Source organism: Sphingobium sp. AP50 (assembly GCF_900109095.1).
In the GTDB taxonomy this organism is placed as follows: domain Bacteria; phylum Pseudomonadota; class Alphaproteobacteria; order Sphingomonadales; family Sphingomonadaceae; genus Sphingobium.
This window is the reverse complement of sequence record NZ_FNYZ01000011.1, coordinates 112,387-169,487: the sequence shown is the minus strand read 5'-3', so window position 1 is coordinate 169,487 and position 57,101 is coordinate 112,387. Positions and strand designations below refer to the sequence as shown.

Annotated in this window: 55 protein-coding genes, 3 tRNA genes and 2 pseudogenes (2 of these 60 only partly in view); 44 read left to right on the top strand and 16 right to left on the bottom strand. The window is 63.4% G+C overall.

Going from position 1 to position 57,101, the window contains the following annotated elements:
- From BMY84_RS17910 to BMY84_RS17860, 10 genes and pseudogenes are all read left to right on the top strand, one after another.
- Positions 1-1,233, top strand: the 3' portion of a protein-coding gene (locus tag BMY84_RS17910) for a TolC family protein (RefSeq protein WP_256215273.1). Its footprint begins 87 nt before the window's first position; 1,233 of the gene's 1,320 nt are visible here — the last part of the coding sequence; the start codon falls outside the window, past its left edge; it ends in the stop codon at positions 1,231-1,233.
- Positions 1,234-1,235: 2 nt separating this feature from the next.
- Positions 1,236-3,389: a type I secretion system permease/ATPase gene (locus BMY84_RS17905; RefSeq protein ID WP_256215284.1), complete on the top strand. Its 2,154-nt coding sequence runs from the start codon at positions 1,236-1,238 to the stop codon at positions 3,387-3,389.
- A complete protein-coding gene (locus BMY84_RS17900; protein ID WP_093085166.1) occupies positions 3,386-4,573 on the top strand; it encodes an HlyD family efflux transporter periplasmic adaptor subunit in 1,188 nt (395 codons plus the stop codon). Before BMY84_RS17905 ends, BMY84_RS17900 begins: the two co-directional genes overlap by 4 nt.
- Positions 4,570-7,653, top strand: coding sequence for a Mur ligase family protein (locus tag BMY84_RS17895; RefSeq protein WP_093085165.1), 3,084 nt, complete (start codon positions 4,570-4,572; stop codon positions 7,651-7,653). Before BMY84_RS17900 ends, BMY84_RS17895 begins: the two co-directional genes overlap by 4 nt.
- A gap of 89 nt (positions 7,654-7,742) precedes the next feature.
- A complete protein-coding gene (locus BMY84_RS17890) occupies positions 7,743-8,225 on the top strand; it encodes a MarR family transcriptional regulator (RefSeq protein ID WP_093085164.1) in 483 nt (160 codons plus the stop codon).
- A gap of 47 nt (positions 8,226-8,272) precedes the next feature.
- Positions 8,273-9,043 (top strand): annotated as a pseudogene (locus BMY84_RS17885) (cell wall hydrolase); the annotation flags it as partial.
- 584 nt (positions 9,044-9,627) lie between these two features.
- Positions 9,628-9,873 (top strand): annotated as a pseudogene (locus BMY84_RS17880) (thymidylate synthase); the annotation flags it as partial.
- Positions 9,874-9,990: 117 nt separating this feature from the next.
- Entirely contained in the window at positions 9,991-11,286 is a 1,296-nt protein-coding gene (locus tag BMY84_RS17875; RefSeq protein ID WP_093085161.1) for a 3-methyl-2-oxobutanoate dehydrogenase (2-methylpropanoyl-transferring) subunit alpha, read from the top strand.
- Positions 11,287-11,509: 223 nt separating this feature from the next.
- Positions 11,510-12,514 carry an alpha-ketoacid dehydrogenase subunit beta gene (locus BMY84_RS17865; RefSeq protein ID WP_093085227.1) on the top strand — a complete coding sequence of 335 codons (1,005 nt, stop codon included), beginning with the start codon at positions 11,510-11,512 and terminating at the stop codon, positions 12,512-12,514.
- A 94-nt stretch (positions 12,515-12,608) separates the two neighbouring features.
- Positions 12,609-13,907, top strand: coding sequence for a dihydrolipoamide acetyltransferase family protein (locus BMY84_RS17860; RefSeq protein ID WP_093085158.1), 1,299 nt, complete (start codon positions 12,609-12,611; stop codon positions 13,905-13,907).
- A 119-nt stretch (positions 13,908-14,026) separates the two neighbouring features.
- On the opposite strand, the gene BMY84_RS17855 is transcribed toward BMY84_RS17860, so the two are convergent.
- Entirely contained in the window at positions 14,027-14,770 is a 744-nt protein-coding gene (locus BMY84_RS17855; protein WP_093085156.1) for a class I SAM-dependent methyltransferase, read from the bottom strand.
- 38 nt (positions 14,771-14,808) lie between these two features.
- Positions 14,809-15,285 carry a hypothetical protein gene (locus BMY84_RS17850; RefSeq protein WP_177204040.1) on the bottom strand — a complete coding sequence of 159 codons (477 nt, stop codon included), beginning with the start codon at positions 15,283-15,285 and terminating at the stop codon, positions 14,809-14,811.
- A gap of 164 nt (positions 15,286-15,449) precedes the next feature.
- Here BMY84_RS17850 and BMY84_RS17845 point away from each other — a divergent pair, with 164 nt between their 5' ends.
- The 4 genes from BMY84_RS17845 (at position 15,450) to BMY84_RS17830 (ending at position 17,037) form a co-directional block, all read left to right on the top strand.
- Positions 15,450-16,604 carry an AI-2E family transporter gene (locus BMY84_RS17845; RefSeq protein ID WP_093012059.1) on the top strand — a complete coding sequence of 385 codons (1,155 nt, stop codon included), beginning with the start codon at positions 15,450-15,452 and terminating at the stop codon, positions 16,602-16,604.
- A 42-nt stretch (positions 16,605-16,646) separates the two neighbouring features.
- Positions 16,647-16,723, top strand: a tRNA-Asp gene (locus BMY84_RS17840).
- A gap of 79 nt (positions 16,724-16,802) precedes the next feature.
- Positions 16,803-16,879 (top strand) — tRNA-Asp (locus tag BMY84_RS17835).
- A gap of 81 nt (positions 16,880-16,960) precedes the next feature.
- Positions 16,961-17,037, top strand: a tRNA-Asp gene (locus BMY84_RS17830).
- Positions 17,038-17,100: 63 nt separating this feature from the next.
- On the opposite strand, the gene aqpZ is transcribed toward BMY84_RS17830, so the two are convergent.
- The 5 genes from aqpZ to BMY84_RS17805 form a co-directional block, all read right to left on the bottom strand.
- Entirely contained in the window at positions 17,101-17,832 is a 732-nt protein-coding gene (gene aqpZ / locus BMY84_RS17825; RefSeq protein ID WP_093085155.1) for an aquaporin Z, read from the bottom strand.
- A 241-nt stretch (positions 17,833-18,073) separates the two neighbouring features.
- Positions 18,074-18,316, bottom strand: a complete 243-nt coding sequence (locus BMY84_RS17820; protein ID WP_093085153.1) for a DUF2842 domain-containing protein — start codon at positions 18,314-18,316, stop codon at positions 18,074-18,076.
- Positions 18,313-18,906, bottom strand: a complete 594-nt coding sequence (locus BMY84_RS17815) for a 5-formyltetrahydrofolate cyclo-ligase (protein ID WP_093085152.1) — start codon at positions 18,904-18,906, stop codon at positions 18,313-18,315. The genes BMY84_RS17820 and BMY84_RS17815 overlap by 4 nt, the downstream gene beginning before the upstream one ends.
- A 301-nt stretch (positions 18,907-19,207) precedes the next feature.
- Positions 19,208-19,543, bottom strand: coding sequence for a cell division protein ZapA (locus tag BMY84_RS17810; protein ID WP_093085150.1), 336 nt, complete (start codon positions 19,541-19,543; stop codon positions 19,208-19,210).
- Positions 19,536-19,763, bottom strand: coding sequence for a hypothetical protein (locus tag BMY84_RS17805; RefSeq protein WP_256213258.1), 228 nt, complete (start codon positions 19,761-19,763; stop codon positions 19,536-19,538). The genes BMY84_RS17810 and BMY84_RS17805 overlap by 8 nt, the downstream gene beginning before the upstream one ends.
- Positions 19,764-19,932: 169 nt before the next feature.
- On the opposite strand from BMY84_RS17805, the gene tkt reads away from it, so the two are divergent.
- From tkt to pgk, 3 genes are all read left to right on the top strand, one after another.
- Positions 19,933-21,894, top strand: a complete 1,962-nt coding sequence (tkt, locus tag BMY84_RS17800; RefSeq protein WP_093085224.1) for a transketolase — start codon at positions 19,933-19,935, stop codon at positions 21,892-21,894.
- An 86-nt stretch (positions 21,895-21,980) separates the two neighbouring features.
- Positions 21,981-22,991 (top strand): type I glyceraldehyde-3-phosphate dehydrogenase, encoded by a 1,011-nt coding sequence (gap, locus tag BMY84_RS17795; protein WP_093085149.1) that lies wholly within the window; start codon positions 21,981-21,983, stop codon positions 22,989-22,991.
- A gap of 263 nt (positions 22,992-23,254) precedes the next feature.
- Positions 23,255-24,457: a phosphoglycerate kinase gene (gene pgk / locus BMY84_RS17790; protein WP_093085147.1), complete on the top strand. Its 1,203-nt coding sequence runs from the start codon at positions 23,255-23,257 to the stop codon at positions 24,455-24,457.
- Between the two features lie 84 nt (positions 24,458-24,541).
- Here the strand turns inward: pgk and BMY84_RS17785 are convergent, their stop codons facing one another.
- Genes BMY84_RS17785 through BMY84_RS17775 form a run of 3 tightly spaced genes read right to left on the bottom strand, consistent with a single transcriptional unit; the run spans position 24,542 to position 26,518 of the window.
- Positions 24,542-25,753, bottom strand: coding sequence for an MFS transporter (locus BMY84_RS17785; protein ID WP_093085146.1), 1,212 nt, complete (start codon positions 25,751-25,753; stop codon positions 24,542-24,544).
- 58 nt (positions 25,754-25,811) lie between these two features.
- Entirely contained in the window at positions 25,812-26,315 is a 504-nt protein-coding gene (locus BMY84_RS17780) for a TlpA family protein disulfide reductase (protein WP_093085144.1), read from the bottom strand.
- The gene (locus BMY84_RS17775; RefSeq protein WP_093085143.1) at positions 26,312-26,518 is read right to left on the bottom strand and encodes a hypothetical protein; all 207 of its coding nucleotides are present in this window, start codon (positions 26,516-26,518) and stop codon (positions 26,312-26,314) included. Before BMY84_RS17775 ends, BMY84_RS17780 begins: the two co-directional genes overlap by 4 nt.
- Before the next feature lie 66 nt (positions 26,519-26,584).
- On the opposite strand from BMY84_RS17775, the gene BMY84_RS17770 reads away from it, so the two are divergent.
- Both BMY84_RS17770 and BMY84_RS17765 read left to right on the top strand, forming a co-directional pair.
- The gene (locus BMY84_RS17770; RefSeq protein ID WP_093085222.1) at positions 26,585-27,490 is read left to right on the top strand and encodes a fructose bisphosphate aldolase; all 906 of its coding nucleotides are present in this window, start codon (positions 26,585-26,587) and stop codon (positions 27,488-27,490) included.
- A 1-nt stretch (position 27,491) separates the two neighbouring features.
- Positions 27,492-27,989, top strand: a complete 498-nt coding sequence (locus BMY84_RS17765; RefSeq protein ID WP_093085221.1) for a hypothetical protein — start codon at positions 27,492-27,494, stop codon at positions 27,987-27,989.
- 97 nt (positions 27,990-28,086) lie between these two features.
- Here the strand turns inward: BMY84_RS17765 and BMY84_RS17760 are convergent, their stop codons facing one another.
- Positions 28,087-29,214 carry a DmpA family aminopeptidase gene (locus BMY84_RS17760; RefSeq protein ID WP_093085141.1) on the bottom strand — a complete coding sequence of 376 codons (1,128 nt, stop codon included), beginning with the start codon at positions 29,212-29,214 and terminating at the stop codon, positions 28,087-28,089.
- Between the two features lie 97 nt (positions 29,215-29,311).
- Between BMY84_RS17760 and thiE the strand changes: the two genes are divergently transcribed.
- From thiE to aac(6'), 25 genes are all read left to right on the top strand, one after another.
- The gene (gene thiE / locus BMY84_RS17755) at positions 29,312-30,019 is read left to right on the top strand and encodes a thiamine phosphate synthase (RefSeq protein WP_093085140.1); all 708 of its coding nucleotides are present in this window, start codon (positions 29,312-29,314) and stop codon (positions 30,017-30,019) included.
- Positions 30,020-30,160: 141 nt separating this feature from the next.
- On the top strand, positions 30,161-31,273 hold the full coding sequence (locus BMY84_RS17750) for a L,D-transpeptidase family protein (protein ID WP_093085219.1): 1,113 nt from the start codon (positions 30,161-30,163) through the stop codon (positions 31,271-31,273).
- Complete coding sequence (locus tag BMY84_RS17745) at positions 31,270-31,851, top strand: M23 family metallopeptidase (protein ID WP_093085138.1); 582 nt, start codon at positions 31,270-31,272, stop codon at positions 31,849-31,851. The genes BMY84_RS17750 and BMY84_RS17745 overlap by 4 nt, the downstream gene beginning before the upstream one ends.
- 205 nt (positions 31,852-32,056) lie before the next feature.
- Positions 32,057-32,620 (top strand): elongation factor P, encoded by a 564-nt coding sequence (gene efp / locus BMY84_RS17740; protein WP_093085137.1) that lies wholly within the window; start codon positions 32,057-32,059, stop codon positions 32,618-32,620.
- Positions 32,620-33,006, top strand: coding sequence for a hypothetical protein (locus BMY84_RS17735; RefSeq protein WP_093085135.1), 387 nt, complete (start codon positions 32,620-32,622; stop codon positions 33,004-33,006). Before efp ends, BMY84_RS17735 begins: the two co-directional genes overlap by 1 nt.
- Positions 33,007-33,045: 39 nt before the next feature.
- Positions 33,046-33,861: an inositol monophosphatase family protein gene (locus tag BMY84_RS17730; RefSeq protein WP_093085134.1), complete on the top strand. Its 816-nt coding sequence runs from the start codon at positions 33,046-33,048 to the stop codon at positions 33,859-33,861.
- A 426-nt stretch (positions 33,862-34,287) separates the two neighbouring features.
- A complete protein-coding gene (locus BMY84_RS17725) occupies positions 34,288-34,662 on the top strand; it encodes an NADH-quinone oxidoreductase subunit A (RefSeq protein WP_093012011.1) in 375 nt (124 codons plus the stop codon).
- Entirely contained in the window at positions 34,653-35,207 is a 555-nt protein-coding gene (locus BMY84_RS17720) for a NuoB/complex I 20 kDa subunit family protein (RefSeq protein WP_093085133.1), read from the top strand. Before BMY84_RS17725 ends, BMY84_RS17720 begins: the two co-directional genes overlap by 10 nt.
- A 1-nt stretch (position 35,208) precedes the next feature.
- Positions 35,209-35,943, top strand: a complete 735-nt coding sequence (locus BMY84_RS17715; RefSeq protein WP_093085132.1) for an NADH-quinone oxidoreductase subunit C — start codon at positions 35,209-35,211, stop codon at positions 35,941-35,943.
- Positions 35,943-37,178 carry an NADH-quinone oxidoreductase subunit D gene (locus BMY84_RS17710; protein WP_093085131.1) on the top strand — a complete coding sequence of 412 codons (1,236 nt, stop codon included), beginning with the start codon at positions 35,943-35,945 and terminating at the stop codon, positions 37,176-37,178. Before BMY84_RS17715 ends, BMY84_RS17710 begins: the two co-directional genes overlap by 1 nt.
- On the top strand, positions 37,178-37,846 hold the full coding sequence (locus tag BMY84_RS17705; protein WP_093085129.1) for a complex I 24 kDa subunit family protein: 669 nt from the start codon (positions 37,178-37,180) through the stop codon (positions 37,844-37,846). The genes BMY84_RS17710 and BMY84_RS17705 overlap by 1 nt, the downstream gene beginning before the upstream one ends.
- Entirely contained in the window at positions 37,843-39,186 is a 1,344-nt protein-coding gene (nuoF, locus tag BMY84_RS17700; protein ID WP_093085128.1) for an NADH-quinone oxidoreductase subunit NuoF, read from the top strand. The genes BMY84_RS17705 and nuoF overlap by 4 nt, the downstream gene beginning before the upstream one ends.
- Before the next feature lie 2 nt (positions 39,187-39,188).
- Positions 39,189-41,195, top strand: a complete 2,007-nt coding sequence (gene nuoG / locus BMY84_RS17695; RefSeq protein ID WP_093085126.1) for an NADH-quinone oxidoreductase subunit NuoG — start codon at positions 39,189-39,191, stop codon at positions 41,193-41,195.
- Entirely contained in the window at positions 41,192-42,232 is a 1,041-nt protein-coding gene (gene nuoH / locus BMY84_RS17690) for an NADH-quinone oxidoreductase subunit NuoH (protein ID WP_093085125.1), read from the top strand. Before nuoG ends, nuoH begins: the two co-directional genes overlap by 4 nt.
- 1 nt (position 42,233) lies before the next feature.
- A complete protein-coding gene (gene nuoI, locus BMY84_RS17685) occupies positions 42,234-42,719 on the top strand; it encodes an NADH-quinone oxidoreductase subunit NuoI (RefSeq protein ID WP_056689625.1) in 486 nt (161 codons plus the stop codon).
- Positions 42,720-42,748: 29 nt separating this feature from the next.
- Positions 42,749-43,360 carry an NADH-quinone oxidoreductase subunit J gene (locus BMY84_RS17680; protein ID WP_093011992.1) on the top strand — a complete coding sequence of 204 codons (612 nt, stop codon included), beginning with the start codon at positions 42,749-42,751 and terminating at the stop codon, positions 43,358-43,360.
- Positions 43,357-43,662, top strand: coding sequence for an NADH-quinone oxidoreductase subunit NuoK (gene nuoK / locus BMY84_RS17675; protein ID WP_004211745.1), 306 nt, complete (start codon positions 43,357-43,359; stop codon positions 43,660-43,662). The genes BMY84_RS17680 and nuoK overlap by 4 nt, the downstream gene beginning before the upstream one ends.
- Before the next feature lie 10 nt (positions 43,663-43,672).
- Positions 43,673-45,748, top strand: a complete 2,076-nt coding sequence (gene nuoL / locus BMY84_RS17670; RefSeq protein ID WP_093085123.1) for an NADH-quinone oxidoreductase subunit L — start codon at positions 43,673-43,675, stop codon at positions 45,746-45,748.
- Positions 45,748-47,295, top strand: a complete 1,548-nt coding sequence (locus BMY84_RS17665; RefSeq protein WP_093085121.1) for an NADH-quinone oxidoreductase subunit M — start codon at positions 45,748-45,750, stop codon at positions 47,293-47,295. The genes nuoL and BMY84_RS17665 overlap by 1 nt, the downstream gene beginning before the upstream one ends.
- Positions 47,295-48,731, top strand: a complete 1,437-nt coding sequence (gene nuoN / locus BMY84_RS17660; protein ID WP_093085120.1) for an NADH-quinone oxidoreductase subunit NuoN — start codon at positions 47,295-47,297, stop codon at positions 48,729-48,731. Before BMY84_RS17665 ends, nuoN begins: the two co-directional genes overlap by 1 nt.
- Complete coding sequence (locus BMY84_RS17655) at positions 48,728-49,435, top strand: biotin--[acetyl-CoA-carboxylase] ligase (protein WP_256215282.1); 708 nt, start codon at positions 48,728-48,730, stop codon at positions 49,433-49,435. Before nuoN ends, BMY84_RS17655 begins: the two co-directional genes overlap by 4 nt.
- Before the next feature lie 10 nt (positions 49,436-49,445).
- Entirely contained in the window at positions 49,446-50,225 is a 780-nt protein-coding gene (locus BMY84_RS17650) for a type III pantothenate kinase (RefSeq protein ID WP_093085117.1), read from the top strand.
- The gene (locus BMY84_RS17645) at positions 50,225-51,862 is read left to right on the top strand and encodes a ribonuclease J (protein WP_093085115.1); all 1,638 of its coding nucleotides are present in this window, start codon (positions 50,225-50,227) and stop codon (positions 51,860-51,862) included. The genes BMY84_RS17650 and BMY84_RS17645 overlap by 1 nt, the downstream gene beginning before the upstream one ends.
- Before the next feature lie 10 nt (positions 51,863-51,872).
- On the top strand, positions 51,873-52,142 hold the full coding sequence (locus tag BMY84_RS17640) for a DUF1467 family protein (RefSeq protein WP_093085114.1): 270 nt from the start codon (positions 51,873-51,875) through the stop codon (positions 52,140-52,142).
- Positions 52,139-52,600: an aminoglycoside 6'-N-acetyltransferase gene (gene aac(6'), locus BMY84_RS17635; RefSeq protein ID WP_093085112.1), complete on the top strand. Its 462-nt coding sequence runs from the start codon at positions 52,139-52,141 to the stop codon at positions 52,598-52,600. The genes BMY84_RS17640 and aac(6') overlap by 4 nt, the downstream gene beginning before the upstream one ends.
- Position 52,601: 1 nt before the next feature.
- On the opposite strand, the gene glp is transcribed toward aac(6'), so the two are convergent.
- From glp to BMY84_RS17610, 5 genes are all read right to left on the bottom strand, one after another.
- Positions 52,602-53,780, bottom strand: coding sequence for a molybdopterin molybdotransferase MoeA (gene glp / locus BMY84_RS17630; protein ID WP_093085111.1), 1,179 nt, complete (start codon positions 53,778-53,780; stop codon positions 52,602-52,604).
- On the bottom strand, positions 53,777-54,247 hold the full coding sequence (gene moaC, locus BMY84_RS17625) for a cyclic pyranopterin monophosphate synthase MoaC (RefSeq protein ID WP_093085109.1): 471 nt from the start codon (positions 54,245-54,247) through the stop codon (positions 53,777-53,779). The genes glp and moaC overlap by 4 nt, the downstream gene beginning before the upstream one ends.
- Complete coding sequence (trpC, locus tag BMY84_RS17620) at positions 54,244-55,035, bottom strand: indole-3-glycerol phosphate synthase TrpC (RefSeq protein WP_093085108.1); 792 nt, start codon at positions 55,033-55,035, stop codon at positions 54,244-54,246. Before trpC ends, moaC begins: the two co-directional genes overlap by 4 nt.
- The gene (trpD, locus tag BMY84_RS17615) at positions 55,032-56,024 is read right to left on the bottom strand and encodes an anthranilate phosphoribosyltransferase (RefSeq protein WP_093085107.1); all 993 of its coding nucleotides are present in this window, start codon (positions 56,022-56,024) and stop codon (positions 55,032-55,034) included. The genes trpC and trpD overlap by 4 nt, the downstream gene beginning before the upstream one ends.
- A 157-nt stretch (positions 56,025-56,181) precedes the next feature.
- Positions 56,182-57,101 carry the 3' portion of a hypothetical protein gene (locus tag BMY84_RS17610; protein ID WP_143075061.1) on the bottom strand. It continues 58 nt past the right edge of the window, so 920 of the gene's 978 nt are visible here — the last part of the coding sequence; its start codon lies beyond the right edge, outside the window; the stop codon is at positions 56,182-56,184.

The following is a 57,101-nucleotide window of genomic DNA, read 5'->3' as shown; positions in this document are numbered from 1 at the left end:
GCGAATCCCGCAGATCGGGTGACTCTGGAAGAGGCCGCCCGAGAGGCTGTCGCCTGGCACCCTGTGCTGAGCGAGGTGGCCGGCGAACTCAACGCGCGCGGGACCGAGGTTGATGTGGCACGCGCGGGCTATTCGCCCCAGATCAGCGCGGGCGTCGCCACTGGCTATGACAGTCGCCTGACCAGTTCCTGGCGTCCGCGGCCGCAGATCAGCGCATCCCAGATGATCTATGATTTCGGGAAGGTGTCCAGCGCCGTCGAGTCCGCCTGGGCGGGCGTACGGATCGGGCAGGCGCAACTTTTGAGCGCGGTCGATGATCTGGTTCGCGACACCGGCTATGCGATGATCGAGGTGCAACGGGGCGAGGCGTTGCACCAGATCGCAATCGAGCAACTGGACCGCGTCCGCGCCATCAGCGATCTGGTCGACAACCGCGTGACCAAGGGCGCTGCGACCCAGTCCGACGGATTACAGGCGCTTGCCCGTGTCGAGGCAGTGATGGCCACCCTGTCGCAGATCGAGGCCGTTCGCCGTCGCTGGTCCAGCAATCTGGCCTTTCTGCTCGGCCGCCCGGCGCCCGCCGGGACCGTGGACAAGGATGTGCCGGGGTGGCTGATGGCCGCCTGCCGCCAGCCAACGGTCGACTGGAATGATGTCCCGGCAGTTATGGCTGCTGAAGCGCGCAAGGATCAGGCCAGGGCCGATCTGCGCCGCAGCAAGGCAGAGCAGTTGCCGACTATCTCGATCGGCGGGACAGGGACGATCGACGTATCCGATCCCCTGTCGGACCGGCGCAGTGCCTATACGATCGGCCTGAACGTCACCAACAATGTCTTCGGCGGCGGAATCACCAAGGCGCGGGTGCGAGGCGCCCAATATGCGCTGGATGCGGCGGAGGCAGCGACGGACCGAGTCCGCAACGAGACGGCCCAGCGCCTGTCGGAGTCGCAGCAGCAGATTGAGAGCCTCAACGCGCTGCTCAAGACCCTGTCTTCGCGGGAGGGCAATATGAGCGAAACCGGCAAGCTCTATCGCATGCAATATCTGGAAATGGGCACCCGCACGCTGGTCGACCTGCTCAACGCCGAACAGGAATATCAGCAGGTGCGGATGGAGGCGGCCAATACGGTCCATGACCTGCGCCGGCTGGAACTCGACTGTCTTTACAGTTCGGGGCGAGTGCGTTCGGCCTTTCACCTGACCGGCATGGTGGTGCGCGGGGTGACGCTGTGACCATGATGCCGCCCATCCAGCCTACCGCCAATGCGGTCCCGGTCGATGCCTGGCTGGACCTGCTGCAACAGGTGGCGCGCCATTACGGCCTGCCCAACAGTGAGCAGGGCGCCAGGCTGGCCGGGCTATGGGCCGGGGCAGGGGGCGAGCATGCCAAGGTGCGGGACATGGCCCGCGCGCTGGGCCTTTCCGTTCGCTTCCGGGTGCCGGCCGCTGGTGAAAATCTCCTGTCCGGCTGGCGCCTGCCGATCATCGTGCGGATGGAGGATGGCGGCATGGCGCTGCTGACCGCCATTTCCGACGAGGGCGTGGCGACGCTGTCGCTTGCCGGGGATGGCGGCCTGCATATCCATCTGCCTGTCGCCGATATCGCGCAGGGGCTGGCCCTGCTGGTCATTGCCCGCCCCAGACGATCGGCGCCTGACGCTCGGGTCGATCCTTATATCCACCAGCATGACGAGAATTGGCTGCGGGCGATCCTGCATCAGGATAGCCGATCCTATGTGCCGGTCATGGTGGCGTCCTGCATCGCCAACATGCTGGGCCTGTCCGGCGTCATCTTTTCGATGCAGGTCTATGACCGGGTCGTCCCGGCGGAATCCTTTCCGACCCTCTATATTCTGGCATTCGGCGTGGCGATGGCGATCGCTTTCGACTTCATGCTGCGCCGGTTGCGGATGAACATCGTCGATGTGCTGGGCAAGCGCGCGGATTTGCGCATGTCGGACAAGGTGTTCAGCCATGCGCTGCGGGTGCGCAATCGTGCCCGACCGGCTTCCACCGGCACCTTCATCGCGCAATTGCGTGATCTGGATCAGGTGCGCGAATTGCTGACATCGACCACGATCGCGGCGATTGCGGACCTGCCCTTCTTCCTCATCTTCCTGGCCATCCTCTGGTCCATCGGCGGGCCGCTGGTGCTGGTGCCGCTGGCCGCGCTGCTGTTGCTGATCCTGCCCGGATTGCTCGTCCAACGGCGGCTGCGGGCTTATGCCTCCGCTTCGATGCGGGAAGCCTCGCTGCGCAATGCCATGCTGGTCGAAGCGGTGCAGGGCATGGAGGATATCAAGGCATTGCAGGCCGAGGAGCGGTTCCGCCAGCATTGGAACCGCTATAATGCCGAAGCGGGTGAGGCCCAGCTCAAGCTGCGCGGCCTGACCAACAGCCTGACGGTCTGGACGCAAAATGTGCAGACGGGCGTCTATGCCGGCATCATCTGCGCCGGGGCGCCGATGGTGATGGCCGGGGATATCACCACGGGCGCGCTGGTCGCCTCCTCGATCCTGGGATCGCGGATGATGGCGCCGATGTCGCAGGTGACGTCGCTGCTCAGCCGGTTCCAGCAATCGCGCGTCGCGATCGGCAGCCTCAACCAGATCATGAACCTGCCCGTCGACCGACCGGATTCGGAACATCGGATTTCGGTCAATGCCATTGCCGGGACGATGACGATCCGCGAAGGGGTCTTCAGCTATGGCGACCCGAACAGCCCGCCGGCCCTGACGATCGTCGATCTGGAGATCGCCGCCGGGGAGAAGGTTGCGCTGCTCGGCCGCAATGGCGCGGGCAAGTCGACCCTGTTGCAGGCCTTTTCAGGCATGTTGCCGCCGATATCCGGCGAGGTGCTGGTCGATCATCTGGCGCTGCATCATGTCGATCCCGAAGATTTGCGCCGCGATGTCGGTTTCCTGTCGCAAAATAGCCGACTGTTCCACGGGACCATCCGCGAAAACCTGACCCTTGGCGCGCCGGACGTGTCCAATGAGGAAATCGTCGCCATGCTGGCGATGACCGGCGCGGCCGAATTTGTACGGCGGCTGCGCAGAGGGCTGGAGCATGTCATCCTGGAAGGGGGACGGGGCCTGTCGGGCGGCCAGATCCAGACGCTGTTGCTGGCGCGGCTGTTGTTGCGGCATCCGACCGTCGCCTTGCTGGACGAGCCGACCGCGTCGATGGACGAGGTATCGGAACGGCATTTCATCACCGGCCTCAAGACATGGGCGCTCGGGCGGACGCTGATCGTGGCGACCCACAGGATGCGGGTGCTGGAACTGGTCGACCGGGTAATCGTGATCGACAATGGCAAGATATTGCTCGACCAGCCAAGGGATGCCGCGCTGCGGACGATGCAGAATAATCGGGTGAGGGCGGCATGAGCATTGCCCTGACCGATAATGAGTGGCGGTTCGATGATGAAGGGCGCAGCCGTCTCATCGGTGCCAAGCGTCTGCTCTGGCTGGTCGCCTTTCTGTTCGTGGCCGGCTTCGCCTGGGCCTGGTTCGCCAAGCTGGATGAAGTCGCCAGCGGCAGCGGCCGTGTCGTGCCGACCAGCCGGGAGCAGGTCATACAGTCGCTGGAGGGCGGGATATTGGCCAAATTGATGGTCAAGCAGGACGACATCGTCCGGCCGGGGCAGATATTGGCGCAGCTTGATCCGACGCAGGCCGGATCGACGGTGGACGAAAGCGCCGCCAAATATCGCGCGGCACTGGCGAGCGCGGCGCGGCTGCGGGCGGAAGTCGGGGGCACGGCGATCGTCTTCCCGCGTGAGCTTGATCCCTATCCCGAGCTGAAGGCCGCCGAAACACGCCTTTATCAGGACCGTCGCCAGAGTCTGGCGAGCGCCGACCAGTTGATCGACGAATCGCTGGCACTGATCGGCAAGGAGGTGGGGATCGGCGAATCCCTGATTGCCGTCGGCGCGGCCAGCAATGTCGAGGTGCTGCGGCTGAAGCGGCAGCGCGCCGAACTGGCGCTCAAGAAATCCGATCTGCGGTCGCAATATCTGGTGGAGGCGCAGCAGGATCTGGCCAAGGTCAGCGAGGAAGTGGAGGCGCTGGCGCCGGTGGTGCGGGGCCGGTCGGACACGCTCAACCGCCTGACCCTGCGGTCGCCGGTGCGCGGCGTGGTGAAGAGCATCGAAGTCTCCACGATTGGCGGTGTGGTGTCGCCCAATGGGGAGATCATGCAGATCGTTCCGCTGGACGACCAGTTGCTGATCGAAGCGCGGATATCGCCGCGCGACATCGCCTTCATTCATCCCAACCAGCGGGCGACGGTGAAGATCACCGCCTATGACTATGCCATTTATGGCGGGCTGGAAGGGCAGGTATCGAGCATCTCACCCGACACCATCAAGGATGAGGTGAACCCCGACATCTATTATTATCGCGTGTTCGTGCGGACCAAATCCGTCTCGCTGGTCAACAAGGCAGGCAAGCATTTCCCAATCGTGCCGGGCATGATCGCCACGGTCGATATCCACACCGGCAGCAAGACGGTGATGCAATATCTGCTCAAGCCGCTGAACCGCGCACGGGAAGGGTTACGCGAAAGATGACGCCGGCACTGGAAGAAAGGCTGGCCGTGATCGGCGAGCAGATAGGCAAGCTTCCCACCGTCCTGATCGACGGTAGTCCTGCTGTGGTTCTGTTCCTGTCCTTCACCGACGGTACGGCGCGGGCGCAGACGCTGACGATCTCCGGGTCTGATGGCGCATCCTGCTGGCAATCCGCGCTGCCGCATCTGATGCAGGCATCCGACCGGCTGGACTGGCTGCGTATCGACTGGGTCAGGGCGGTGGAACGGACCGATTGGGATGGCTTGCGCCAGCGACTGGCGGCGACCAAGCGCAATTACTTCCGGTTGGGCATCGCGCTGGACGCGAAGCTGGAACGGGCCTTTCTGGAAACAGAAATCAACGCCAATGCCATGCTCTATGGCGGCAAGGGCTATCCGACGGCGACTGTCAATGAAGCTAATTTCCGGCGCTATGCCCGGCTGCGCCATGGGATCAGGGCGATCGATTTCAGCGATGATCGGCCGATCTGGCTATTCTCCACGGCGGGCCTGTTCATGGACGGCGACGGCGTGGTCCATGCGATCCGTCAGCAGGGGCGCAATGCCGGCCGCCGGACCATCGACCGGCTCGATCCCGACCTTTTGCAGACCCTGATCGATGATGGCAGCCGCTATCTGGCGTCACAGGTACAGGCGGACGGACGCTTCCATTATGGCTGGCATCCCTGTTTCGACCGGCCGATCAGTGCCTATAACAGCCTGCGCCATGCCAGTAGCTGTTATGCCATGCTGGAAAGCTGGGAAGTCACGCGCGATCCCGGCGTGTTGGCGGCGATCGAGCGGGCGCTGGCCTATCTGGAGCAGGAACTGATCCGCCCGGCGCTCTTGCCGGACGGGACGCAGGCGGCCTTCCTGATCGATCCGGGCAATGAGATAAAGCTGGGCGGCAATGCCGTCTGCCTGCTGGCGCTGGTCAAATATAGCGAATTGCTGGCGACCGATCGCTATCGTGATCTTCTGGAGCGACTGGCGGTCGGCATCCTGCATATGCAGGACGCGGCGAGCGGCGGCTTCGTCCATGTGCTGGATTATCCGTCGCTGGCGGTAAAGCAGGCTTTCCGCATCATCTATTATGATGGCGAAGCCGCCTTCGGCCTGATGCGTCTCTATGGCCTGACCGGTGATCCGCGCTGGATCGATGCCGTGGCCCGCGCCTTCGATCATTTCATCGCGGCGGGGCATGCATCGGCCCATGATCACTGGCTGGGCTATTGCGCGAACGAACTGACCCGTCATCGCCCGGCCGAGGACTGGTTCCGCTTCGGGCTGGACAATGTCCGCGACTATCTTGACTTCGTGGAACATCGCATCACCACTTTCCCGACCTTGCTGGAACTGATGATGGCGGCGCAGCAGATGATCGCCCGCCTCGCGACCGATCCCGATCATCGTCCTCTGCTCGACAGTATCGATCTCGCCCGGTTCGATCGCGCCTTGCATGCGCGCGCCCATTATCTGCTCAACGGTCATTTCTGGCCGGAACTGGCGATGTTCTTCGCCAATCCGGCGCGGATCGTCGGCAGCTTCTTCATCCGGCATCATGCCTTCCGGGTCCGCATCGACGATGTCGAACATTATCTGTCTGGCCTGATCGCCTATCGTCGTCATCTGATCGAACAGCAGGCAGAAGCGGAGGCGTTGCCCGATGAACAGGGATGGACGCCGCGCAGCGTGATGCAGGCAACCGGTGGCCGCTGGGTCATCCCCCCGTCGGCCGACTGGCGGGCGCAGGGACTGTGCATTCATCCGCCCAGCCAGCAACCGGGCGACATGGTGGTGATGCGCGGCCGGGAAGGGGAGCGCGGGATCGCACCGCCGCTATTCCCGCGACTGAAGCCGATGGCCGCCGCTGTCATCACCAGCGCGCCGGATCGCTACATCGATAGCGGCCTGCCGGTGCTGGCGGTGCCGGACTGTGATGCGGCGATGCTGGCGCTTGGCCGCCATGCGCGGGAGAGGAGCGCGGGCAAGCTGATCGGCGTCACCGGCAGTGCGGGCAAGACGACCATGGTTGCCATGCTGGCGCGGGCGCTGCGCCCCTGGGGCCGGGTTGGCGAGACGCGGATGAACGCGAACCTGCCCCATGGCATTGCCTGGAATCTTGCATCGATCCCGTGGGATACGCCGCATGTCGTGATGGAAATGGCGATCGGGCGCATGAAGCAGAATGCCCAACTGACCCGGCCGGATATCGCGGTCTTCACCAATATCGCGGCCGCGCATCTGGAATTCCATCGCGACCTCGCCACCGTCGCGCGGCGCAAGAGCGCCATTTTCGAAGGGATGACGCCCGGCGGCACCGCCATCCTCAATGCTGACATGGCGGAACTGCCGCTGGTGCGCGCGCTGGCGCAGGCGCATGACCTGCATGTCGTCACCTATGGCGAGGGAGCGGATGCCGACTTCCGCCTGCTCGACCGGCAGGATGTCCAGTTGACGGTGCAGACGCCCGCCGGACGGATCGATTATCCGTTGCAGGCCCCCGGCCGGCACATGGCGCTCAACAGTGTCGCCGTGCTGGCCACCCTTTCCACCCTGTCGCTGGACGCCGGGCGTGGCGTCGCCGCGCTTGCGGATTTCCGTCCGCTGGCGGGGCGCGGGGAGGAATTGCGGCTGACGATCGGCGGACGGCATATCAGGCTGATCGACGAAGCCTATAATGCCAACCCCGCCTCCATGGGGGCGGCGCTGGAGTTGCTGGGAACGCAGATCGGCGGACGGCGGATCGCGCTGTTGGGCGAAATGCTGGAACTGGGGCCTGACGCGGCCGACTATCATGGCGCGCTGGCGCCGCTGATCGCGGATCAGGGGATCGACCGGGTGCATGTAATGGGCGGCTTTTACACCGCTTTCTGGGCCACACTGCCGATGGCCTGTCGTGGCCTTTACGCCGATCATGTGGATCAGCTTTTCGATCATGTCATGGCCGGCGTGCAGGATGGCGACATCCTCCTGATTAAGGGATCGCATGGCAGCGGCCTTCATGCCCTGGTTGCTCGGCTGAAGGCCCAGGCACGGTTGGAAGAACAGCTCGGACGGGAGGTGATTGCGGCCGCATAACCGCAGGAAATTGCCTTTTTTGAGACTTTGTTAACTTGGCAGGCCCAGCATGGGCCTGCTCCACGAGAACGCAATGCAAGGAAGAATGCATGGGCTCGCGCGAACGCCATATGGAGGGATCATCGGGCCGGGATATGCCCCGCGCGTCGCTGCTCGCCCTCGCTCGCCAGACGCAGCAGGCGCGGATCAACTGCTCCGCCCATTTCCCCAAACATGTGTTCCGCGACTCCGCCTGGGACATCATGCTGGAACTGTTCATCACGGCAGAGGAGGGGCGCACGCTCTGCGTCAAGGATATCATGGCGATTTCGGGGGAAAGCGCCACGGGCACCGTTCGTCGGATCGAAGGCTTGGAGGCGGCGCAACTGGTCGTCAGGCATTATGACCCGCGCGATCACCGCCGCATGCTGGTGGCATTGAGCAAGAAGGGGCGGGAGGCGATGATCTCCTTCCTCCAGCATCTGTTCGAGGCAGGCGAGGCGGCGTCCCATGGCGATGCGCCACTCAAGCCGATTTCCTTCGTCCCCATTGCCCCCCGGAGACCGCAGCGGGGGCTGGGCGACTCCAGTTGAGCAGCGTCAACAGGTCGCGCGGCTGGCGACGGGTGAACCGCCGCCTGATGGCTGGCGTGCCCATATTGGTGCTGGCGACCGCGCCGACCGGCCCGATGCGGTTGCCCATGCCGCTATCTGATCTTCCGGCGCACACGTCATCCGCCCATATCGGGCCATCGATCAGCCCGCCCGATGTGGAACCAGCGGTCAATTACGCTCTGCCGACCGACAAGGCCCGCGCGCTGAATGCCGCCATCCCTTTTTCGGCGCGGGCCAATCCGGCGGCCAGCCCGTTCCATTTCGTCGGCGATGCGGACAATCTGTCGCGCGCGGTCGACTGTCTGGCCGCAGCACAAATCTATGAGGCGGGAGACGATGCCGTGGGGGAGCAGGCGGTGGCACAGGTGGTGCTCAACCGGGCGCGTCACCCCGCTTTCCCCAAGAGCATATGCGGGGTCGTCTTTCAGGGGCAGGAACGTGCGACCGGATGCCAGTTCACCTTCACCTGCGACGGCGCGCTGGCGCGGACGCCTCCTCCTGCGGCATGGGACCGCGCCCGCATAATCGCGCGAGCGGCGCTGGCCGGAGCGGTGTTCAAACCGGTGGGTCTGGCCACCCATTATCATACCGACTGGGTCGTCCCCTATTGGAGCGCCAGTCTGGACAAGACCGCAAGGGTGGGCACCCACCTGTTCTTCAGATGGGCCGGGAAATGGGGCACGGCTGCGGTTTTTCAGGATGCAACCGGTACCTCGGAGCCGGTAATCGGCCGTATCGCGCGCTTGTCGCTCGCGCACCGGACTGCGGATGCTTCGTCACTGCTGCCTGCTGCACTGCATGCCGGGCAAGAAGCCGGCGTCGCCGGACTTGCAAAAGGGCAGGTCATGCCGCCTGCCAACAAGAACTGGACGCCTTCGCCGGAAACGCGGCTAACTTTTGATACGACCTATGATCCAGTGCGTGCCGCAATAGGTTCGGACAGAAATGAGGCAGATAGGCGAGGAGAGGAGAAAACAGTGATTGCACTGCGGGAACGCGGGCATTCGCGTCAGCCCTGATTCCATCCAACTCTGCCAGCCCCGCCTTCACCAGCATAGATTCTCCGACGGCAATTGTGGTGGAGGGGCCAATGCCAGCGATCAGAACGGCCGAAAACTGCATCAAAGCATTTGCCGCTCTGTCCAGGAGCGGGCCATGATGGCGCCCGCGTGGGATGAAGGATATTGGATATCGATCGTAGCGTGTGGCGACGCGAAGTTGGCGCCTGCGGCGGCCGATCGCGGTTACGGGGTTTGCATCGGCGCTCGTCGTATCGTGTCAAAAATAATAATCTTCCGATAATAGGATATCGGCTCAACGCCTCTCAATAGCGATTGGCACCTGTCTGAAACTTCATTGGCTGCCCTCTAGAGGAAGGTTTCTAACTCGCCGCCATGCTATAGAATGCGATCTGGAGCCGGGCGAGATGGTCTGGCGTGGCGGGGATGTTCATCTTTACCGTAACCACGCTGCGCTGGTGGAAGAGCAGATGTCGAGAAATCCGTCGGGCGCGCCGAAATTGCGGATCAATCGGTGGCCCTTATCCATTTTTGACTATCGGATAGAGGATTTCGACGTGTTCGATTATGCGCCGCAAGCCCATATTTCCGCGCCCGTTGCCGTCTGATCGGACAGCGACAGGGACAATAGAAGGAAATTTGGGACAGCAAGGCTTGCCTTGTGGGGCGTTGAAATATAATATCTGCGTTAAGCAATATTATTGCAATGCACCATAGGAGGCAGGATGAGCGATCCCGATGGAATCGCGGGCTTGGAAGGACAGGCGGGGCGCAATCTGCCCCCGCTGAAGCTGCACGTGCCAGAGCCGCCGGCGCGGCCGGGCGAAGCGGCCGATTTCACCCATTTCGATATTCCCGCCGCCGGTGCGCAGCCCCGTCCGGATGAAGCGGCGCAGCCCGCCGACATGCGCGACATGGCCTATGGGCTGGTACGGGTGCTGGATGAGGATGGCCAGGCGGTCGGTCCGTGGAACCCTCGGCTGTCGGCCGAAACGCTGCTGAAGATGCTGCGATACATGGCGCTGACCCGTGCGTTCGACGGGCGGATGTTCCGGGCGCAGCGGCAGGGCAAGACCAGCTTCTACATGAAGTCGACCGGCGAGGAGGCGGTGTCGATCGGTGCGGCGCTGGCGCTGTCCCGCGATGACATGTGCTTCCCCAGCTATCGCCAGCAGGGCATATTGATCGCCCGCGACTGGCCGATCATCGACATGATGAACCAGATTTATTCCAACAAGGGCGACCGGCTGAAGGGCCGCCAGTTGCCGATCATGTATTCGGCGCGGGAGGCGGGCTTCTTCTCCATTTCCGGCAACCTCACCACCCAATATCCCCAGGCCGTGGGATGGGCGATGGCGAGCGCGGCCAAGGGCGATACGCGGATCGCCGCGACCTGGTGCGGCGAGGGATCGACGGCGGAGGGCGATTTCCATTCGGCCTGCACCTTCGCCAGCGTCTATCGCGCGCCCGTCATCATGAATGTGGTGAATAACCAATGGGCTATCAGCAGCTTTTCAGGTTTTGCGGGAGCTGAATCGACGACCTTCGCGGCGCGGGCGATCGGCTATGGCATTGCCGGTCTGCGGGTGGACGGCAATGATGTGCTCGCTGTTTACGCCGCGACCCGCTGGGCTGCCGACCGGGCGCGCGCCAATGCCGGGCCGACGCTGATCGAGCATTTCACCTATCGGGTCGAGGGGCACAGCACGTCGGACGATCCGACCGCCTATCGCTCGGCCGAGGAGAGCAGCCTCTGGCCGCTGGGCGACCCGATCGCGCGGCTGAAGGCGCATTGCATCGCGCTGGGCATCTGGGACGAGGAACGTCACGCCGCAATGGACAAGGAACTGGCCGAACTGGTCCGCGACGCTGCGCGTGAGGCGGAGAAGAACGGCATTCTTGGCCATGGCCTGCATCATCCGATGGAAAGCATGTTCGAGGATGTGTTCGAGGAAATGCCCCGGCATCTGAAGGAACAGCAACAACAGATGCTGGACGAATGGAAGGCGGCGGGACTGTGAGGGCGGTGTTTTCTATCCTCTCCCTACAGGGGAGAGGATATCGCAGCTTGGCGGCGTGCCGCCTAGCGAAGGTTGGAGAGGGGGCGTCCCGGACGCAGCCTCTCGCCATTCCCCCTCTCCAACTTCGCCTAGCCAGCAAGCTGGCAAGGCTCCGTATCCTCGCCCCTGAAAGGGGCGAGGAAAGGATGGTGCCATGACTGAGACAATGACCGAAACCACCCAGATGAACATGATCCAGGCGATCAACAGCGCCATGGACGTGATGATGGCGCGCGATCCCGATGTGGTCGTGATGGGGGAGGATGTCGGCTTTTTTGGCGGCGTGTTCCGCGCCACGGCCGGCCTTCAGCAGAAATATGGCAAGAACCGCGTGTTCGACACGCCGATCACCGAATGCGGGATCATCGGCGTGGCGGTGGGCATGGGGGCCTATGGCTTGCGGCCGGTGCCGGAAATCCAGTTTGCCGACTATATCTATCCCGCGCTCGACCAGTTGGTGAGCGAGGCGGCGCGGCTGCGCTATCGTTCCGCGGGCGAGTTCATCGCGCCGATGACGGTCCGATCGCCCTTTGGCGGTGGCATTTTCGGTGGGCAGACGCACAGCCAGTCGCCCGAAGGCATCTTCACCCATTGTTCGGGGATCAAGACGGTGATCCCGTCCACCCCCTATGACGCCAAGGGCCTGCTGATCGCCGCGATCGAGGATAATGATCCCACGCTCTTCTTCGAACCCAAGCGCATCTATAACGGCCCGTTCGACGGCCATTATGATACGCCCGCGACCAGTTGGGCCGGGCATGCGGACGCGCAGGTGCCGACAGGCTATTATCGCATCCCGCTGGGCACCGCGCGGATCGCGCGGGCGGGAGAGACGCTGACCATCCTCTGCTATGGCACGATGGTGCATGTGGTTGAAAATACCGTTGCCGCCATGGGCATCGATGCGGAGATTGTCGACCTGCGCAGCCTGGTGCCGCTCGACATCGATACGATCGAAGCGTCGGTGAAGAAGACCGGCCGCTGCCTGATCGTGCATGAGGCGACCCGAACGTCCGGCTTCGGCGCGGAACTGCTCGCCCAGGTGCAGGAGCGCTGCTTCTATCATCTCGAAGCGCCGATCGAGCGCGTCACCGGCTTCGACACGCCATATCCGCACAGTCTGGAATGGGCCTATTTCCCCGGCCCCGTGCGCATCCGCGAAGCCATCACCAAGATTATGAAGGATTGAGGGCTATGGTTGTTACACCTCCCTGCTCCGTTCGTGCCACGCACGACGTTTACGAAATCATTCTTACGCCCATGCACGAACGGGGGAGGATGTAATGGCGCTGTTCACATTCAAGCTGCCGGACATCGGCGAAGGCATTGCGCAGGCGGAGATCGTCGGCTGGCACGTCAAGGTCGGCGACCGGGTCGAGGAAGATCAGCCGATCGCCGACATGATGACCGACAAGGCGACAGTCGAGATGGAAAGCCCGGTGTCGGGGACCGTGGTGCGCCTCGCCGGAGAGCCGGGCGATCAGGTGCCGATCGGGTCGATGCTGGTGGAGATCGAGACGGAAGGCGCGGGGGCGATTGCGGTTGCGTCGGGTGAGGATGCGGTAGAAGCTGACATAGCCATCGAAGCAACCGAAACTCCCCTCCCTGTAAGGGAGGGGCCGGGAGTGGGTGCCGCCGAAGGCGGCTCCTCGGATGCAGCGGAAAAAAGCTCGCTGCGCTCACCACCCAGCTCCAACCCCTCCCTTGTAGGGAAGGGAGAAGAAGTGGTGCTCGCTTCCCCTGCCGTCCGCGCGAGGGCGAAGGATCTCGGCATCGACCTGGCGCAGGTGAAGCCCGCCGGCGAACATATCCGCCATTCTGACCTCGACGCCTACCTCCTCTACGGGCAGGGGCAGGGCTACACCCCCGCCGGGCGCAGCGCCCGACGCGCCGACGAGCCGATCAAGGTCATCGGCATGCGCCGCCGCATCGCCGAGAATATGGCCGCGTCGAAACGGCATATCCCCCACTTCACCTATGTCGAGGAAATCGACGTCACCGCGCTGGAGGAACTGCGCGAGCAGCTTAACGCGGGGCGCGGCGATCGGCCGAAGCTCACCATGCTGCCGCTGCTGATCGTGGCGATCTGCAGGAGCCTGCCCGATTTTCCGATGCTCAACGCCCGTTATGATGATGAAGCGGGCGTGGTCACGCGCCATGGTTCGGTGCATCTGGGGCTCGCGACGCAGACCGATGCCGGGCTGATGGTGCCGGTGATCCGCGACGCGCAGGACCGCAATGTCTGGCAACTGGCGAGCGAGATCCGTCGCCTCGCCGACGCCGCCCGCACCGGCAAGGCGAAGTCGGAGGAACTGTCCGGTTCCACCCTGACGCTGACGTCGCTGGGGCCGTTGGGCGGTGTCGCCACCACGCCGGTCATCAACCGGCCCGAAGTGGCGATCATCGGGCCAAACCGGGTGATCGAGCGCCCGGTCTTTCGCGGCAAGGAGATTGTCGCCGCCAAGCTGATGAACCTGTCGATCAGTTGCGACCATCGTGTGGTCGATGGCTGGGATGCGGCCAGCTTCGTTCAGGCAGTGCGCAAGCGGCTGGAGGCGCCGGCCTTCCTGTTCGTGGATTAGAGCATCGCGCGGAAAAATGGGCACCGGTTTTCCGCATAAAGCGATGCGAAAACAAAAAACTAGAGCGCGCGACCTGCGTCAGATTTAACGCAGCGCGCTCTAAGAAGAGAGCAGGGCGCCTATTTCGTCATCACGACGACGGCGCCCTCCTTCAGGTCCGGATTGAACAGCATGCGCATCGCGCGCTGCATCATCTTCCAGCGCCGCTTGCTCAGCCAGCGGCCCGAATAGTCCCGCTCCTGATAGAAGGTGCTGTAGAGCAAAGCGGGCATGGGCAGCACGCGAAAGCGGGTGAAGCCCGCCTCCTTGCCGCGCGCGATGATCAGGTGCGGGGGCATGTCGCGTTCGTTGACGCCGAATTTCGCCATCGCCTCGATCGATTCGGCCGACTGGCTATGGCCTTCGCCCGGTTCATGGGTGATCAGAATGCCGCCGGGCTTCAGCGCCCGCCAGGCCGACCGGATCGCCGCACCCTCATCCTCCGCATGATGCAGCGCGTCGTAGAAGATCGCCGCGTCATAATGGCCCTCCTGCTCCAGCCCTTCGAAATCGCTGCACAGGAAATGGGTGCGATCGGCCAGACCGTTCAGCGTCGCATTTTCGCGTGCCAGGTCGATCATGTCGGGCGCGATATCCTGCCCCGTCACCTCATGACCATGGCGTGCATAGAACAGGCTGGTCCAGCCCCCCCCGCAGCCAAGGTCCAATATGCGGGCCGGTGCTGGCGGCAGCAGCGACATGATGAAGCCGATCGAGGCGAGCTGAATGCCGCACTGGGGATCGGAAAAGGGTTTGTTGAGCGAATGTTCGCGGCCGCCCTCACCCATATTGGCGAGATAGGCGCGCTCTGCGTCTTTAGGCATGGCCCGGTCTTAGGGGCAGTCGGCCCCTTGCTCAAGCCTTACTGAATGGTGGCGCGATAGCTCAGCCGCCCGCTCTGGCCGGGAAAGGCGCTGTCGGGCAATTGCCAGCGAATATGGGTGACATCCTCCGCCACGGCCCGGCGCACGCCGCCCAAAGGGGTCGGTAGCCATAGCTGGTCGAACCGTGCCCAATGCTGGCCGCCGTCGATCGACACCTGCACGGCCGGATCGCGCAGGTCCGGGGTCGTGCCGCGCAGCACGGATCGGGTGGCGGTGAAATCGCGAATCGGGGCCGCGCCCTGATTGCGCCAGTTCAGGATCACGATCACCCGGTCGCCGGGCGCGATGCGATCGGCGCTCTCCAGCGTGCGGCGCAGGCGACCGTTGAGGTCGGTGGCGACCTTTTCCACGAACATCTGCGTGTCTAGGCGCACCATTGCCTGCGCGCCAGCCACTTGAGCATCTGCTACTTGCGCCGCCATCAGGCCGGCCAGCGCGAAAAGCAGCCCTTTCATGCCATTCCCCGTTCTTGCGTCCCCGCGACCGTTCTAGCCGCTGAGCGGAAATATTTGGTTAAGCCCCTGTTTCCTGTGTCGCTGGCGCAGTTAACGGCTTTGTAAATTGACGGCTTTGTCTGTCCGTCGCACATCAGGGTGAACGAACGGGGAATCAGCCAAGCGTGATCAATAATGACCAGCAGGAGATCAACCGGCGGCGTGACCGGTTGCTGGCGTCGCTCGCGCTGACATCGGGGATAGGCCTGCTGCTGGCCTTGCCTTTCGCACTGCGGGCGGGGGCGGAGTTTTTCCTGCCGCTGACCGCCGCGCTGGTGATCGCGATCGCGCTGGTTCCGCTGCTCGAATGGATGGAACGGCGCGGCATTCCGTCCGGCCTGTCGGCACTGATCGCAGTGGTCGGCTTCCTGCTGGTGGCGAACACGGCGCTGGTGCTGATCGTGGTGCCGGCGACCGACTGGTTCCGCATCCTGCCCCAGCGCCTGCCGCAAATTCAGGCGAACCTGGCGCCGCTGATCGATTTCTACGCCAGTCTCCAGCGCTTCGTGGATGAAACCGTGCAGATGCTGGCGACCGGGCCTGTGGCGGCGGCGCAGACGGCGGCGGTCGATGCGCCCCGGTCGCTGTTGCAATTTGCCGCGACCTCCGCCCCGTCGGCGATCATCCAGATGGTGTTCGCGCTGCTCATCATCTATTTCTTTCTCGCCGGCTGGACCAAGTTGCGCCGCCGCACGATCAACAGTCGGGGCAGCTTCGACGGCGCCATGGCTGTCGCACGGGTGATCCAGAATGTGGTCGATGCGACATCGGCCTATGTCATCACCATTGCGACCATCAATATCTGTCTGGGGCTGGCGGTGGCTCTTGCCCTGTGGCTGATCGGCATGCCGTCTCCGCTGATGTGGGGCGGTATCGTCGCCTTGCTCAACTTCGTGCCCTATTTTGGGCCGATGCTGGCGGCGGTGCTGCTGGGGCTGGGCGGCCTGATGGTGTTCGACGATGTCTATGTCGCCTTGCTGCCCGCCGGCTTGCAGGTCGGCTTCCATCTGGTGGAGGCCAATGTCGTCACGCCGCTGTTGTTGGGGCGGCGGCTGACGATGAACCCGCTGCTGATTCTCGTGTCGCTGACTTTCTGGGGATGGGTGTGGGGCACGCCGGGCGCGCTGCTGGCGGTGCCGCTGCTGATCATCATCCAGACCGTGGTGTCGGCCGCCGGAACCCCGGATATCGCCGGTTTCCTGTTTGAACAGGGCACGTTGACGGTCGCGCCGCGCAAAGAAAATGCGGAGAAAGATGAAACCGATGTTGCAGACGGTTGACAGCATCGCAGGACGCTCATAGACGGCGGCTCCACACCAAACGCGGGTGTAGCTCAGTTGGTTAGAGTGCCGGCCTGTCACGCCGGAGGTCGCGGGTTCGAGCCCCGTCACTCGCGCCACTTTCCTTGCAGGAAGGTGGATATGGTGTAGAAGATTTGCATCGTCTGGCGGCCTTGGCTGCGAAAGATGCCACCCTGCGCGGGTGTAGCTCAGTTGGTTAGAGTGCCGGCCTGTCACGCCGGAGGTCGCGGGTTCGAGCCCCGTCACTCGCGCCACTTTCCTTGACCGGAAAGTGAATTTTCCCAGATCGTGCATCGTCTGGCGACCGTCATGGTCGGATAAGATGCAGCACCTACGCGGGTGTAGCTCAGTTGGTTAGAGTGCCGGCCTGTCACGCCGGAGGTCGCGGGTTCGAGCCCCGTCACTCGCGCCATCACCCTGATTGTCCGGGTGATGGAGTCGGCGCATGGAAGCGCCGACATCCCTTTCTTTCAAATCAGATTTCGCCGCCGGTCACAGGCGGAGGCAGCGGCTCGGTCGCCAGCCAGCGATAGACGCCGCCTGCCGCCAGTGCGCCGACGATGGGCGCAATCCAGAAGAGCCATAATTGTTGCAGGGCGAGGCCGCCGACCAGCAGCGCCGGCCCGGTGCTGCGTGCCGGATTCACCGACGTGTTGGTGACCGGAATGCTGATCAGATGGATCAGCGTCAGCGCAAGGCCGATGGCGATCGGGGCGAATCCGCTCGGCGCCCGACTGTCCGTCGCACCCAGAATGACCGACAGAAAGCCGAAGGTCAGCACCAGTTCGATCGCCAGCCCCGATGCCAGCGAATAGCCGCCGGGCGACAGGGCGTCATAGCCGTTAATCGCCAGCCCATTGGCAGCAAGTACGAATCCCGGCTGGCCGCTGGCGATGAAGAGCAGCAAAGCCGCCGCCAGCACGGCGCCGACCAGTTGCGCGACGATATAGGGCGCGATGTCCCGCACCGGGAAGCGGCCGCCGGCCCATAGGCCGATCGTGACCGCCGGATTGAGGTGGCAGCCGGAAATATGGCCGATCGAATAGGCCATGGTCAGCACCGTCAATCCAAAGGCCAGGCTGACGCCCAGCAGGCCGATGCCCACGTTCGGAAAGGCGGCGGCCAGAACGGCGCTGCCGCAGCCGCCGAACACCAGCCAGAATGTGCCCAATGTTTCGGCGAATAGTCTCTTTTCCAACCCAACCATCACTGTCTCCTGTCCCAGTGGAGCCGTGCCACCAGAGATGGGATGTGTCGGTGCGGGGTGGCGCCGCCCGATAGGAAATATGGAGAAGGAATGCGCCGCCGATGGCGCGTGCGGGACAGCAATGTTGCGATCGGCATGGCGTCGCACTCCGTCCGTCAGCGAGCCGACCCGAGGAAATACGGGCAGGCCATTACACTAAGTCAACGAATGAATAGTCATTCGTTGCGGAGTTGTCACGATATTATCCGCGCCGCCAGCGCCCGGTTTCCATCCAGGCCAGCAGGCGCCGGAGTGGCAATATCCAGATCCACACGATGCCCAGCACCACATAGACCGGCACCTGCGCCCATACCGGCAGCAGGCCGATCAGGCCGGACAGGCTGCCCACCAGTACGGCCCATGCGACAATCAGGCCGACGATTGTCAGCATGCCCACTGGCTTGCGCCAGCTTGGCTGATGATAATGGCGCGGATCGATGCTCATACCGTCCCGTCCTCGCCTTCACCCTCGATCAGTTCGACCTCGGTCATGATGATGTCCAGCGGCAGATCCCACGGATCAGCGGGCAGGGCGTCGATTTCCTGCGCTGACCAGGCGAGGCCGACGCGCAGCGCATCGGGGAAACGGGCGAAGGCGCGGTCATAATAGCCGCCGCCCTGGCCCAGCCGGTTCATCGCCCGGTCGAAACCGACCAGAGGCGCGATGATGACGTCGGGCGTCACCGGGCCACCGCTCGGTTCGGGATGGCTGGTGCCGAACAGGCCGGGGAAGAGTTGATCCTCGGGCTGCCATGCGAGGAAATCCATGCTGCCCAGCCGATCGAGCACGCGCGGCAATGCCACGATCTTGCCCATGGTCTGGAGTTGGGCCGCCATGCGCTGGGCCGGGGCCTCATCGTCCATGCCCATATAGAGCGCCACGATGTTCGCATCAGCGATCCGGCGGGCCAGAGGAGAAGGCACGGCTTTGAACGCCAGTCGATGGGCAAGCGGATCGAGCGAGGCGACAAAATTGCGCCGCCTCTGTCGGGCGATCGCGCGCAGGCTGGTCTTGTCGGGCTGATCGTCGTTCATGGCTTGTCCGCTGGGTCTGAAAATAGAGTGCTCCTGCGAAAGCAGGAGCCCAGGATGCAGGGCCGTCCGTTCGACACTAGGCTCCTGCTTTCGCAGGAGCACGATCGGGGAGGTGTAAGAGAAAAAGCGGGTGACGGGACCGCCTCGGTCGTTTGCTGGAATATCCTCTGACGCCTCAACGTCAGGTGGGGACCATGTAGAACGGGCCTGAACCCGCCCAGGGACAGCCCCCTTGGATTTTGATTATCGCCTCAGGGATGTTCGCTAAAGCTCGTGTCGCGCAGTGCCCGTCATCGCCAATCTAGGCGTCCGAGGCGCTTACGGCAAGTCGCTCGCGCAGCTTTTCTATCCGGGCGGCCAGCGCCTCGATGGCGCGGGCGCTCGGCTCGTCGTCGGCCTCCAGCGCCAGTTGCGTCTGTCGCCCGGCCGCTTCCCGCCGCAGATCGTTGAGTTCGTCGGCCAGAAACAGCGCCGCGAACAACAGGGTGCGCACTTCCGTCATGCCGGGCGTGGACTGCTGCGCCTGACGCGCCTTCTGCTCGATCATGGTCGCCAGATGGGTGATATGCGCTTCCTCCCCGTCGCGACAGCGTATGGGATAGGGGCGTCCGGCGATCTGTAGCATTATTTCAGCCATGGGTCCGTCCGTTCAGCGAATCGATCAGTTCATCGAGAGATCGGAGTGCGGCACGTGCTGCCGTAGCGTCAAGGGCGGGGGAGGGGGAAGTCGCGGGCGTCTCCAGGAGACGGGCGACATCCTGCTCAAGCCGGGTCACTGCACGCTCCAGCGTGCCGATCGCCTGCATCATGCGGTCGCTTGCCATCGGCCAGTCATAGCGGAAGTCGGGGCCTTGCAAAAGCGGTCTTTAGGGCAGTGTACCGCTTCGATGCTGGTCCCGGCGGTGCGTCGCTGCGGCGACATGCGGTTGACGCATGGGGCTTGACGCGACAAAGGGAGCGCGATGTCGAATCGACCGCGCGCGCGGTCTTCCCGCTATGCCCGATCAGGAAAGATTCCCGCCCAAGATGACCGTTTCGGAAAAGTCGCTCGCCAACGCCATTCGGGCGCTCTCCATGGACGCCGTGCAGGCCGCCAATAGCGGCCATCCGGGCATGCCGATGGGCATGGCGGACGTAGCGACCGTTCTGTTCGGCGATTATCTGAAATTCGATCCGACTGATCCCAAATGGGCCGACCGCGACCGCTTTGTCCTGTCGGCCGGCCATGGGTCGATGCTGATCTATTCGCTGCTGCACCTGACCGGCTATGCCAAGCCGACGATCGAGGACATTGCGAATTTCCGCCAGTTGCACAGCCCCTGCGCCGGCCACCCGGAGAATTTCGAACTGGCAGGCGTCGAAGCGACCACCGGTCCGCTCGGTTCGGGCCTTGCCACCGCCGTCGGCATGGCGATCGCCGAGCGTCATCTGAATGCGCAGTTCGGCGACGATCTGGTCGATCACAAGACCTGGGTCATCGCTGGCGACGGCTGCCTGATGGAAGGCATCAACCATGAAGCCATCGGTCTGGCCGGTCATCTGGGCCTTGGCCGCCTGAACGTGCTTTGGGACGATAACAAGATCACCATTGACGGTGCCGTCGACCTGTCGAGCAGCGAAGATGTGCTGGCCCGCTATGCCGCCACCGGCTGGCATGTCGTGTCGTGCGACGGCCATGACGTCGCCGACGTGCGCCGCGCGCTGGCCGAAGCCGTTGCCGATCCGCGCCCCTCGATCGTCGCCTGCGCCACCAAGATCGGCTATGGCGCGCCGAACAAGGCCGGCACATCGGGCGTTCACGGCTCGGCGCTCGGCACCGACGAAGTTGCCGCCGCCCGCGAGTTTCTCGGCTGGACCGCCGAACCCTTCGTCATCCCGGCCGACATTGCCGATGCCTGGAAGGCGATTGGCGCCAAGGGCCGAGATGTTCGCGCTGCTTGGGAAGGTCGCCTTGCAAGCAACGAGAAGGCTGCGGAATTCACCCGCCGCATGGCTGGCGACCTGCCCGCCGACTTCTCGCTCGACGCCTATATCGACAGCCTGATCGCCAACCCGCAAAAGGTCGCGACCCGCAAGGCGAGCGAACTGGCGCTGGGCGCGATCAACGACCTGTTGCCCGAAACGCTGGGCGGTTCGGCCGACCTTACCGGCTCCAACAATACCAAGACCAAGTCGACCGGTCCGCTGACCAAGGACGATTATTCGGGGCGCTACGTCTATTACGGTATCCGCGAATTCGGCATGGCCTGCGCGATGAACGGCATGGCGCTGCATGGCGGCGTGATCCCCTATGGCGGCACCTTCCTGGTCTTTTCCGACTATATGCGCGCCGGCATCCGCCTGGCTGCGCTGCAGGAACAGCGGGTCATCCACGTCCTCACCCATGACTCGATCGGTCTGGGCGAAGACGGCCCGACCCACCAGCCGATCGAGCATGTCATGTCGATGCGCATGATCCCGAACCTCGACGTCTATCGCCCGGCCGACATCGTCGAGACGGCGGAGTGCTGGGAACTGGCACTGAAGGATGCGACCGGCCCGTCGGTGCTGGCGCTGACCCGCCAGAACCTGCCACAGCTACGCCTGGAAAAGAGTGAAAATCTGTCGGCCAAGGGCGCCTACCGCCTGGTTGCCGCGACCGCCGATCGCAAGGTTGTGCTGCTCGCCACCGGTTCGGAAGTCGAGATCGCCGTCGCCACCGCCAAGGCGCTGGAAGAACAGGGCATCGGCGCCGACGTCGTCTCGATGCCCAGCTGGGCGCATTTCGACGCGCAGGACGCCGCCTACAAGGCCGACATCCTGCCCGCCGGTGTGCTGCGCGCCTCGATCGAGGCCGGCACCACCTTCGGCTGGGAACGCTATACCGGCCTCGACGGCCTGCGCTTCGGCATCGACAGCTTCGGCGCGTCGGCCCCCGCCGAAGTCCTCTACGACCATTTCGGCCTGACCGCCGCCAAGATCGCGCCGCAAATCGCGGCCGCTCTCTAAAATCCTTTGCATGTCACCGCCCACCATGGTCGGTGACATGCAGACCCTATCTATAACCGAACATCACACCCCAGGAGGCTAGTGCAGTGGCAACGAAGGTAGCAATTAACGGTTTTGGACGTATCGGCCGCCTGGTGGCGCGCGCAATCCTGTCGCGCACCGACCATGACCTGGAACTGGTCAGCATCAACGATCTGGGCGCCGTCAAGTCCAACGCCCTGCTGTTCAAGCGCGACTCCGTGCATGGTAACTGGGCCGGCGATGTCAGCGTCGATGGCGATTTCCTCGTCGTTGATGGCAAGAAGATCAAGGTGACGGCGGAGCGCGACCCCGCCAACCTGCCGCACGCAGAGTTGGGCGTGGAAATCGCGCTGGAATGCACCGGCATCTTCACCACCAAGGACAAGGCCAGCGCTCATCTGACCGCTGGCGCCAAGCGCGTGATCATCTCTGCGCCGGGCACCAATGTCGATCGTACCGTCGTGTTCGGCGTCAACCATGACGCGCTGACCGCCGATGACATCGTCATTTCGAACGCCAGCTGCACCACCAACTGTTTGGCCCCGCTCGCCAAGGTGCTGAACGATGCGATCGGCATCGAAAGCGGCTTCATGACGACGATCCACAGCTACACCAACGACCAGAACACGCTGGATCAGCTGCACAGCGACATGCGCCGCGCTCGCGCCGCTGCCCTGTCGCAGATCCCGACCTCCACCGGCGCCGCCCGCGCGGTGGGTGAGGTTCTGCCCGAATTGAAGGGCAAGCTGGACGGGTCTTCGATCCGCGTGCCGACCCCGAACGTTTCGGTCGTGGACCTGAAGTTCATTCCCAAGCGCCCGACTAGCAAGGACGAGGTCAACAGCCTGCTGAAGGCCGCGTCGGAAGCCGGCCCGCTCAAGGGCGTGCTGGGCTATTCGGACGAACCTTTGGTGTCGATCGACTATAATGGCGATCCGCGCAGCTCGACCGTCGATAGCCTGGAAACCGCCGTGGTCGACGGCAAGCTGGTCCGCGTGCTGAGCTGGTACGACAATGAATGGGGCTTCTCGAACCGCATGATCGACACCACCGGCGTCGTCGCGAAGTTCCTGTAAGACAAAGGTTGAAGGGCAGGCGAAAGTCTGCCCTTTTTCGTCATCCCAGCGAAAGCTGGGATCTCGCTTTCTTCCTCTATGCGGGAAAGGGAGAGAGATCCCAGCTTTCGCTGGGATGACGTCTGTTAGGCCGGTTTGCATCGCCCGTCATTGCGAGCGTAGCGAAGCAATCCATCGACGCACCATGGATTGCTTCGCTACGCTCGCAATGACGAAGTCTATGTGTCAGGCAGCTTTCAAATATTAGGATCAGGGGAAAAGACATGACCAAGCCCTTCAAGACGCTCGACGATATGGGTGACATCACCGGCAAGATCGTGCTGGTGCGCGAAGACCTGAACGTCCCCATGCAGGATGGTTCGGTCAGCGACGATACCCGCCTGCGCGCGGCGATGCCGACCGTGCTGGAACTGGCCGATCGCGGCGCCAAGGTGCTGATCCTCGCCCATTTTGGCCGCCCCAAGGGGCAGAAGAACCCGGAATATTCGCTGTCGAAGATCACGCGTCCGCTGACGCAGGTGCTTGGCCGCGAAGTGCAGTTCATCCCCGACTGTCAGGGCGAAGCAGCCGTAGACGGCATCGCGGTCATGCGCCCGGGCGACATCGCGATTCTGGAAAATACCCGCTTCCATCCCGGCGAGGAAACGAACGACCCGGCGCTGGTAGAAGCCATGGCCGCCATCGGCGACCTGTACGTCAACGACGCCTTTTCCGCAGCCCATCGCGCCCATGCTTCGACCGAAGGTCTGGCGCACAAGCTGCCGGCCTTTGCCGGTCGCTCGATGGAAAAGGAACTGGACGCGCTTCAGGCTGCACTTGGCGAACCGGTAAAGCCGGTCGCGGCTGTCGTGGGCGGCGCAAAGGTGTCGACCAAGCTCGACGTTCTCAACAATCTCGTCGCCAAGGTCGATCATCTGATCATCGGCGGCGGCATGGCCAACACCTTCCTCTATGCCCGTGGCGTCGATGTCGGCAAATCGCTGTGCGAAAAGGATCTGAGCGACACGGCCGAAGCGATCTTCGACAAGGCGGAAGCGGCTGGTTGCATCATCCATCTGCCCTATGACGTCGTCGTGGCGAAGGAATTTGCGGCGAACCCGCCGTCGGTTCGCACCTGCAATGTGCATGAAGTTGCCGAAGACGAAATGATTCTGGATGTCGGCCCCGCTGCGGTCGAGGCACTGGGCGATGCGCTGAAGAACTGCCGCACTTTGGTCTGGAATGGCCCGCTCGGCGCCTTTGAGATCGCGCCGTTCGACACCGCGACGGTGGCGCTGGCCAAGACGGCGGCGGCGCTGACCAAGGAAGGCCAGTTGACGTCGGTCGCTGGTGGTGGCGACACCGTTGCCGCGCTCAACCATGCGGGCGTTGGCAGCGATTTCAGCTTCATCTCTACTGCTGGCGGCGCCTTCCTCGAATGGATGGAAGGCAAGGAGTTGCCGGGCGTTAAGGCGTTGACGATCTGAACGTGAAATAATCCGTTCGCTTCGAGCGAAGTCGTGAAGCGTGTCTCGACTTCGCTCGACACGAACGGAGGTTATTTCAATATCTTACCGGGCAATGCTGGCACTCCGGTCGAACAACAGAAAGCCCAGCGTAGCAATGCCGCCGATCGCCGCGCCGGCCATGGCGCTGGCCGACCAGCCGCCCGCTTCGAACGTGGCGGACCCGATCACCGATCCCAGCGCACCGATCACGAACATCACCGTCACATAAGCGGCATTGATCCGTCCGCGCGCATGGGGATCGAGCGAGAAGATCAGCTTCTGCCCGGTGATCTGGCTCATCTGCACGGCCGCGTCGATCAGTACCGCCATGATGGTGAAGCCGATCAGGCTGCCCGCCGCCACGGTCCAGTCCGCCAGCAGGAAGCCGACCGTCAAGCCCGCAAGACCAATCAGCGAAGCTGGCCGCGTCAGCTTGCGGTCCGCCATCCAGCCCGCGACCGGCGCGATCAGCGCGCCGCCAGCCCCCGCCAGCGCGAAGGCGCCGATACCGGTGTGGCTCAGATGAAAATCGTGGATCAGCGCCAGCGGCGCGGCGGTCCAGAACAGGTTGAAGGCGGCGAACATCATCGCCTGATAGAAAGCACGCATCCGCACCACCCGGTGCTGCACCAGTTGCGCGAAGGTCGATGCCAGCACCTCGCCATAATGCATCCCGCCCTTGGGCGTGCGCCGTGGGCAGGCGGCCAGCAGCGCGATGGCGACGATCCCCATGGCTACGGCCGACAGGATGAAGGTCGCGCGCCAGCCGACCGATCCCGCCAGAAAACTGGCGATCGGCCGCGCGAGCATGATGCCGAACAACAGGCCGCTCATCACCGTGCCGACGACGCGACCCTGCTTTTCGGGCGTGGCGAGGTGGGAGGCGAGGGGGACGATCACCTGCGCACCGATCGCGCCGATGCCGGTGACGATCGATGCGATCAGGAAGCTGGTCGGCCCGCTGGACAAGGCGATGCCGATGCAGCCCGCGATGGTGAGGATGATCGACCCCAGAATGATCCGGCGATTTTCGAACAGGTCGGCGATCGGCACGATCAGGAACAGGCCCAATCCATAGCCCAGTTGCGTCAGGGTGGTGATCAGCCCCGCCACGCTGGCCGACATGCCGATTTCCGGGCCGATCACGTCGATCAGCGTCTGCGCATAATAGAGATTGGCGACGATCACGCCGCACGCCACCGCCATCAGCAGGATTTTGGCGGCGGACAGGTCTACGCCGGGGGCGGGCGCGGGGGAGGCAATGCTACTGGACATGGCACGCCTAATGGGTCTTGAAGCGCAACCTTTCAACCCTAACCCTTGGTTTGGTCGGCTATGAAGGGGCCTTTTCCTTGAGCAGCGGCACCAGCAGACTATTGAGCGCATCCAGATCGAACGCGCCCGACTGGGCGTATCGCAGCACCCCGGCGCGATCGATGACGAAATTGGTCGGCACGCCGGTCAGCGGACCATAAGGCCCCTTGATCCGCCGGGCCGACGGCATCTTCATGGCGGCGAACAGCTTCTTCAACTGGGGGATCGGCACCGATCCCTCGGTGGTGATGGCAAAGACCTTCAGCCCATATTTTTGCTGTGCATCATAATAGGCGTCCAGCGTCGGCAATTCCTTGCGGCAGGGGACGCACCATGTCGCCCAGAAATTGAGCACTACCACCTGGCCTTTCAGGTCCGCCAGCGCGACCTTGCTCCCGTCGATCAGCGTGAGTTCGAAGGCGGGCGCCACGGTACCCACAACGGGCTTTTCTGCCGCCTGTACCGGCGAAATGCTGGTCAGCGACAGCGCCGCCGCTATGGCCAGAAACCGTCCGATCTTCATGCTGTCATCATCCCCCGTATAAACCCCACGCTTTGGATAGCATCACCGATCGGACATGCCAGCGATAACAGGCTGTTCCCGCCCAAAATCGCGCCCCCAAATTGCGCCGATGTTTCTTGCGGTGCGGCATGGGACTGGCTAACAGCCGGAAGACCGGCGATCATAAACAGGATGTCGCTCCCGGCCGGCAGATGATGGAGCATCTGTCGAAACTCCCATTTTTTCGCGCGCCGGTGCAAGGGCGCGCGCACAAGAGAAGGTATGTGCAGATGCTGGATCAGGACATGAAGCAGAAGATCGCGGACGGTAACGGCTTCATCGCCGCGCTCGACCAGAGCGGTGGCTCGACGCCCAAGGCGCTCAAGGGCTATGGCATCGAAGAAGGCGCCTGGGGCAGCGAAGAGGAAATGTTCGGCCTGATCCACGCGATGCGCAGCCGCGTCATCACCGCGCCGCCCTTCACCGGTGACAAGGTGCTGGGCGCGATCCTGTTCGAGCGCACCATGGACGGCACGGTCGACGGCAAGCCGACCCCGGCCGCACTGATCGAACGTGGCGTCGTGCCCTTCATCAAGATCGACAAGGGTCTGGAAGACGAAGCCAATGGCGTCCAGCTGATGAAGCCCAATCCGGGCCTCGACGCGCTGCTCGCCCGCGCCAAGGGGCTGGGCGTGTTCGGCACCAAGGAGCGTTCGGTGGTGAACCTCGCCAACGCCGAAGGCATCGCCGCCGTCGTCGCGCAGCAGTTCGAAGTCGGCCGCCAAGTGCTGGCCGGCGGCCTGATGCCGATCATCGAGCCGGAAGTGAACATCAAGTCGCCTGAGCGCGCCGAAGCGGACGAAATCCTGCTGGCAGAAATCCTGAAGAATCTGGATGCCCTGCCCGAAGGCGAGCAGGTGATGCTCAAGCTGTCGCTGCCCGCCAAGCCCGGCCTGTTCGACCCGCTGGTCGATCATCCCAAGGTGCTGCGCGTCGTCGCGCTGTCGGGTGGGTTCAGCCGCACGGAAGCCTGCGCCGAACTGGCCAAGAATCGCGGCATCATCGCCAGCTTCAGCCGCGCGCTGCTGAACGATCTGCGCCACCAGATGACCGAGGACGAATTCAACGCATCGCTGGGTGAAGCGATCGATGAAATCCATGGCGCATCGGTCGCCAAACAGCCGGTCGCGGCCTGATATGACCGGCGGCGCCGGACCGGCTGAGGCTGGTTCCGGCGCCGCCTTTTCCTATCATCGGGCGGTTGCCCCGATGCTCTGGGTGTTGGTCGGCCTGATGATCATAGAGATCGGGGTCGTCCATCTGCTGCTGGCGCTCTGGAGCCGCCGCGCAGCGCTGATCCTGTCGCTGGTCAGCCTCGCCACCCTTGTCTGGTTCCTGCGCTTCATCCGCTCCTTCAAACGCTGCCCGATATGGATCGGTCCCACCGAACTGATCTGGCGCATCGGCCATCTGCGCAGCCTCACCGTGCCCCTTTCGCAGGTGGCGGGTCTGCGCAGCGACTGGACGCTGGCCGATCTGGAGGCGGCGGGGGTCTTCAACGGCGCGCTGATCGCCCATCCCAACATCGTCGTCGCGCTGGACCCGCCGGTCAGCATGGGCCGCCGCACGATCCATTATCTGGCCCACCGGCTGGATGACCCGGCGGGTTTCACGCGGATGATTGAAAACCTTTGATTTAATTCGTCATTGCGAGCGCAGCGAAGCAATCCACTGACACCCACATGGATTGCTTCGCTGCGCTCGCAATGATGATTGACGTCCAGACGTCAATCTAACGTCCAGCCTTCAGCATCGGCAACACCTTGTCCAGTGGCAGCGCCTGCGCCGTGCCGCGATTGCCTTCTACCGTCTGCGCCTTGAACAGGGCGTTGAGGACGGCTTCCTCGGTCGCCTCGATGGTCGCCTGAAACAGCGGTGACATGCGGTCATTGGGCAGATCGTCGACCGGCGCCACGCTGTCCCGCTTCGCCGCCGTGCGCCGCACCGCCGGGCTGGTGGAAAAGGCGATGGCATAGTCGCCCGATCCGTTGGAGAAGCTGGAGCCGGTCCGCGCGATCCCGCCAAAGGCGCGCTCGGCCACGCGGCGCAGATTGCGGTCGGACAGCGGCGCATCGGTGGCGATCACGATCACGACCGATCCGTCAGCCTTCTTTTCTTCCACCTGTTTGCGATAATCATATTGGCCGAGCTTCACGCCGACCGGTACGCCCCCAATGGTGAGTACGCCGCCATAATTGGCCTGCACCAGCACGCCCACGGTCCAGCCGCCCAACGACACCGGCAGCTTGCGCGACGAAGTGCCGATCCCGGCCTTGAACCCAAAGGCAACGGTGCCCGTGCCCGCGCCGACCACGCCTTCCTCGACCGGGCCAGCCTTCGCGCTTTCGATCGCGCGGCGGGCGTCGGCGATGGTGACATGGCGCCCGCGAATATCGTTCAGCATCCCGTCATTGGTTTCGCCCACCACCGCATTGACCGATCGCACCTCCTCATTGCCCGGCTGCGCCAGCGTCCATTCGACCGAGGCGGCACCGGCCTCCGCGACATTGAGCGTATTGGTCAGCAGGATCGGCGTCTCGATCTCACCCAGTTCGGCCACCTGGGTCGATCCCATGAACTTGCCAAAGGCATTATAGGCGACGAAGCCGGCGGGCACCTTGTCCTGAAACAGGTTGCCGCCATGGGGCAGGATGGCTGTGACGCCGGTATTGACGTCATGGCTGCGCGGCAGCGTCACCTGACCCACCTTCACCCCGTCGACATCGGTGATGGCGTTGAGCGGGCCGGGGGACAGGATGCCCACGCTGACGCCGGCTTCCCGCGCGCGGGGGCGGGCGGCCTCCTTCGCCAGCACGGGCGCGCCGGACAGCAGCAACAGGATGGCGATGGCGTGGCGCATGATGCTTTCCCCAATTTTATGAACGGCTTCCCCTATCAGGGGCGCAGGCCTGCCGCCATGCTCTTGGCGCGCGCGCCCGAATGGCTATAAGGCGCGCATGACCGACTTTACCGATGAAGAGCTGGCGCTCGATCCGCATTTTGCCGACCAGTTCGAACAGGGCTTTCGCCCGGCCTGCCAGCTATATCTGATCTCCCCGCCGACGATCGACGAGACGTTCGTCGAGCAACTCGCCGCGGCGTTCGACGGCGGCAAGGTTGCGGCCTTCCAGTTGCGGTTGAAGGGGCTGGACGAGGAGGCTATCGCGCAGGCCGCCGAACCGCTGCAAAAACTCTGCGCCGAACGGGAGGTCGCCTTCATCATCAACGATAGCGCCGCTCTGGCGCACCGTCTGGGTGCCGATGGCGTGCATCTGGGGCAGGGCGATGGCGACCCGAAGGCTGCGCGCAAATTGTTGGGACCAAAGGTGCAGATCGGCATCACCTGCCATGACAGCCGCCATATGGCGATGGAAGCGGGCGAGGCCGGGGCCGATTATGTCGCGTTCGGCGCCTTCTACCCCACCACCACCAAGGAAGTGAGCCATCTGGCCGAACCGTCGATTCTGGGCTGGTGGACCACCTTGTTTGAATTGCCCTGCGTCGCGATCGGCGGCATCACGCAGGACAATGCCGGCCCGCTGGTGGCGGCAGGCGCGGATTTCCTGGCGGTCAGCGGCGCGGTATGGAACCACCCCGAAGGCCCGAAGGCCGGCGTTGCGGCCTTTGAAGCGGTACTCGCCAGCAAGGCGCCGCCTCCGCGCTAGGCGCTACATGTTCCCCCTACCGCTTGCGGGAGGGGGCTAGGGGGTGGGTATCCTGGTGCCAGCCCACCCCGCTGCTCCTCTCGTAAACGGGAGGGGCATAGTCTCTTCGCACCCTTCGGCTTGCTTGTGCGTTATCTCTTCATGAGAATGGAGAGTAGCGCCTTGAAAAATCATCTGTTGCTTGCCGCCCTGCTGTGCAGTGCCTGCAATGTCAGCGTGACGAATGCCAATGACAGCCAGCAGGCGCCCGATACCACGCCGCCTGTCGACAATGTAGCTGCGCAGGCGGCTGCGAAAAATGCAGCTTATGATTTCGCGATCGTGCCGGAGCAGAATGCCAAGCAGCCCAACCGCATCCTGATGGCGCAGGTGGCGCTGGATCGCGCCGGCTTTTCCCCCGGCGTGCTCGATGGGAAGGATGGCATGAGCTACAAGGCCGCCCTGCGCGGCTTTCAGGAAGCGCGCAACCTGCCGGTGACGGGGGAGTTCGACCAGAAGACCACCGCCGCCCTGCTGGAGGGGGAAGCGCGGCCCACCACCTGGCTGGTGAAAATTCCCGCCGATTTCGCTCGCGGTCCCTTCTTCACCATTCCCAGGGGGCTGAATGAGCAGTCGAGCCTGCCCGCGCTCACCTATCGCAACCTGCTGGAAAAGCTGGCCGAACGTTTCCACACCACGCCCGAAGCGCTGATCGCCCTTAATCCGCCGAATACCAAGGTCGGCGCCGGCGCGACGATCCGCGTGCCCGCCATCGACAGTCAACCCATCGCAAAAATCGAAGGCGACCAGCGCGGTTGGGGCGAAACGCTCGCCAGCCTTGGCGTGGCCAAGGATCAGCCCCAGGCCGATCATCTGGTGGTCGACAAGTCGGACGGGCTGCTCCGGGTCTATGACGGGCAAAGCCGCCTTGTCGCGCAATTCCCCGTCACCACCGGGTCGCAGCATGATCCGTTGCCGCTGGGCGAATGGACGATCAAGGGCGTCAGTCGCAATCCCGAATTTCACTATAATCCCAACCTCTTCTGGGACGCTGCTGCCAAGGATCAGAAGGCGGTGCTGAAGCCCGGACCCAATGGCCCGGTCGGCGTGGTGTGGATCGACCTGTCGAAGGATCATTATGGCATTCATGGCACGCCCGAACCGCAACTGATCGGCCGCGCCGAAAGCCATGGCTGCATTCGCCTGACCAACTGGGATGCCGCCCGGCTCGCGCAGATGGTGAAGAGCGGGGTGAAGGCGAAGTTTCAGGCATGACCGCGCGGCGGCGGAGCGCCTTATGGGGCGGCGGCGTTACGGCGCTGCTGTTCTGTGTCGCCTTTGCCCATTATTGCGTGCGCATCGTCCCGGCGGACGAAGCCTTGCCTGTTCCCGCGCCCGAAATGTCCCGACCGGTCGATCAGGGACTATTGCTCATCCCGGTCGAGGGCGTTCCCGCTTCCGCCCTGACAGATACTTTCTCGCAGGCGCGGGCAGGCGGTGCGCGACCGCATGATGCGATCGACATCATGGCGGCGCGGGGCAGGGTGGTACTGGCCGCCGCCGACGGCCGCATCGAAAAGCTCTTCTGGAGCGAGGCGGGCGGCCGCACCCTCTATGAACGATCGGCGGATGGCCGCCTGATCTATTATTATGCCCATCTGGACGGTTATGCGCCGGGCCTGCGCGAAGGGCAGGGCGTCAGGCGCGGCCAGCGCATCGCGACGGTCGGCAGCACCGGCAATGCCGATCCCGCCGCGCCGCACCTTCACTTCGCTGTGAACGTCATGCAACCGGGCGAGTCATGGCATGGCGGGCGACCAGTCAATCCCTATCCGCTGCTGGTCCGGCGCTGACCTGTCCTATGGCGGCGACTACGGGCTATACTTCCGGCAGGACGGTGGAAAATTTCCAACATAGGAAATTTGCTTTCAAGACTTGCGGGAAAAGTGCGAAGTTAAGCTGCCCCTTGCTCTCAGCCCCGTCCGGCTGTAAAGGCGCGCCCAGCCTCAAGAGAGGCCGGCTCTTTTCCACATTCAGACATATAGGCAGGCTCTTCCCATGAAGATCAGCGGCGTGGACATTCGTCCCGGCAACAATATCGAATATGAGGGCGGCCTGTGGCGCGCTGTCAAGATTCAGCATACGCAGCCCGGCAAGGGTGGCGCCTATATGCAGGTGGAACTCAAGAACCTGATCGATGGCCGCAAGAATAACGTCCGTTTCCGCTCCGCCGAAAGCGTCGAGCGTATCCGCCTCGACACCAAGGACTTCCAGTATCTTTATGCCGAAGGCGACATGCTTGTCTTCATGGATCAGGAAACCTACGAACAGATCAACCTGCCGACCGAACTGCTCGGTGATGCGGCCGCCTTCCTTCAGGACGGCATGATGGTCGTTCTGGAAATGTATGAAGAGCGCCCGATTTCGGTCCAGTTGCCCGAAACCATCGAAGCGACGGTCGTGGAGGCCGACGCCGTGGTGAAGGGCCAGACCGCTTCGGCCAGCTACAAGCCGGCGATCCTCGACAATGGCGTGCGCGTCATGGTGCCGCCGCACATCGTCAGCGGTACGCGCATCGTCGTCGATGTCTATGCCCGCGAATATGTGAAGCGGGCCGACTGATGCGGTTCGGGCGCAGCACGGCACTGGCCGCCATCTTCACGATCGGCGCCCTGCCGGTTGCGCTCCCTGCACCGGCATGGGCGCAGGCGCCATCGCGCGCCACGCCCACCAAGGCGCAACTCGACAGCGCAGCCTACACGCTGCGCATCGTGATGACGGCGCTCCAGTCGAATGAGGTTGAACAGCCGGTCAAGAACGCGCTGTTCGATTGCCTCTATTCCAATTCGATTGGGCAGATCAGTGCGGAGGCGGACAAGGTGATCGCCGCCAACGCTGGCAAGGTCGATCGCAAGGATGCGTCGCAGATGCTGGCAGTGGTCGCGGGAACCTGCGGCTATCGCCCGCCTGTGGCCAAGCCTGCCGCCAAGCCCGCCCCCAAGAGATAATCAACAGGCCGCCCCTGTCCGGGCGGCGGAGACAAGACCATGGTATCGCATTCCGGCCTCCTCACCGTCATGGAACGCGCCGCGCGCAAGGCCGGCTCCAAGCTGCGCCGCGACTTCGGCGAAGTCGAACATCTTCAGGTCAGCCGCAAGGGGCCGGCCGACTTCGTGTCGAAGGCCGATCAGCAGGCTGAAAAGACCCTGGTGGAAGAGCTTCAGAAGGCACGTCCCGACTGGGGCTTCCTGCTGGAAGAGGGCGGCGTGATCGAAGGTGATCCCACCAAGCCGCGTTGGATCATCGATCCGCTCGATGGCACCACCAACTTCCTTCACGGCATCCCGCACTTCGCCATCTCGATCGCGGTCGAGGAGCCTCTCTTCGGCGGTAACAAGCGCGAAGTGACCACCGGCCTCATCTATCAGCCGGTCACCGACGAAAGCTACTGGGCGGAAAAGAGCCGGGGCGCCTGGCGGCATGACCAGCGCCTGCGCGTGTCGGCCCGTCGCGATCTGGCCGATTGCGTCATCGCCACCGGCATCCCGTTCATGGGCCATGGCAATATGGCGGAATGGACCCGCATCTTTGGCGCGGTGGCCCCATCGGTCGCGGGCATCCGTCGCTTCGGCGCGGCCTCGCTCGACCTCGCCCATGTCGCCTCCGGCCGCTATGACGGCTATTGGGAAAGCGGGCTTCAGCCCTGGGACGTCGCCGCCGGCCTGCTGCTGGTGCGTGAGGCGGGCGGCTTTGCCAGCGACTTCCGCGGCGGCGACCAGCCCATCGAGCGCAAGGAAGTGATTGCCGGCAACGACGCGATCCACAGCAAGCTGCACAAGCTGGTGGCCGGCGCGCTGCGCTGATCCCAATATCTGGCGAGTCGTTTCAAAGGGTCGCTGCCGGGGCTGTCGCAGGACGTCACCCTGGCAGCGGCCCTTTTTCGTGTCCGGCGATGATGAAGAGTTTCTGCGGCGTTGCATCGCCGCAAAGTGTGCATCTGTTGTGCGTCGGGCGTGCCACCGGTGGATCGAAAGCGCGCAGTCGAGAACGGCTTTTTTCCAGGATGTGCAGAAGCATTTGATAGCGGTCAAATGCCGGTTTTCAGGCGCTTTCCATCCCAAGTGGCGGCGTGTTGAGAAGGCTGATCGCGCGGCGCGCGCGGCCATCCTCAAAGCTCCGCTAAGTGGCGGATTTCTTGCGAATCATTCTCACGCCCCTGGCCCCTTGCTTCGCATGTGCAGCGGGCCTAAAGCGCCCCCAACAATGACAATTTGTCCCAGGGGATAACATTGGTCGATCTCGCCCAATATCTGCCGATCCTGATTTTTCTCGGGATTGCCTTGCTGCTCTCCACGGCATTCGTGTTTCTGCCGATGCTGGTTGGCCGCCTTACCGGCGCGCACAAGCCCGACCCTGCCAAGCTCTCTGAATATGAATGCGGCTTCCCCGCATTTGAAGAGCCGCGTAGCCAGTTCGATGTGCGCTTTTATCTGGTCGCCATTCTCTTCATCATCTTCGATCTTGAAGCGGCGTTCCTGTTCCCCTGGGCTGTAAGCCTCGACCAGATCGGCTGGGCCGGCTGGGCGACGATGATGATCTTCATAGCGGAGCTGGTGCTCGGCCTCGTCTATGCGTGGAAGAAGGGAGCACTCGATTGGGAGTAGAACTCTATAATCCGGCGCCCGGCACCTTGCCGCCCGTTGGAACCCAGCCCGACCAGGCCTTTTTTGACTCGCTGAACAGCGAAGTGAATGACAAGGGCTTCCTGATCACCTCGACCGAGGAGCTGTTCCAGTGGGCCCGTACCGGCTCGCTGTGGTGGATGACCTTCGGCCTGGCCTGCTGCGCTGTGGAGATGATCCACGTCAACATGCCGCGCTATGACATGGAGCGTTTCGGTGCCGCACCGCGCGCTTCCCCGCGCCAGTCGGACGTGATGATCGTCGCGGGCACGCTCTGCAACAAGATGGCCCCTGCGCTGCGCAAGGTCTACGACCAGATGTCCAACCCGAAATATGTGATTTCGATGGGCAGCTGCGCCAATGGTGGTGGTTACTACCATTATAGCTATTCGGTCGTTCGTGGCTGTGACCGCATCGTGCCGGTCGACATCTATGTGCCGGGTTGCCCGCCGACCGCCGAAGCCTTGCTCTACGGCATCATGCAGTTGCAGCGGAAGATCCGCCGGATCGGGACGATTGAGCGTTAATATGGGCCATTCTGCACCCAAGATCGTGAACCCTGAGGGCATTGCCGAGGAAATCGGCGCGCTGCTGGGTTCGATGCTGATCGAAACCATCGATCATGCTGATGAGCTGACCTTCATTGTTGCACGCGATGATCTGGCCAATGCCATGATCGCGCTGCGCGACATGGCGCATTATCAGCAGCTGATGGAAGTGGCCGGCATCGACTATCCGGAGCGTCCGGAACGGTTCGAAGTCGCCTACCATCTGCTCAGCGTCACGCGGAACCATCGTATCCGCGTGAAGGTATCGACCGATGAGGATACGCCGGTTCCTACCGTGACGCACCTCTGGCCGGTCGCCGGCTGGCTGGAGCGCGAAGTGTTCGACATGTATGGCGTCGTGTTCGACGGCAATACCGACCTGCGTCGCATCCTGACGGACTATGGTTTCAAAGGGCATCCGCAGCGTAAGGACTTCCCGCTGACCGGCTATGTCGAGCTGCGCTATTCCGAAGAGGATAAGCGGGTCGTCTATGAGCCGGTGAAGCTGGCGCAGGACTTCCGCAGCTTCGACTTCATGTCGCCGTGGGAAGGGGCGCAATATGTGCTTCCGGGCGATGAAAAGGCTGCCGCGTCTGCCGCCCCCGCTGCACCTGCCGCCGCTCCCACCCCCAAGGTGACGGAGAAGAAGGGCGTGAGCGGGGCAGGGGAGCCAACCGACAGCGCGGCGAACAAAAAGTCTGAGGACAAGGCCTGATGTCCGACTATCTCGAAAAGATGGATCATGTCACCGACGCCGCTGACCCGGCCTATGGCGACACGGAAATCCAGAATTACACGATCAACTTCGGTCCGCAGCATCCCGCGGCCCACGGCGTGCTGCGTCTGGTCATGGAACTGGACGGCGAAATCGTCGAGCGCTGCGATCCGCATGTTGGCCTGCTGCATCGCGGCACCGAAAAGCTGATCGAGTACAAGACCTATATGCAGGCGCTGCCCTATTTCGATCGGCTGGACTATTGTTCGCCGCTCGGCATGGAGCATAGCTATGTTCTGGCGGTCGAAAAGCTGCTGAACCTGGAAGTGCCGCTGCGCGCGCAATATCTGCGCGTGTTCTTCGCGGAACTGACCCGCATCTGCAATCACATGCTCAATCTCGGCTCGCACGTCATGGACGTCGGCGCGATGACGCCGAACCTGTGGCTGTTCGAAATCCGTGAGGATTGCCTCAACTTCTTCGAACGCGCGTCCGGCGCCCGCATGCATTCGGCCTATTTCCGGCCCGGCGGCGTGCATCAGGACGTGCCGCTCAAGCTGCTGACGGACATTGCCGAATGGCTCGACACCCGTTTGCCGCGCCTGTTCGAAGACGCGATGAGCCTGGTAGTCGACAACCGCATCTTCAAGCAGCGTAACGTCGACATCGCCATCGTCAGCAAGGAAGACGCGCTGAAATGGGGCTTCTCCGGCCCTATGCTGCGCGGCTCGGGTATCGCCTGGGACGTGCGCAAAGCGCAACCTTACGACGTTTATGACCGCATGGACTTCGATATTCCGGTCGGCACCGCCTATGACTGCTATGACCGTTTCATGGTCCGCGTCGAGGAAGTGCGCCAGTCCGCGCGCATCATGAAGCAGTGCCTGAACGAAATGCCCGAAGGGCCGATCGCCAGCTTCGACCGCAAGGTTTCGCCGCCCAAGCGTGGTGAAATGAAGCGTTCGATGGAAGCGCTGATCCACCATTTCAAGCTCTACACCGAGGGCTTCCACGTCCCCGCAGGCGAAGTCTATGTGGCGACCGAAAGCCCCAAGGGCGAATTCGGTGTCTATCTGGTCAGCGACGGCAGCAACAAGCCCTATCGCTGCAAGGTCCGCCCGACCGCCTTCAGCCATCTGCAGGCGATGGACTTCCTGATGAAGGGCCACATGCTGGCCGATACAACCGCTGTCCTGGGCGCCATGGACATCGTGTTTGGAGAATGTGACCGCTAATGGCTGACGCAGTTCATATCCCGGACGAGGCTGAAACCCGTGCGCGCTGGGGCGCGTTCGAGTGGACCGCCGAAAATGCCGAACAGGCCAAGAAGGTCATCGCGCGCTATCCCGCCGGTCGCCAGCAGTCGGCGGTGATGCCGCTGCTCGATCTGGCCCAGCGTCAGGTCGGTGCGGAAACGCAGACCAACGGTTGGCTGCCCGTGCCGGTGATGGAATATATCGGGCGTCAGCTCGATATGCCGTACATGCGCGTCTACGAAGTCGCGACCTTCTACACCATGTATAACCTTGCGCCGGTCGGCCGTTATCATGTGCAGGTGTGCGGCACGACGCCGTGCATGCTCCGCGGTTCGGACGATGTCTTTTCGGCATGCAAGAACAAGGGGCTGGTCAAGGGCGGTACGACCCCCGACGGCCTGTTCACCCTGACCGAAGTCGAATGCCTTGGCGCCTGCGCCAATGCGCCGATGGTCCAGATCAACGACGATAATTTCGAAGATCTGACCTATGACAGCATGAGCGCGATCCTGGAAACGCTGGCTGCTGGCGGTCAGCCCAAGATCGGCCCGCAGATCGATCGTCAGACCAGCGCGCCGGAAGGTGGCCCGACCACTCTCAAGGCAATGGTCACCGAAAATCACGACTATCGGGGGGATTGGGCATGACCGACGCACCCGCACCGGCGGCACCGCCGCCCTTCGTTGGTCCGCTGACCGACAAGGACCGCATCTTCACCAACATCCACGGCTTCCAGGATTGGGGCGTCGACGCGGCCATGAAGCGCGGCGATTGGGATAATACCAAGAAGCTGATGGAAATCGGCCAGGATGGTATCATCGACATCATGAAGGCGTCGAACCTGCGCGGCCGTGGCGGCGCTGGCTTCCCGACTGGCCTGAAATGGTCCTTCATGCCCAAGGAAAGCAAGGACGGTCGTCCCAGCTTCCTGGTCATCAACGCCGACGAATCCGAACCGGGTTCGTGTAAGGACCGCGAAATCATCCGCCACGATCCGCATAAGCTGATCGAAGGCGCGCTGATCGCCGGTTTCGCGATGCGGGCGCGTGCCGCCTACATCTATATCCGCGGTGAGTTCATCTATGAGGCGAAGGTGCTCTTCGCCGCCGTCGAGCAGGCCTATGAAAAGGGCTTTATCGGCAAGAATGCCTGCGGATCGGGCTATGATTTCGACGTGTTCGTCCATCGCGGCGCGGGCGCGTACATCTGCGGCGAGGAAACCGCGCAGATCGAAAGCATTGAGGGCAAGAAGGGCCAGCCTCGTCTGAAGCCGCCTTTCCCGGCAGGTGCGGGTCTTTATGGTTGCCCGACCACCGTGAACAACGTCGAGAGCATCGCGGTCAGCCCGACGATCCTGCGGCGCGGTGCGGCCTGGTTCAACGGCTTTGGTCGTGAGAACAACCGCGGCACCAAGCTGTTCCAGATCAGCGGCCATGTGAACAAGCCCTGCGTCGTCGAGGAATCGATGTCGATCCCGTTCCGTGAACTGATCGACCGCCATTGCGGCGGCATCCGTGGCGGCTGGGACAATCTGCTCGCGGTCATTCCGGGCGGGTCGTCGGTGCCGCTGGTTCCTGCGAAGGAAATCATGGACGCGCCGATGGACTTTGACGGCCTGCGTGCGCTCGGCTCCGGCCTCGGCACTGCCGCCGTCATCGTCATGGACAAGTCGACCGACATCGTCCGCGCCATTTCGCGTCTCTCCTACTTCTACAAGCATGAGAGCTGCGGCCAGTGCACGCCGTGCCGCGAAGGCACCGGCTGGATGTGGCGGGTGATGGAGCGTCTGCGCACCGGCGACGCCGACCAGAGCGAAATCGACATGCTGTTCCAGGTGACCAAGCAGGTCGAAGGCCACACCATCTGCGCGCTTGGCGACGCGGCGGCATGGCCGATCCAGGGGCTGATCCGGCATTTCCGTCCGGAAATCGAGCGCCGGATCAACGAGAACAAGGGTAGTGCCCCCGTCATGGAGGCAGCGGAGTAACCATGCCGAAGGTCAAAGTAGACGGCGTAGAACTCGAAGTCCCGGCGGGCGCCACAGTCCTCCAGGCTTGCGAGCAGGCGGGGAAGGAAATCCCCCGTTTCTGCTATCATGAGCGCCTTTCCATCGCGGGCAATTGCCGCATGTGCCTGGTCGAGGTGAAGCCTGGGCCGCCCAAGCCGCAGGCGTCGTGCGCGCTTCCGGCCACCGAAGGCCAGGAAATCCGCACCGACAGCGAAATGGTCAAGAAGGCCCGCGAAGGGGTGATGGAGTTTCTGCTCATCAACCACCCGCTGGATTGCCCGATCTGCGACCAGGGCGGCGAGTGCGACCTGCAGGACCAGTCGGTCGCCTATGGCCGTGGTTCGTCGCGCTATGACGAAAACAAGCGCGCCGTCACCGAGAAGAATATGGGTCCGATCGTCAAGACGGTCATGACCCGCTGCATCCAGTGCACCCGTTGCGTGCGCTTTGCAGAGGAAGTCGCGGGCGTGCCGGAAATCGGCGCGATCTATCGCGGCGAGAATATGCAGATCACCACCTATCTCGAACATGCCGCCAAGAGCGAGTTGTCGGGCAATGTGGTCGATCTCTGCCCGGTCGGCGCGCTGACCGCCAAGCCCTATGCTTTCGAAGCGCGTCCGTGGGAACTCAAGAAGACCCATGCGATCGACGTGATGGACGCGCTCGGCACCAACATCCGTCTCGACAGCCGTGGTCGTCAGGTGCTGCGCGCCGTGCCGCGCATCAATGATGACGTGAACGAGGAATGGGCATCGGACAAGACCCGTCACAATGTCGACGGTCTGGTCCGCAAGCGTCTCGACAAGCCGTTCGTCCGCAAGGATGGCAAGCTGGTTCCGGCGACCTGGGCGGAAGCCTTTGCCGCTGTCGCCGCCGTCCAGCATGGCGGCAGCGTCGCGGCGATCGCCGGCGACCTGCTCGACTGCGAAACCATGTTCGCGGGCAAGGCGCTGGTCGAAAAGCTCGGCGGTTCGCTGCTGGAAGGCCGTCAGACCGGCCTGTCCTATGATGTGTCGAGCCTGTCGTCGGTGGTGTTCAACACGCCGCTCGCCGATCTTGAAACCGCGGACGTCATCCTGCTGGTCGGCACCAACCTGCGCTGGGAAGCGCCGCTGGTGAATACCCGCATCCGCAAGGCGATCAAGAAGGGCGCGAAGGTCTTCGCCGTCGGTCCCGAATTCGACCTGACCTACAAGGTAGAATGGCTGGGCAATGACGCGTCGCTGCTGGCCAAGCTGCCGGAAGCCGTGCTCGAAGCCTTCAAGGGCGCTGCCCGTCCGGCGATGATCGTCGGTGGCGGCGTGCTGGCCAAGGACGGCGCGCATGGCGACACGCTGGCGCTGGTCGAGACGCTGGGCCTGATCAAGGATGGCTGGAACGGTTACAATGTCCTGCACTTCGCGGCGGCCCGCATGGGCGGCCTGATGCTGGGCTATGCGACCAAGGGCGGTATCAAGGCGGTGGCGGAAGCCGCGCCCAAGCTGCTCTTCTCGCTGGGCGCCGACGAAGTCGACTATTCGGCCTTCGGCAGCAGCTTCAAGGTCTATGTCGGCCATCATGGCGACAAGGGCGCGCATGCGGCGGACGTGATCCTGCCGGGCGCAAGCTATGCCGAAAAGGCGGGCACCTACGTCAATCTGGAAGGCCGGGTGCAGTTCGGTGAAAAGGCCGTGTTCGCGCCGGGCGACGCCCGCGAGGACTGGTCGATCCTGCGCGCCCTGTCGGAAGCGGTGGGTGCCAAGCTGCCGTTCGACAGCTTCGACGCGCTGCGCGCCGAAATGGTCAAGGCGGTTCCGGCGCTGGGCGTCGAAGGCATCGCCGACTATGGCTGGTCCGTTCCTTCGCTGCCCACCGGAGCGACCGGCGAATTCGGCTCGCCGATCAAGGATTTCTACCTCACTAACGCCATCTGCCGCGCCAGCCCGACGATGCAGCAATGCTCGGCCGAGCTGATCCATGGCGTTGAGTTCGCGGAGGCCGCAGAGTGACCGCTTTCTTCCAAGGCCTGGGCCTGCCGTTCGAAGGCGCCTGGCTGCTCTCCACCGTCATTGGCATTCTGGTCATCGCGCTGCCGCTGATGCTGGCGGTTGCCATGATCATCTATGTTGACCGCAAGATCTGGGCCGCCATGGCGCTGCGCCGTGGTCCCAACGTTGTCGGCCCGCTGGGTCTGCTCCAGTCTTTCGCGGACGGTCTGAAGGTCTTCCTTCAGGAAACCATCGTTCCTTCGGCGTCGAACAAGGCCCTGTTCCTGATCGCGCCGATCATCACCTTCACCGTCGCGCTGATGGCCTGGGCCGTCATCCCCTTCGGCGTTGGTGTGATGGTGTCCAACATCAATGTCGGCCTGCTCTACATTCTCGCCATCTCGTCGCTCGGCGTTTATGGCGTGATCCTGTCGGGTTGGGCATCCAACTCCAAATACCCCTTCTACTCCGCGATCCGCGCCAGCGCGCAGATGATCAGCTATGAAGTCTCGATCGGCTTCATCCTGATTACCGTGGTCCTGTGGGCTGGCAGCTTCAACATGTCGGCGATCGTGGAAAGCCAGAAGGGCTATTACGGCTTCGTCAACGGCAACTTCATCAACCCGTTGCTGTTTCCGATGGCGATCATGTTCCTGATTTCGGCTCTGGCGGAAACGGCGCGTGCGCCGTTCGATCTGACCGAAGCGGAATCGGAACTCGTCGCGGGTTACCAGACCGAATATTCGTCCATGGCCTTCGCGCTCTTCTGGCTTGGCGAATATGCCAACGTCATCCTGATGTGCGGCCTGAACGCGATCCTGTTCTGGGGCGGTTATCTGCCGCCGTTCGACTGGGCGCCGCTTTACTGCGTGCCGGGTATCATCTGGCTGCTGCTCAAGATGGCCTTCTTCTTCTTCGTCTTCTCCTGGGTGAAGGCGACGGTGCCCCGCTACCGCTATGACCAGCTGATGCGGCTGGGCTGGAAAATCTTCCTGCCGACGTCGCTGTTGTTCGTCTTCCTGGTTTCGGGCTTCCTCATGCTGACAAGGTATTCGTGACATGAGCCTTGGCTATTACGTCAAAAGCTTCACCCTCTGGGAGTTCGTGAAGGCGCATTGGTTGACCTTGAAGTATTTCTTCAAGCCCAAGGCGACGATCAACTATCCCTATGAGAAGAACCCGATTTCGCCGCGTTTCCGTGGTGAACATGCGCTGCGCCGCTATCCCAATGGGGAAGAGCGCTGCATCGCGTGCAAACTGTGCGAGGCCATCTGTCCGGCGCAGGCGATCACCATCGAGGCGCAGCCGCGCGACGATGGCAGCCGCCGTACCACGCGCTATGACATCGACATGACCAAGTGCATCTATTGCGGCTTCTGTCAGGAAGCCTGCCCGGTGGATGCGGTCGTGGAAGGCCCGAACTTCGAGTTCGCGACCGAAACCCGCGAGGAGCTGATCTACGACAAGGCCAAGCTCCTGGAAAACGGTGACAAGTGGGAGCGTGCTATCGCCGCGAACCTTGCCGCTGATGCACCCTATCGTTAAGCCGCCGGCGTCAAAGGGAATATGAACCTGTGATCCACGTCCTCGCCTTCTACCTGTTCGCCATTTTGGTGGTGAGCAGCGGCGCGCTCACGATATTGTCGCGCAACCCGGTCCATTCGGTCCTCTGGCTGATCCTGGCCTTCTTCAACGCTGCCGGTCTGATGATCCTGCTCGGCGCCGAATTCATCGCGATGCTGCTTGTCATCGTCTATGTCGGTGCGGTCGCGGTGCTGTTCCTGTTCGTCGTCATGATGCTCGACATCGACTTCGCCGAACTGCGCGCCGGTTTCGTCAGCTATCTGCCCTTCGGCCTGCTGATCGCGGCGGTGCTGCTGGCGGAAATCGTCCTTGGCATCGGCCTGTGGAGCGTCGGTCCGATCGAACTGGCGCAGCGTGCCGCGCCGGTTAACCCGGAACTGAGCAATATCCAGGCGATCGGTGGCCTTCTCTACACCCGCTATATCTTCCTGTTCGAAGCGGCAGGCATTGTCCTGCTGGTTGCGATGATCGGTGCGATCGTCCTGACGCATCGGGCACGGGGTGGCGTGAAGGGCCAGAATGTCGCCAAGCAGAACCGCCGTCGTCCGCAGGACGCCGTGCGCAACATCAATCAGCCCGTAGGGCAGGGGGTGGAGCTGTGATCGGCCTTCAACATTATATGGTGGTCAGCGCCATCCTCTTCGTGATGGGGGTGCTGGGCATCTTCATCAACCGCAAGAATGTCATCATCATCCTGATGGCGATCGAGCTGATCCTCCTCAGCGTGAACATCAACCTCGTCGCCTTCAGCGCCTTCCTGGGCGATTTGGTGGGCCAGGTCTTCTCGATGTTCGTGCTGACCGTCGCGGCGGGTGAAGCGGCCATCGGCCTCGCCATCCTCGTCATTTACTTCCGTGGTCGCGGCACCATCGCCGTCGACGATGTCAACCGGATGAAGGGCTGAGCCTCCTGACATGATTCAGTATATCGTCCTTCTTCCGCTGCTGGCTGCTGCCATTGCCGGCCTTGGCAACAAGGCCCTTGGCAAGCTGCCCGCAAAGATCGTCACGACCGGCGCGCTGTTCATTGCTTGCGCGCTGAGCTGGGTGACCTTCATTCCTTTCCTGACCGGCCATGCCGAAGCGACGGTGACGCCGCTGTTCACCTGGATCGAAAGCGGCAGCTTCGATGCCCAGTGGGCGCTGCGCGTCGATACGATGACGGCGGTCATGCTGGTGGTCATCACCAGCGTTTCCAGCCTCGTCCACCTCTATAGCTGGGGCTATATGGACGAAGAGCCGGATCAGCCGCGCTTCTTCGCCTATCTCTCGCTCTTCACCTTCGCGATGCTGATGCTCGTGACCGCGAACAATCTGCTTCAGATGTTCTTCGGCTGGGAAGGCGTGGGTCTGGCCTCGTACCTGCTGATCGGTTTCTGGTTCCGTAAGCCGAGTGCAAACGCGGCCGCGATTAAGGCATTCGTTGTCAACCGCGTCGGCGACCTTGGCTTCATGATGGGTATTTTCGGCACCTATCTGGTGTTCAACACCATCTCGATCCCGGAAATCCTGGCCGCCGCGCCTTCGATGGCCGGTTCGACCATTGGTTTCCTCGGCTATCGTTTCGACACCATGACCGTGCTCTGCCTGCTGCTGTTCGTCGGCGCCATGGGCAAGTCGGCGCAGCTTGGCCTGCACACCTGGTTGCCGGACGCGATGGAAGGCCCGACCCCGGTGTCGGCGCTGATCCACGCGGCGACCATGGTCACCGCCGGCGTCTTCATGGTCTGCCGCCTGTCGCCCATGTTCGAAACGTCGGAAACGGCGATGCATGTCGTCACCTATGTCGGTGCCGCGACCTGTCTGTTCGCGGCTACCGTCGGCACGGTGCAGACCGACATCAAGCGCGTGATCGCCTATTCGACCTGTTCGCAACTGGGCTATATGTTCTTCGCGGCGGGGGTTGGCGCCTATGGCGCGGCGATGTTCCACCTGTTCACGCACGCTTTCTTCAAGGCGCTGCTGTTCCTGGGCGCCGGCTCGGTCATCCATGCGATGCACCATGAGCAGGACATGCGTTATTATGGTGGCCTGCGTAAGAGCATCCCGATCACCTTCTGGACGATGACGCTGGGCACCCTTGCCATCACTGGCGTCGGTATCCCGCTGGTGGGCGTCGGTTTTGCCGGCTTCTATTCGAAGGACGGCATCCTTGAAGCGGCCTTCGCGGCCGGTGGCCCGGGCGTTGGCGCCTATTATGTCGGCGTGTTCGCCGCGCTGCTGACCAGCTTCTACAGCTGGCGCCTGGTGTTCCTCACCTTCTTCGGCAAGCCGCGCTGGACCCAGTCCGAACATATCCAGCATGCGCTGCATGACGCCCATGGCCATGGTCATGACGATCACGGCCATGACGATCATGCGCATGCCGCCCATGATCATGGTCACGGTCATGACGATCATCATGCCCATGATGCAGGCGATGGCACGGGCGGGTATCACCCGCACGAAAGCCCGCTGGTCATGCTGGTGCCGCTGCTGGTGCTCAGCCTGGGGGCGGTGTTCGCCGGCTTCGTCTTCCACGACCAGTTCATCGGTCCGGAAGGTGGCGTGGAATTCTGGAAGGGCGCGCTCTTCTTCGACAGCCACCTGATGCATGCGGCGCATGAAGTGCCGACCTGGGTCAAGTTCGGTCCGTTCACCGTGATGCTGACCGGTCTGCTGATCGCATGGCTGGCCTACATCAAGAATACCGACTGGCCGCAGCGCTTCGTCGCGACCTTCGGTGCCCTGTACCAGTTCCTGCTGAACAAGTGGTACTTCGACGAGCTGTACAACTTCCTGTTCGTCAAGCCTGCCTTCGCCATCGGGCGCTTCTTCTGGAAGTTTGGTGACGTCGGCTTCATCGACCGCTTCGGCCCCAACGGGCTGGCTGCTCTGGTCGTGCAGGGCAACAAGATCACCCGTCGGCTTCAGTCCGGCTACCTCTACACCTATGCGCTGGTGATGCTCATCGGGCTCGCCGCGGCTGCAACCTGGGCGATGACACGATAATGGACGGCTTCCCCATCCTTTCCCTGATGATGGCAGTGCCGATGGCCGGGGCCATCGCCTGTCTCTTCGCAGGCGCCAGTGGCGCGCGCTGGATAGCCCTGATCGCCACGCTGGTCGATCTGGTGCTGGGCATCGCGCTCTGGGTGAATTTCGACCAGGGCGGGCTGCAATGGCAGTTCCAGGAATATTATCCCATCTTCGGGCGCTTTGCCTGGGCGCTGGGTATCGACGGCATCGCCCTGATGCTGATCGCGCTCACCGTCTTCCTGATGCCGATCTGTATCGGCGCAAGCTGGGAAGCCATTCAGAAGCGTGTGCCGGAATATATGGCGGCGTTCCTGCTGATGGAGGTGCTGATGATCGGCGTCTTCGCGGCGCAGGATCTCTACCTCTTCTACATCATGTTCGAAGCCGGCCTGATCCCCATGTATCTGGTGATCGGCATCTGGGGCGGCGCGGATCGTATCTACGCTTCGTACAAATTCTTCCTCTACACGCTGCTCGGCTCGGTCCTGATGCTGATCGCGATGATGTGGATGGTGCATGAAGCCGGCACGACCGAAATTCCGGTCCTGATGGGCTATAATTTCGATCCGCATGTCCAGACCTGGTTGTGGCTCGCCTTCTTTGCCAGCTTCGCGGTGAAGATGCCGATGTGGCCGGTCCACACCTGGTTGCCCGACGCGCACGTTCAGGCGCCGACCGCCGGTTCGGTCATTCTGGCTGGCGTGCTGCTGAAGATGGGTGGCTATGGCTTCATCCGCTTCTCGCTGCCGATGTTCCCGGAAGCCTCGGCCCAGTTCGCCTGGCTTGTCTGGGGTCTGTCGATGGTCGCGGTGGTCTATACCAGCCTCGTTGCCCTCGTTCAGTCGGACATGAAGAAGCTGATCGCCTATTCGTCGGTCGCGCATATGGCGATCGTGACCGTCGGCCTGTTCGCCTTCAATCAGGCGGGCATCGAAGGGTCGATGATGGTCATGCTGGGCCATGGTCTGGTGTCGGGCGCGCTGTTCCTGTGCGTCGGCGTCATCTATGACCGCCTGCACACCCGTGAGATCAACCGCTATGGCGGCCTCAGCATCAACATGCCCAAATATGCGGTGCTGTTCCTGCTGTTCACGATGGCTTCGGTCGGTCTGCCGGGCACGTCCAACTTCGTCGGCGAATTCCTGTCGCTGATGGGCATCTATCAGGCTTCGAGCTGGGTCGCGCTGGTCGCCACCACCGGCATCATCCTGGGTGCGGCCTATATGCTCTACCTCTATCGCCGCATCTGTTACGGCGATCAGGTGAATGCCGATGCCGCCGCGATGCCCGACCTGTCGGTGCGTGAAATCGCTCTGCTGGCACCGCTGGCTGCGGCCACCCTGTGGATGGGCGTCTATCCCGAGAGCTTCCTGGCTCCGATGCGCGCCGACATCCATGCGCTTGAAGCGCGTCTCGCCCCTGCGGCTCCCGCAGGAGATTCCAAGATCAAGATGGGTGCGCCCAAGCCTGCGGGCGAGGGCCATCACGAAGAAGCTGCCGCGCACGGGGAGGCGCACTGATGATTGACTCCGCTTCCCTTCTGGCGGTCCTGCCGGAACTCACCCTGACGGCGGGTGGCCTGATCCTGATGCTTGTCGCCGCTTTCGGCGGTGACAATTCGGCCCGGCTGGTAAACTGGCTCTCGGTTCTGGTCCTGATCGGTGCGGGTCTGGCTCTGCCTTGCTCGCTGGCTCACGGCCCGGACGCCTTTGACGGTCTGGTTCGCGCCGATGCTTTCTCCGCCTTTGCCAAGGGCCTGATCTATGTCGCGGCCGCCGCCGCGATCCTGCTGGCCCCGCGCTTCTTCTCGGTCGGCGGGCGTCCTCGCCCCGAATACCCGGTGCTGATCCTGTTCGCCGCCATCGGCATGGGCATGATGGTGTCCGCGGGCGACCTGCTGACGCTCTATGTCGGCCTGGAGATGAACAGCCTTGCCTCCTATGTGCTGGCCAGCTTCATGCGCCAGGACGAACGCTCTTCCGAAGCGGGCCTGAAATATTTCGTGCTCGGTTCGCTGGCGAGCGGCATCCTGCTCTATGGCTCGGCGCTGCTCTATGGCTTCACCGGCACCACCGCGTTCGATGGTATCGCGGTTGCCATGGGCGACGGCGTGTCGAAGGGCGAACTGTTCGGCCTCGTCTTCCTGCTGTCGGGTCTGGCATTCAAGATCAGCGCCGTACCGTTCCACATGTGGACGCCCGACGTCTATGAAGGTGCGCCGACCCCGGTAACCGCCTTCTTCGGCAGCGCGCCCAAGGTCGCTGCGATCGGCCTGACCGTTCGTGTCGCGATCGAGGCGCTGGGTCCGGCCGGTCTGGACTGGCAGCAGATCGTGATCTTCGTCGCGCTGGCTTCCATCCTGTTTGGCGCGGTTGCGGCTATCGGCCAGACCAACATCAAGCGCCTGATGGCCTATTCGTCGATCAACAATGTCGGCTTCGCGCTGGTCGGTCTTGCCGGCGGCACGCCCGCCGGTGCTGCTGCGACGATGAGCTATATGGCGATCTATGTCGTCATGACCATCGGTGGGTTCGCCTGCATCCTGCAGATGCGCGATGCGGACGGCAAGCCGATCGAGGCGATCGCAAGCCTCGCTGGCCTGTCGCAGTCGCGCAAGGGACTGGCCGCAGCGCTTGCCATCTTCATGTTCTCGATGGCCGGTATTCCGCCGCTGTTCGGCTTCTGGGCAAAGTTCCTGGTGTTCGACGCCGCCGTGGCTTCGGGTCTGACGGCATTGGCCGCATTCGGTATCGCAATGTCGGTGATCGGCGCCTTCTATTATCTCAAGATCATCAAGACGATGTATTTCGACGAGCCGACCATCAGCTTCGAAGCGAAGGGCGGCGCGGTTGAGAATGTCATCCTGACGGCCTGTGCCGTGGTGATCCTGCTGGGTTATCTGCTGAACCCCGTACTGGATCAGGCGAGCGCTGCCGCTGCGGCGTCGCTCTTCTGACAAATCTTCTCTTCGTAGAGGAAACCGGCTCCACCAATGCGGACATGTTCGCATTGGTGGAGCAAGGTGTATCGGAGGGCTGCTGGCTGCGCGCCGGCCGCCAGACCGGAGGACGGGGCCGCTTGGGCCGCGTCTGGGAAAGCCCGACCGGCAATCTCTATTGCTCCACGCTGGTCCGGATCGGCACGCACGATCCGCTGCCGCATACGCTGGCGCTGGTCGCCGCCAATGCGGTCCACGCGCTGGTCGCGCCACTCTGCGCCGGACAGGCGCGGATCAAATGGCCCAATGACATATTGGTCGATGGCGCCAAGATCGCCGGCATCCTGTTGGAGCGGGTTGGCGACGCCATCGTCATCGGCATCGGCATCAATGTGACCGATCATCCCACCGATCTGGATCGCCCCGTGACCAGCCTGTTCGGGCAGGGGAGCAAGGATGCGGAGGCTGGCGCGCTGCTCGAACGGCTGGCGCAGCTTTTTGCCCATTGGCTCGGCATCTGGCGGGCGCAGGGGCTCGATCCCGTTCGCGCCCATTGGTTGCTGAATGCTCATCCTATCGGCACCGCCATGCGGGTGGTTCAGCCGGATGGCGAGGTGGTCGAGGGCCAGTTCGATACGCTCGACCGGCAAGGCATGTTGATCCTGCGCTTGGCGAATGGCGATAGCCGTGCCATTCACGCCGGCGACATCATTCTGACCTGAAGGACGGGCCATGCTTCTCGCGATCGACGCGGGCAACACCAATGTCGTTTTTGCGCTGCTCGACGGGCGGGACATCCGCACGCGCTGGCGGATCGCGACGGACCCGCGCCGCACGGCGGACGAATATGCGGTCTGGCTGCACCAGCTTCTCCAGCTGGAGGGTTATGCGATGGCCGATGTCGATGCCGTCATCATCGCTACAGTGGTGCCGCGGGCGCTCCATAATCTTCAGGTGCTGGCCGACAAATATTTCAAGACCACGGCCCTTGTCGCGGGACAAGCACCGGTCGACTGGGGCATCGAACTGGACGTGGCGGAGCCGGCGTCGGTGGGGGCGGACCGGGTTGTAAACGCCATCGCCGCCCACCATCTTTATCCGGGCGATCTGATCGTCATCGATTTCGGCACGGCGACCACATTCGACGTGGTGGATTATAGCGGCGCTTATAAAGGCGGCATCATCGCAGCGGGGATCAACCTGTCGCTGGATGCGCTGGTCGCGGCGGCGGCGAAGCTGCCCAAGATCGCGATCGAGCCGCCGGAGAACCGGTCGGTCATCGGGCGCACCACGGTCGATGCGATGCAGATCGGTGTATTCTGGGGCTATGTGGCCATGATGGAAGGGCTGGTCGCGCGGATTCGCGCGGAAATCGGCCGCCCGGCCAAGGTAATTTCGACGGGCGGCCTGGCCGTCCTTTTTGACGACAATAGTGATATTTTCGATGCGATCGCGCCGGACCTGACCATTCAGGGATTGGCGCTGTTGTACGAACGGAGTTTGAGAACATAATGATACCCAAGGATGAGCTGCTCTTTCTAGCCCTGGGCGGGTCGGGCGAGATCGGCATGAACGTCAATCTATACGGTTGCCAGGGCAAATGGGTGATGGTCGATCTGGGCCTGACCTTTGCCGATCCGGCCTATCCGGGCGTGGAACTGGTCCTGCCCGACCTGTCCTTCATCGAAGAACGCAAGGACGACCTGCTCGGTATCGTGCTGACGCATGGGCATGAAGATCATATCGGCGCCATCCCCTATCTGGCCGCCGATCTGGGCGTGCCGCTCTATGCTACGCCCTTTACCGCAGGTCTGATCCGGCTGAAGCTGGAGGAAGAGGGCCTTACTAAGGACGTCAAGCTGCACGTCATCGAGAATGAAGGCAGCTTCAATCTCGGCCCGTTCGGCTTCCGTTATGTGCCGTTGGCCCATTCGATCCCGGAGGGCAATGCCGTCCTGATCGACACGCCGCATGGCCGCATCTTCCACACCGGCGACTGGAAGCTGGACGAGCAGCCTTTGCTTGGCCAACCGTCGACCCCGGCGGAATTGACCGCGATCGGCGACGAAGGCGTGCTGGCGCTGGTGTGCGACAGCACCAATGTCTTCAACCCCGAAGCCAGCGGCTCCGAAAGCGACGTGCGCGAAGGGCTGATGCAGACTATCGCCAGCGCCAAGGGGCGCGTGCTGGTGACGACCTTTGCGTCGAACGCCGCGCGCGTGCAGACGCTGGGCGAGGTAGCGGTGGCCACCGGGCGCAAGCTGTGCGTTGCTGGTCGTTCGCTCGATCGGATCATCAGCACCGCCAAGGCGGCGGGCTATCTGAAGGACTTTCCGCCGATGATCGATTGGGACGACGCCATGGCGTTGCCCCGCAGAGACGTGATGATCGTGGCCACCGGCGGGCAGGGTGAGGCGCGGGCCGCACTATCGCGCATCGCGTTCGACAGCCATCCGATCAAGCTGGCGGAAGGCGACACGGTCGTCTTTTCCTCCAAGCAGATCCCCGGCAATGAAATCGCCATCGGCCGCATCCAGAATGCGCTGGCGGCCAAGAATATTCTGATGGTCACGGACCGGCAGGCCGAAGTCCATGTGTCGGGCCATCCCGGCCGTCCGGAACTGGAAGCGATGTATCGCTGGATACGGCCCGAAATCCTTTTGCCGGTCCATGGCGAGCGGCGGCATATGGCGGAGCAGGCGCGTCTGGGCCTTGCCAGCGGCCTGCGCCATGCGGTGGTCCAGTCCAATGGCGATGTGCTGCGCCTTGCGCCGGGTACGCCGCAGATTATCGGTCAGGAAGATACCGGCCGGCTGGTGCTGGACGGCGACGTCATCCTGCCGGCTGACGGATCGACCATGAACGAACGGCGCAAGCTGGGCCTGCATGGCCAGATCAGCGTCGCCGTGGCGATCGACCGCAAGGGCAAGCTGATCGGCGATCCGGCGCTGCGCACGCAGGGCGTGCCGGTGGAAGAGGATAAGGCGGCATTTCTGGCGGAGGCGGCCGATGAGGCTGCTGCCGTGATCAGCAAGGGATCGATGGAAGACGATGCTCTGCGGGAGCGTGTCCGCCTCGCCGTTCGGCGCACCGCGACCCGCTGGACGGGCAAGAAGCCGATAGTGGACGTTTTGCTCATCCGCGCCTAATCAGGTCGTCATGAACTGGTACGCTGTCTTCGCCATCTATTTCCTGATGTGGGTGATCAGCGCCTTCATCATGCTGCCCTTCGGCATTCGCACTCCCGATGAAACCGGGGAGGTGTTGCTGCGGGGACAGGCGGACAGCGCGCCCAGCAATTTCCGGCCCGGCCGGGTGGCGTTGCGGGCGACGATCCTGTCGGCCGCACTCTTCGCCCTCTATTATGCCAATTATGTGCAGGGCTGGGTGACGCTGGACATGTTGCCGGGCTATCATTCGGGGCGATGAGCGCAGTTGTGCGCATCGTTCGGGCGGAGGCCGCCCATGTCGAACGATGGGCGCTGATGCGGCATGCGCTGTGGCCGGACGGGCTGATCGACGAGCATCGGGACGAGATATTGGCGATGCTGCGCGAAGGCGGAGCCGACGCTCTGTCCCTGTTGGCGATCGATGTGGCGGGGGAGCCTATCGGCTTTGCCGAAGCGACGCTGCGGCATGATTATGTGAATGGGTGCGATAGCAGCCCGGTACTGTTTCTGGAGGGCATCTATGTCGAGCCGTCGGCGCGGCTGAGCGGCGCGGCGCGGGCGCTGGCCGATGCGGTGATGGATTGGGGCAAGGGCCGGGGTTGCACCGAAATGGCGTCCGACGCCAATCTGGCCAATCAGGCCAGCCATGATTTTCATGCGGCGATCGGCTTTGTCGAGACGGAGCGGGTCGTCTATTTCCGCCGGATGATCGAATAGATCAGAGCGGCAGGATCGTCACCCGGTCGCCGGAACGCGCTTCGGGCGATCCGGCGGGACGCAGGATCAGGCAATCGGCCTGTGCCATGGCGGCGGTGGCGGCGCTGTCCTGCGAGGTGACGGAAACGATGCCATCCGGACTGCGGAAGGCGCGCAGATAATCGTCCCGTTCGGCGGTGGCCGGGAGCGGCGCGGCTAGTGTGGCTTCACCCGTCAGGGGCAGCGGATGGGCGGCGCCGCAGATATGGCGGACCAGCGGCAGCAGGAACAGGGTGCCGGTTACGAAGGCAGATACCGGATTGCCGGGGAGGCCCAGAAACAGGGCGTCGTTCAGGCGACCGGCCATTAGTGGCTTGCCGGGGCGCATCCTGATCTTCCAGAAATCGAGCGAGCCGCCGGCCTGAAGGAAGGCGGGGCGCACCAGATCATGGTCGCCGACTGACGCGCCGCCGGTGGAGACGATGATGTCGGCCTGTGCCGCCTGTTCCAGCGCGGAGACCATGGCGTCCAGATCGTCGGGCACGATACCGAGGTCGATGACGTCGCAGGGCAGCGTTGCGAGCATGGCGGCCAGCATCGGCGCATTGGACGAGGGCAGGACGCCGGGGGGCGTGGGCAGGCCGGGGGCGACCAGTTCATTGCCGGTGGAAAGCAGCGCGACCTTTGGTCGGGCGACGACCGGCAACTGGCCATGGCCGCCCAGCACGGCAAGGGCGATCTGGGCGGGGCCGAGAGGCGTACCGGCTTTGAGCAGCAGGCTGTCCCGCGCAAAGTCCGATGCGGCGGCGCGGATATGGCGACCGGCGGGCAGGGGATCGCCGCTGGCGGTCAGGCTGTCGCCGTCTCGCGTGGCATTTTCCTGGATCAGGATGGCGTCGGCACCGGCTGGCAAGGGCGCGCCGGTGAAGATGCGCATCGCTTCACCGGGGGCGAGCGGGGCAAGGTCGGCTGATCCGGCGGCGCTTTCGCCTGTGACGCGCCAGGGGCCGGGATGTTCGGCGGCGCGCACGGCATAACCGTCCATGGCGGAGAGGGCGGCCCAGGGCTGGTTGCGCAGTGCCAGCACATCTTGCGCCAGCCAGCGACCGGCTGCCTGAGCGATCGGCACGGTTTCGACCGGAAGGCGGCGGGCAAGGGCGAAGAGTCGCACCTGTGCGTCGGCGACCGGGAGGAGGCTCATGCGGCGCGCCAGTCGCCGGACTTGCCGCCGCTCTTGGCGATCAGGCGGACGCCGCCGATGATCATCCCCTTGTCCAGCGCCTTGGCCATGTCATAGACGGTCAGCAGCGCGACCGAAGCGGCGGTTAGTGCCTCCATTTCGACCCCGGTCTGGCCGGCGGTGCGGGCGGTGGCGGTGACGGTGACGCCGTTGCCATCCAGATCGAAATCGACCGTCACGGCGCTGAGCGCGATCGGGTGGCAGAGCGGGATGAGATCGGCGGTCTTCTTGGCCGCCATGATGCCGGCGACCCGCGCCACGGCGAGGACGTCGCCCTTCTTGACCAGCCCATCCGCGATTGCTTTGGCGGCTTCCCCGCTCATATCGATGCGGCCGGTGGCGACGGCTTCGCGCGCCGTCACCGCCTTGGCACCGACATCGACCATGCGCGCCGCGCCATCCTCGTCCAGATGGGTGAGGCCGGTCATTGCCCGGTCAGGAGGTTATGCGTCGCCGCCTCGACATCGGCCTGACGCATCAGCGTTTCGCCGACCAGGAAGCAGCGGACGCCATGGTCGGCCATGGCGACGAGATCGGCATGGCTGCCAAGGCCGCTTTCGGCGACGAAGGTGCAGCCTTCGGGTGCCTTGCCCACCAGTTCATAGGTGCGGGCGAAGTCGACGGTGAAGTCGCGCAGGTCGCGGTTGTTGACGCCGATCAGGCGCGAGCGGAGTTCGAGTGCGCGTTCCAGTTCGGCTTCGTCATGCACTTCGATCAGGGCGTCCATGCCCAAACCAAGGGCCGCGTCCTCGATCTCCTGCATCTGGCCGTCGTCCAATGCGGCGACGATGATCAGGATGGCGTCGGCGCCGAGTGCGCGGCTTTCCAGCACCTGCCAGGGATCGACCAGGAAATCCTTGCGCAGCACGGGCAGGGCGCAGGCGGAGCGGGCGGCCATCAGATAATCGTCATGACCCTGAAAATAGGGCTCGTCTGTGAGGACCGAGAGGCAGGCCGCGCCGCCGGCGGCATAGGCTTGTGCATGGGCGGGCGGATCGAAATCGGCGCGGATCAGGCCCTTGGAGGGGCTGGCCTTCTTCACTTCGGCGATCAGGCCGAAGCCGGAGCGGGCGGAATCGTCCAGCGCCTTGCGGAAGCCGCGCGGGGGCGTCTGTTCGCTGGCGCGGGCGTGCAGCGCGGCGATGCTGGTCGCGGCCTTGCGACGGACGACGTCCTCGCGCTTGAAGTCGCAGATTTCGATGAGCTTGTTGGTCATGAATAGGCAATCCAGCAATTCAAAAGGGCGTTGGCAAGGCCACGATCGATGGTTTCGGCGGCTTCCTCCACGCCTTCGCGCAGATCATGGGCCGCGTCCGCGACGACAAGGGCTGCGGCGGCGTTCAGCAGCACGGCATCGCGATACGGCCCCGGTTCGCCTTGCAGCAGGGCGCGCAGGGCAGCGGCGTTATGGGCGGCGTCGCCACCCCGGATCGCTTCGACCGGATGGGTCGAAAGGCCGAGTTCGGCGGCGGTCAGGCGGTGCATGGCGACGAGGTCATGGCCCTTCACTTCGGCCATGTCGTTGCCGCCCGCCAGCGACAGTTCGTCCAGCCCTTCGTCGCCGGAGATGATCATGGCGCGATCGACGCCCAGTTCGGCGAGCGCTTCGGCATAGATGGGGACATAGGCCGGGCGGGCGATGCCGACGAGCTGGCGACGGACATTGGCCGGATTGGCGAGCGGTCCCATCAGGTTGAAGATGGTACGCTCGCCGATCGCCTTGCGGATCGGGCCGAGGCGTTTGAGCGCCGGGTGGTAGTTTTGCGCGAAGAGGAAGCAGATACCGAGATCGGTCAGGGTCGCTTCGGCGGTGGCGGCGGCCTTGTCGAGGTCGAGGCCCAGCGCTTCGAGCGTATCGGCGGCCCCGGCCTTGGACGAGGCGGCGCGGTTGCCATGTTTGGCGACGGGGACACCGGCTGCCGCCACGACAAGGCTGACGGCAGTGGAGACGTTGAGCGTGTGATGGCCATCGCCCCCGGTGCCGCAGACGTCGATCGCGCCGGCCGGGGCGCTGACCGGGATCATCCGGGCGCGCATGGCGCGGGCGGCGGCGGCGATTTCGGTCGCGGTTTCGCCGCGTCGGGCCATGGTGACGAGGAAGGCGGCGATATCCTCTTCCGGCAGATCGGCGTCGAACAGCAGGTCGAAGGCCGTGGCGGCGGCGTCGGCGGAGAGCGGTGCGGAAGGATCGGGCAGGCTGGTCATCGCCCTCTGCCTTAGTCGGCGGGGGGCGGCAGTGTCGAGGGGGCGCGCACGCTTAACTTCGCATATTTCCCGCAAATCCTGACATATAATTTCCTATTTGAGTTATATTCGCAATGGATGCAGGGGCAGTATAGGCCTGCCTGCCGGGATAGGACAATTATGGGGCGGAAGGTTCGGCAAAGCCGTCTTTTGCCAGAGGAGCGGTCGCCTGAATGACGGTGGCTTTGCCTGGCCCCAGCAGATAGTTGTTCGCTGCGATGCAGAGATAGGGGCGCTCGGGCAGGTTATCGGCATCGCGGCGCAGCGCGGGCCATTTGCCGGTGCAGTCCGATGTCTTGCAGCGGCAGAGCAGCAGGCCGGAGGGCGTGCCTTCCTCCGGCATCAGGCGCTCCGTGAAGGCGCGTTCCTGTTGCGTGGCGGCGGGCACGTGGGCGAAGGCGGCTTTGGGCGCGGTTAGGCGGGCGAAATTCTGCTTCGCTTCCTTTGCCGGTATCGGCCAATCATAATATGGCTCGCTCAGCCGAACGAAGGCGGCCCGATCGCGTTTTGCCAGCGCGTTGAACAGGGCGTGGGCAGTGTCTCGCATAGCGGGAAGTGCGGGCCAGTCAGTGGGCGCATCCATGATATCGCGCTGTTCCGGCGGCACTTCCGCTTCGGTCAGGCGTGCTGGCCGTGTCGGATCGATCACCCGGATATGGGACGGGCTGATATAGGTGGCTAGGGAGGTGTGGCAGTAGCCGCCTACCATGATAATCTGGTCCGGTGCGCCAGTCTGCATTTCGGCGATGGCATCATTCGCGTCCTGACAACTGCCGACACGGCCGGTCACTTCGATCATTCGCGGGCGGTTTTCAGGCAGGCGGCCTGTCTTGTTATTGGGATACAGCACGATCGACCGAAGGGCGCCCTCACCAAAAGGCGGGGTGTGTTCGGTCAGGGCCTGCCGGTCGGCATAGAGATGTCGATCGATACCCAGTCCCTGCACCCGCACGCATTGACCGGCCCAGTCGCGATAGTTGGACTGAATCGTCTCTATGTCCGTGGATTTGGCTATCGCCGGAGAGCAGCGATCCGGGG

Coding starts and splice junctions, on each gene's coding strand:
- BMY84_RS17905 (WP_256215284.1), top strand. CDS start 1,236: ATGATGCCGCCCATCCAGCCTACCGCCAATGCGGTCCCGGTCGATGCC.
- BMY84_RS17900 (WP_093085166.1), top strand. CDS start 3,386: ATGAGCATTGCCCTGACCGATAATGAGTGGCGGTTCGATGATGAAGGG.
- BMY84_RS17895 (WP_093085165.1), top strand. CDS start 4,570: ATGACGCCGGCACTGGAAGAAAGGCTGGCCGTGATCGGCGAGCAGATA.
- BMY84_RS17890 (WP_093085164.1), top strand. CDS start 7,743: ATGGGCTCGCGCGAACGCCATATGGAGGGATCATCGGGCCGGGATATG.
- BMY84_RS17875 (WP_093085161.1), top strand. CDS start 9,991: ATGAGCGATCCCGATGGAATCGCGGGCTTGGAAGGACAGGCGGGGCGC.
- BMY84_RS17865 (WP_093085227.1), top strand. CDS start 11,510: ATGAACATGATCCAGGCGATCAACAGCGCCATGGACGTGATGATGGCG.
- BMY84_RS17860 (WP_093085158.1), top strand. CDS start 12,609: ATGGCGCTGTTCACATTCAAGCTGCCGGACATCGGCGAAGGCATTGCG.
- BMY84_RS17855 (WP_093085156.1), bottom strand. CDS start 14,770: ATGCCTAAAGACGCAGAGCGCGCCTATCTCGCCAATATGGGTGAGGGC.
- BMY84_RS17850 (WP_177204040.1), bottom strand. CDS start 15,285: ATGAAAGGGCTGCTTTTCGCGCTGGCCGGCCTGATGGCGGCGCAAGTA.
- aqpZ (WP_093085155.1), bottom strand. CDS start 17,832: ATGGTTGGGTTGGAAAAGAGACTATTCGCCGAAACATTGGGCACATTC.
- BMY84_RS17820 (WP_093085153.1), bottom strand. CDS start 18,316: ATGAGCATCGATCCGCGCCATTATCATCAGCCAAGCTGGCGCAAGCCA.
- BMY84_RS17815 (WP_093085152.1), bottom strand. CDS start 18,906: ATGAACGACGATCAGCCCGACAAGACCAGCCTGCGCGCGATCGCCCGA.
- BMY84_RS17810 (WP_093085150.1), bottom strand. CDS start 19,543: ATGGCTGAAATAATGCTACAGATCGCCGGACGCCCCTATCCCATACGC.
- tkt (WP_093085224.1), top strand. CDS start 19,933: ATGACCGTTTCGGAAAAGTCGCTCGCCAACGCCATTCGGGCGCTCTCC.
- pgk (WP_093085147.1), top strand. CDS start 23,255: ATGACCAAGCCCTTCAAGACGCTCGACGATATGGGTGACATCACCGGC.
- BMY84_RS17785 (WP_093085146.1), bottom strand. CDS start 25,753: ATGTCCAGTAGCATTGCCTCCCCCGCGCCCGCCCCCGGCGTAGACCTG.
- BMY84_RS17780 (WP_093085144.1), bottom strand. CDS start 26,315: ATGAAGATCGGACGGTTTCTGGCCATAGCGGCGGCGCTGTCGCTGACC.
- BMY84_RS17775 (WP_093085143.1), bottom strand. CDS start 26,518: ATGCTCCATCATCTGCCGGCCGGGAGCGACATCCTGTTTATGATCGCC.
- BMY84_RS17770 (WP_093085222.1), top strand. CDS start 26,585: ATGCTGGATCAGGACATGAAGCAGAAGATCGCGGACGGTAACGGCTTC.
- BMY84_RS17765 (WP_093085221.1), top strand. CDS start 27,492: ATGACCGGCGGCGCCGGACCGGCTGAGGCTGGTTCCGGCGCCGCCTTT.
- BMY84_RS17760 (WP_093085141.1), bottom strand. CDS start 29,214: ATGCGCCACGCCATCGCCATCCTGTTGCTGCTGTCCGGCGCGCCCGTG.
- thiE (WP_093085140.1), top strand. CDS start 29,312: ATGACCGACTTTACCGATGAAGAGCTGGCGCTCGATCCGCATTTTGCC.
- BMY84_RS17750 (WP_093085219.1), top strand. CDS start 30,161: ATGAGAATGGAGAGTAGCGCCTTGAAAAATCATCTGTTGCTTGCCGCC.
- BMY84_RS17745 (WP_093085138.1), top strand. CDS start 31,270: ATGACCGCGCGGCGGCGGAGCGCCTTATGGGGCGGCGGCGTTACGGCG.
- efp (WP_093085137.1), top strand. CDS start 32,057: ATGAAGATCAGCGGCGTGGACATTCGTCCCGGCAACAATATCGAATAT.
- BMY84_RS17735 (WP_093085135.1), top strand. CDS start 32,620: ATGCGGTTCGGGCGCAGCACGGCACTGGCCGCCATCTTCACGATCGGC.
- BMY84_RS17730 (WP_093085134.1), top strand. CDS start 33,046: ATGGTATCGCATTCCGGCCTCCTCACCGTCATGGAACGCGCCGCGCGC.
- BMY84_RS17715 (WP_093085132.1), top strand. CDS start 35,209: ATGGGCCATTCTGCACCCAAGATCGTGAACCCTGAGGGCATTGCCGAG.
- BMY84_RS17710 (WP_093085131.1), top strand. CDS start 35,943: ATGTCCGACTATCTCGAAAAGATGGATCATGTCACCGACGCCGCTGAC.
- BMY84_RS17705 (WP_093085129.1), top strand. CDS start 37,178: ATGGCTGACGCAGTTCATATCCCGGACGAGGCTGAAACCCGTGCGCGC.
- nuoF (WP_093085128.1), top strand. CDS start 37,843: ATGACCGACGCACCCGCACCGGCGGCACCGCCGCCCTTCGTTGGTCCG.
- nuoG (WP_093085126.1), top strand. CDS start 39,189: ATGCCGAAGGTCAAAGTAGACGGCGTAGAACTCGAAGTCCCGGCGGGC.
- nuoI (WP_056689625.1), top strand. CDS start 42,234: ATGAGCCTTGGCTATTACGTCAAAAGCTTCACCCTCTGGGAGTTCGTG.
- nuoL (WP_093085123.1), top strand. CDS start 43,673: ATGATTCAGTATATCGTCCTTCTTCCGCTGCTGGCTGCTGCCATTGCC.
- BMY84_RS17665 (WP_093085121.1), top strand. CDS start 45,748: ATGGACGGCTTCCCCATCCTTTCCCTGATGATGGCAGTGCCGATGGCC.
- nuoN (WP_093085120.1), top strand. CDS start 47,295: ATGATTGACTCCGCTTCCCTTCTGGCGGTCCTGCCGGAACTCACCCTG.
- BMY84_RS17650 (WP_093085117.1), top strand. CDS start 49,446: ATGCTTCTCGCGATCGACGCGGGCAACACCAATGTCGTTTTTGCGCTG.
- BMY84_RS17645 (WP_093085115.1), top strand. CDS start 50,225: ATGATACCCAAGGATGAGCTGCTCTTTCTAGCCCTGGGCGGGTCGGGC.
- BMY84_RS17640 (WP_093085114.1), top strand. CDS start 51,873: ATGAACTGGTACGCTGTCTTCGCCATCTATTTCCTGATGTGGGTGATC.
- glp (WP_093085111.1), bottom strand. CDS start 53,780: ATGAGCCTCCTCCCGGTCGCCGACGCACAGGTGCGACTCTTCGCCCTT.
- moaC (WP_093085109.1), bottom strand. CDS start 54,247: ATGACCGGCCTCACCCATCTGGACGAGGATGGCGCGGCGCGCATGGTC.
- trpC (WP_093085108.1), bottom strand. CDS start 55,035: ATGACCAACAAGCTCATCGAAATCTGCGACTTCAAGCGCGAGGACGTC.
- trpD (WP_093085107.1), bottom strand. CDS start 56,024: ATGACCAGCCTGCCCGATCCTTCCGCACCGCTCTCCGCCGACGCCGCC.